The following is a 57,671-nucleotide window of genomic DNA, read 5'->3' on the forward strand; positions in this document are numbered from 1 at the left end:
AATTCTCTAACTGGCTTTTTACAATCCTCAACAACTTAAATCAAGTCTCATGCGAGTAAAAATCAATCAGAAATATAATCTGTCACTTCTAAACCAAAGCCTGAGAGTGAATGATAGCGCTTGGGCGAGCTCAACAAACGCATAGTCGTCACGCCAATATCCGCTAAAATTTGTGATCCCACTCCGACGCGTCTTGAGGTACCAGTCCATTTAGCAGAACTCGGCGCTTGACCGTCATCTTCGGCAGCAAAAGCTTTAACTTTTGCAAGAATATCATCATTGCTTTCATGATCAGCCAATAATACTAACACTCCCCCCTCTTGTGCAATACGCTGCATTGCTTTATCAAGTGGCCAACTACGCTGCTGATTTCTTTCAGAATACAAAAGATCATTAAAGGTATTTTGCAAATGAACACGTACCAAGGTATTGTCCCTTATATCCCCTTTAATCAAGGCATAGTGCAACTGATTGTCGATAGTGTCTTTAAAAGTGATCATTTCAAACTCACCAAAACGCGTAGGCAATTGGCACTTTTCTTCACGAACAACGGTCGTCTCTTTGGTATTACGATATTCAATTAAATCAGCAATCGTTCCCATTTTGATATCGTGTTTTTCAGAAAAAACTTCCAAATCTGGACATCTCGCCATCGTGCCATCTTCATTCAAGATCTCAACAATCACCCCCGAAGGTTCAAACCCTGCTAAACGAGCTAAATCACAACCCGCTTCAGTGTGACCGGCACGAATGAGGACGCCTCCTTCTTGTGCCATTAAAGGAAAAATATGCCCAGGTTGAACTAAATCCGCCGCTTTGGCCTCCTGTGCAACAGCCGCTTTAACAGTCACAGCTCGGTCTTGGGCAGAAATGCCCGTCGTGACACCTTCAGCAGCTTCTATTGATACAGTGAAGTTAGTCGAGAACTGAGCATTGTTATTACTGACCATCAAAGGCAGGTTTAACTGTTTGCAACGTGCCTCAGTCAATGTTTGACAAATCAGCCCTCTACCGTATGTGGCCATAAAATTGATCGCTTCAGGTGTCACGCAATCGGCAGCCATAATAAGATCGCCTTCATTTTCACGGTCTTCGTCATCCATGAGGATCACCATTTTTCCGAGACGAATATCTTCGATGATCTCTTCTATACTGTGTAATGCCATTAGTCGAACCTTATCGTTATTTAGCCACGAAACAACAAAGCGTTATTCTCTATCTTCACGATATTAATAATCTCTCATCGCCGTAGACCAGTCATTAAAAATACAATGTCTATTGCAAATACTTAATTTGCTATACTGTTACTATCTTAAAAAACCTGAGCGAGCCAATAAGTCCATCGTCACGCCCTCATTTTCTTGCCCATTATCGCCGCTAAATTGCATGAGTCTTTCCAAATGCCGAGCAATCAGATCCACTTCCAAGTTCACACTTTCCCCCACTTTTAAATCAATAAGTGTGGTTTCTTCAGCGGTATGAGGCACTATCGTTAAGCGAAAATCATGCTCAGTGACTTCATTAACCGTTAAACTCACACCATCGATGGTAATGGATCCTTTATGAGCAATATAGCGAGAAAGCCCCTTTGGCGCATTCAACCAAAATTCAATTGCTTGCCCCCTAAACAGCCTATCTTTGACTAGAGCCATACCATCCACGTGACCACTGACCATATGACCGCCTAAACGTGTCGTGGGCGTCACCGCTTTTTCAAGATTCACTTTTTGACCCACTTGATAGCGAGAAAAGCCGGTTAATGCCACAGTCTCAGCGGATATATCAGCAACATAACCATCATCTAAGCACTCTACAACCGTTAAACAAACACCGTTAGTGGCAATACTGTCGCCTAACTTCACATCACTTAAATCAAGCTGACCACTGGCGACAGTGAGACGAATATCATCACCGCGACGTGCTATTTTTCGCAATGTTCCTACGGATTCTATAATTCCAGTAAACATATCAATCACTCAGTTTCCAGATAAACGCATCATTGAGATAAACATCATGGCTATCTGTCATTATCCTAATTTCAGTGTAAGGCGAGTATCCGCCCCTACTTTTCGCTCATCGATTAATGTCATTGAGGGCAACATTGCCATTGAACCATATTCAGGTAAGGATAATAAATTACGTCCTTTATCCCCTAAAATTTTAATGGCTTGATAAAGTACAAGTTCATCAGCTAAGCCTTCAGCCATAAACGCCCCCGCTAAGGTTGCCCCCGCTTCAATCAACACGCTATGGCATAAGGTGTTCAAATGCTCTAATAATTTCGCTAAATCTACTCGCCCGTCAATAGCAGGTAACAGTAAATGACTCACATGCTCAGGCCAACTTTGAATAACATCATCAGGGTAAGTAGCACAAGAAACTAATAAAATAGGGCTTGGAATATCAAATAATGCCATTTTGCCTGGTAATCTTGCTCGACTGTCCAATATCACACGAATAGGCTGTATAAGATCATCTTCCAATAAAGTGTCTGTTAATACCCCCAATTCATGGTAACGGATATTTAAGCTTGGATTATCAGCTAAAACGGTTTCAATGCCTGTCACCAAAGCACCATGTCTTGCTCTAAGCCTTTGGACATCACGGCGAGACTCTGCGCCTGTGATCCATTTCGATATACCATTAGACAATGCCGTTTTACCGTCTAAGCTCGCCGCTAATTTCACTGTCACCCAAGGTAACTTTTTAGCCATCGACTTCATAAAACCTTTATTGAGTTTTATCGCCTCTGTGGCCAATAAGCCCACTGAAACGTTAATGCCTGCCTCTTTTAGCATCGCAATGCCGCGTCCTTTTACTTGCGGATTAGGATCCTCTGTCGCAACAACAACTCTCACCACCCCAGCTTGGATTAATCCAAGTGCACAAGGTGGCGTTCGGCCATAGTGACTACAAGGTTCTAATGTGACATAAGCAGTGCAGCCTTTGGCTTTAGCGCCTGCTTGAGCCAAAGCATGAACTTCTGCATGAGGGCCACCTGCCTTGATATGATATCCTTCTCCTATCACTTCGTCACCCAGCGTCAATACACAACCCACATTTGGGTTAGGACTGGTTGTATACATGCCTTTTCGTGCCAACGTTAATGCACGATTCATCATCTTAATATCTTGAATAGACCACATTTTTTATCCATGTCGTAAACCCATACGCAAAGATAATTAACGAATGAGTATCAAAGTTTACCTTAAGCACAATGACCGTTATTTATCCCTAACAACTTTATCTCACCGTACTCATTTTTGTAATTTGGCGATAGCATCACCAAATTCAGATACATCTTCAAACGCTCTATAAACAGAAGCGAAACGAATATACGCCACCTTGTCCAAATCCACCAGCTGATCCATCATCAAGTTACCTATCATTTGCGAGTTTATTTCTCGCTCACCAGTCGCCCGTAAAGTCGACTTAATTTGAGTGATCGATTTTTCAATTTGATCCATTGATACGGGTCTTTTCTCAACCGATCTCAACATACCGGCTCTTAGCTTTTCTTCATCAAATGGCTGACGACTTCCATCTTGTTTCACGACACGAGGCATCACCAGCTCGGCGCCTTCAAATGTCGTATATCTCTCATGGCATTTAACACATTCTCGGCGGCGACGCACTTGATGGCCATCCGCAACCAATCGTGAATCAATGACCTTTGTGTCAGTTGCGCTACAAAATGGACAATGCATTCAAGCCTCCTGCCTATTAACAATCTAAATACATCGGCTTATCAGCCGCGTTAAGTAAAAAAATAGCCGCATGAATGCGGCTACATTAGTTTACCTTATTTACGGTACTTATTTAACCATTAAAGCGACTTAACCATAAACCGGAAACTGCGAGCATAATTCAATCACTTGTTTCTTGACACGCTCAATTGTCGCCGTATTACTGATATCATCTAAAATATCACACATCCAATGAGTCAATTCTACCGCTTGGGCTTCTTTAAAACCACGGCGAGTAATAGCTGGAGAACCTATTCGCAAACCTGACGTCACAAAAGGTGAACGAGGATCGTTAGGGACTGAATTTTTGTTTACCGTAATATTGGCTAATCCCAGCGCCGCATCAGCATCTTTACCGGTCATATCTTTACTGATCAAATCAAGTAAGAATAAATGGTTATCTGTTCCACCCGATACCACATTAAATCCACGTTCAATAAAAGTATTGGCCATTGCTTGTGCGTTAACCACCACTTGTTTTTGATAAACGGTAAATTCAGGCGCTAACGCTTCTTTGAATGCCACGGCTTTTGCTGCAATCACATGCATCAAAGGCCCGCCTTGACCACCAGGAAATACAGCAGAGTTTAATTTTTTATAAATCGCTTCATCATCAATAGCAGATAAAATTAATCCACCACGAGGGCCAGCTAATGTTTTGTGTGTTGTTGTCGTGACAACATGGGCATGGGGAAGCGGGCTAGGATAAATACCTGCAGCCACTAAACCCGCAACATGCGCCATATCAACAAATAAATAGGCACCCACTTTATCGGCTATTTCGCGAAATTTCGCCCAATCGATAATGCCAGAATACGCACTAAAGCCACCGATGATCATCTTAGGCTTGTGTTCAACCGCCAGACGTTCAATTTCGGCGTAATCAATTTTCCCTGTCGTTTCATCAATGCCATATTGAACGGCATTATACAGTTTGCCAGAAAAGCTTACGTGAGAACCATGCGTTAAATGGCCCCCATGAGCAAGACTCATGCCTAATACAGTATCGCCACCTTCAAGTAATGACATAAAAACAGCTGAATTCGCTTGTGAACCAGAGTGAGGCTGCACATTGGCATAGGTTGCACCAAATAATTCTTTGGCGCGTGAAATGGCAAGCTCTTCAGCAATATCAACATACTCACAACCACCATAGTAACGTTTACCAGGATAGCCTTCAGCATATTTATTCGTTAACTGTGAACCTTGTGCTTCAAGCACACGAGGGCTTGCATAGTTTTCAGAAGCAATAAGCTCAATATGCTCTTCTTGACGACGCGTTTCATTTTCGATGGCTTGAAATAATTGTGGGTCGAAATCCGCAATATTCATGTCTCTTCTCAGCATTACTCACTCCAGCTGTCAATTCTCTTGATAGGGTTGCGCGCTATTCTACTCCGCAATTGAACACAATCCCAGTCTTTACACATGAAAATACCTTAGAGTTAACCTGATTTAGATTCAAGTTGTGTATCAAATAACAAACTCAATATTCTTATCAAAAAACAATGGGGTGTTTTAGCTATTTCATCAAAAAAAACAGCTAATAAAGAATATAAATAAACACAATAAAATTAAATAATTAATATCAAATAATACCATTTAATAACTAAAAATAAATAAAGACAGATAAGCAATACAACATCATTCACCTCACATCGTTCAAAAATCATTGAGGCTCATCTTACTCGTCCCTTTTTTAAGCGGTACTTGAGTCCGTCCTTATCAGTATGAGAAGATGATATGATTACTCTTTCATTACCATGGAACTCAAATGGCTCAGTTTGTCTATAGCATGCTGCGGGTCGGTAAAATTGTCCCCCCAAAAAAACAAATTCTTAAAGATATTTCCCTTAGCTTTTATCCTGGCGCCAAGATTGGTGTCTTAGGTCTCAATGGATCGGGTAAATCCACCTTATTAAAAATCATGGCAGGACTCGACACCGAAATCGAAGGTGAAGCCCGCCCCATGCAAGATCTTAAAATTGGCTACTTACCCCAAGAGCCTAAACTGGATCCTGAACAAACGGTTCGAGAAGCCGTTGAAGAAGCGGTGTCAGTGGCCAAGAATGCGCTCACTCGCCTTGATGAGGTTTATGCACTCTATGCTGAACCTGACGCCGATTTTGATGCCCTTGCCAAAGAGCAAGGTCAACTCGAAGCCATTATTCAAGCTCAAGATGCCCATAATTTAGATAATGCATTAGAGCGTGCAGCCAATGCACTTCGATTACCTGACTGGGATGAGAAAATTGCCGTTCTATCAGGGGGAGAGCGTCGCCGCGTCGCAATTTGTCGTCTGTTACTCGAACGTCCAGACATGTTATTACTCGATGAACCGACTAACCATTTGGATGCAGAATCCGTTGCTTGGTTAGAGCGCTTCTTACAAGATTACACTGGTACCGTCGTCGCCATTACCCACGATAGGTATTTCTTAGACAATGCAGCGGGGTGGATTTTAGAACTGGATCGTGGTGAAGGCATCCCTTGGGAAGGAAATTACTCCTCATGGCTTGAGCAAAAAGATGCCCGTTTACAACAAGAGTCTGCCACCGAAAGCGCCCGCCAAAAAACCATTCAAAAAGAACTTGAATGGGTACGTCAAGGCAGTAAAGGTCGCCAATCGAAAGGCAAAGCACGTATGGCACGCTTTGAAGAATTGAACACCAATGATTACCAAAAACGAAATGAAACCAATGAACTATTTATTCCACCAGGGCCACGTCTTGGGGATAAAGTCATTGAAGTGACCAACTTGACAAAATCCTATGGCGATCGCGTCCTGATTGATGATTTAAGTTTCTCTGTTCCTAAAGGGGCCATCGTTGGCATTATCGGCGCTAACGGCGCAGGTAAATCCACTTTATTTAAAATGATCTCTGGCACTGAAGCGCCTGATAGCGGCAGCGTTGAACTGGGCACATCAGTGCAAATCGCCTCTGTTGAGCAGTTCCGTGATTCCATGAATGATAAAAATACGGTGTGGCAAGAAATCTCTGATGGGCAAGATATTATGCGCATTAATAATACCGAGATCCCAAGCCGCGCTTATGTCGGACGCTTTAACTTCAGAGGTGGAGACCAACAAAAAATTATCGGTACTCTTTCGGGGGGCGAACGTAACCGAGTGCATTTAGCCAAACTGCTACAAGCGGGCGGTAATGTATTATTACTCGATGAGCCAACCAATGACTTAGATGTTGAAACCTTAAGGGCACTGGAAGAGGCATTATTAGAGTTTCCTGGCTGCGCGATGGTGATTTCGCATGACCGTTGGTTCCTTGACAGAATCGCCACTCATATCCTCGATTATCGAGATGAAGGTCAAGTCAACTTCTATGAAGGCAATTACACCGAATATTCTGCTTGGTTAAAAGAGACCATGGGGACCGATGTGGTTGAACCTCATCGTCTTCGCTATAAGCGCATGAGTAAGTAAAGCGTTAAAAGCCGCAATAACGCGCTATCTTGTATAGGCTTTATTGCGGCAACATCACACTGACCAAAATCAAAACCAATCATAGAAAAAGTATTAACCTTCACTATACTGCTGTTTTTTAACTTTAATTATATCGAAATGGCATTATGAACATAGCGGATCCATCGTTAATTGACTCTGCTCTAATTTCTGCATTAATAACATCATTTCATTGGCTTTTGTCACTATAAGCTCTTTATCCACTAATGAACTAAGCATTGCGACATCATTCACACTAAAACTATCAGTGCCATAATTGACTCCAGCATCAAATTTTAGCAAGTTATCATGCTCAATAGGATCATTCGTTATTTGATACAACTCATACTCATTTATCTGAGGATCTTCGCAAATATGCTTATGTTTACCTTTTTTAGTCACAGCGGGGATTTGAAAATAACGCACAAATTTCCATATCTGCCCCTCACTATCTTGCTGCATAACGCAGTGTATTTGATTCGGCCCAACCAAAGAACTGGGGGTCATTCCCTCCATGTTACTTTTTTCTTGGTTAATTAATTGCTCAACAGCTAAGTTATACACATCATAGGCCGATACTTCTGTCACTCTACACGGCTTAATTGAGTTTGACTCATCTAGCGGCTCAGTAATAGTGTCATAAGTGATAAACAAAATGCCTTCACGTAATGAATCATCCACTAAATGCGTGATATTCGACATAGTATGCCCTAAAGTCGCAGCCTCTTTTAACAATGCACTCAGATCACTGCCTACAGGTGTTAAAACCTGTTTATGTGCAGCGACTTTACTCTGCGGTTTCTGGGATAACATCTTCAAGTAATCAATAAGTGAAATCGGCAGACTTTGTGGACGGGTTAAACCTAAAATGGTGGGTAAAATATCAACATGGCTGGTCAATTGATTAATATAGACAGGCGCTGTGATATCTTCCTCTCTCATATATTCAGGTAAACGAAACAGCATAGGTACATGAACCACCTCTTCATAAGCACTATGCCATTTTTCCATCATACCTCCGTGAGCTGCGCCCAATTCACCGTGATCGGCACAAAACATCACAATGGTATTTTCATCCTGTCCACTTTCTTCTAACGCTTCTAGTACGGCATGAATGTGTTTATCCACCTCATAAATCAAATACCCATAATACTGTAAGAAGGCAAGCTGAGCTGCATCGGAGCAATGACTTAATAGAAATGGGATCCCGGTTTTATTCGCATCACTGGTGATCTTAGCCGCCACATCGAGTAGCTCAGACTCATTGATCTCTCCCTTATGCAATGCATCATTAGCCGCCGCTAACCCTGTTATAGAGCCAAGCGCTAACCCCATTTTATAGCGATACTCCTCTTGACACTTAGGTTTATTATTACTAACTAGCTCTTTTGGGGGGAGATAGGCATTATTCTGCGGAAAAGGCTGTTGTTTCGAGTTATCAGCATAACCCGCATTCAGCATGATTTTCATCGAACCTTGCTGTGCTGGCTCCCCTAAGGTATTAAGGCTCGGCACTTTTAACATGGGAGGAATAGCAATACCGGGATCAGACACACCGACTTCATCTTTCGTAAACATTTGATCACATACCAAACTCGGTAATCCAGGATAAGAAGCAATTTCATGAGGGTTAGCGAAAGAAGACACGGCAAACCAAGGCTTAGAAACAATGCTTGAGTCAGTTTTATTATCTGTACTATCCCCATTTGCCTTAGCGACATTTAGGCTATAAGGGTAACCTATCCCTTGCCGACACAAAAAGCCCGTTGTTAAATCTTCAAATTGATAATCTCGATAATAACCTAAATTATTGACTAAAGATCCATGGGGATCGGGATAACTCAATTCCCAATCATCAAAACCAAACTGAATAAGATCTTGGGTCTCTTCACCACAAATATGCCATTTACCAAAATAATGACCTCGATAGCCATTATCTTGCATCCAATCGACTAAAGTCGGAAAGTCATCGCCTTCAAGCCAAGGAAAATCCTCTTTAGCCCCTTCTTTAAAAATACCATCGGTTTGAGTGACCCCTGTTACAGTCCCGTATTGTCCAGTAAAAATAGTGGCACGACTGGCCACACAAGCAGAAGATGCAATGCGGTGTTGATTGAACACTACTGCATTTTGACGTAATTTAGCAAAACTAGGCAATAACTTATCGTAATCAATTCCTTCGAGATCGGCATGCTCCCCATTTTGATCAAAATTCAACACATTCTTCAATGCGTTTACAAAGCCTTGTTGATCACCATACTGAGGCTGAAAACGTAATTGATCCACAATGATCATCAATACATTGGGTTGCGCTTGTCGTTGAGACATAATGAATTATCCTTAATGTATAAAATAGAACTCCAACCAATTGAAGTCACCTTCAATTGGTTTAATAACAAGTAACTAATGTCTTATCAATGAGGCAGAAATGGATTCAGTAGTGGATTGTGATGGAGGAATAATCCCCTCACTACGAGGAGTTACAATTGGAAACCAAAACTGAGGTGGAGTTAGCAAGCCAATAAAATCATCCATAATATCAAGATTTGTGCCATCAATATCATTTACAGCACAGGGGTTTGAGGGATCACTTGCAGCGCCTGGATCACATAATCTATGACCCGCTAATAAAAAATCTAAATTATCTTTATCTATTTTTACCGTTGTAACTACATTTTTTTCATTCGGCGTATAATTTAAAACAGCATTGTTCACTGTTAATGTATAAATATTATTATCTTCCTCATCCACATCATCAATCAACTCAAAATTAAATATCATGCCATTTGGATAGTCAGAAGAAGACAAATTTTTAATTTTATCAGGATCCAATTGCACGGCCCAAAAATCAAACACCATAGGTAATGACATATTAGCGATAATATCTGCAGAAGCCGTTGTTAACCCCCCTGAACCAAAATTGGTATTACGCAGCTCATAAGCCCCTTGAAGATATTCGGCTCGCCAAGGTCCCGATTCTGACATATAGCCTAATTGCTCGTACACATCGGCAAGTAAATACTTAGCCTCTTGAATCTCACTATCGCTTGATATTGTGTCACCCGCAAAAATAACGTGTTTTAATACTTCTGCAGCCCATCGATAAGTATCCACCGCAAGGGGAAGGTCAACTACGGCTTTAACCATAAGCCCTTCATGTTCATCCTTAACTCGTTCAATAATCTCTGCAGCCCCTCCCATGTATTCCACATATTTTACCGCCACAGATTCAGGTGGTAAGTTATTTAAATCAGAAGGGTTTCCCGTATACCAACCCATATAGCGTTGATAAACTGCACGACTATTATGACTTAAGGTACCGTAATAACCTCGAGTCGCCCAATTTTGCTCTAGGCTGCTAGGCAAGGTTAATTGTTCGGATATCTCTTCACCAATATATCCCGCATTCATTAAACGCACCGTTTGATCATGAATATATTTGTAGGTATCTCGCTGCTTTTCCAAATATTCGGTAATATTACTTTCTTGCCATAATGGCCAATGATGGGATTGAAATTTGACTTGAGCAGAGTCGCCCCAACGATCAATTGTTTCAGTTAAAAACTGACTCCAAATAAGCGGATCTCGTACTAATGCCCCGCGCAGGGTCAAAATATTATGCATAGTATTGGTCGTATTTTCGGCCATCCATAATGCATCCCAATTTGCGAAGTAAGTATTCATTTCAGAAGGCGCCTCAGTACCAGGAGTCATTTGAAATTGCATCTTAAGGCCTTTCCACTCGATGTTATCATTAATGATAACGATGTCATCCTGTACTAATCGAGGTCCACCTAACTCGGTATAAATACAAGGCGGGCATTCAGATGTTGTTTGAGTAATGATATGAGTGGGGGGAATGAGCGTTGACTCCCCTGTTGAGTTAGTCAAGCCTAATCCAGATCCTACGCCTGTTTTCCCTTCTTCATCCACGCCTGTTAATGCCCCATACATATAAATGGCGCGTCTTCCCATAGCATTACCCGCAATCACATTTTCAGATACGGCATGTTCGGTGAAATCTTCAGGGGCAAAAATAATAGGGTTAGAAGTGGGGGTACCGTTTGGGTCATTCACTGTAAATAGCCCTTTCACACCACCAAAATGATCAATATGACTGTGACTATACAAGACGCCTGCCACGGGATAATCAACCCCTAAGCTTGAATTAATAAATTCAAGTGCTGCTGCTGCCGTTTCCTTTGAAATTAGCGGGTCAAGCACCAACCAAGCATCCTCATCTGGCGTTTTGATAAAGGTAATATTAGATAAGTCAAAACCTCTTACTTGGTAAATACCGCTAACGATATTCTTATCACCCAAAGTCGCACTTGGATCTGAGACCACCTGATACAAACCGTGTTTCATATTGAGGCTGAAATTACGCCACAGACTTGGATTAATAGAATCAGGGGCTTCACTTGGATGATTATCAAGTAATTCTTGATAAGCTTGTAAATTCCATACGACTCCTTCATTACAATCAGTAACTGTACTGACAGTATTCCCGTCTCCTTTACAAATAATCATCTTATCATCAGGGATCGATGCAATAAATCCCTTATCAGCGTTATCAAAATCCTCATTATTAGTATCATCTAAAGAATAAGAAGCTAAAAAGTCATCATTAAAGGCTTTTGTGACCGAGTTTGGCTCTTTTTGAGTATTATCAAGACTTGTATCAATTGCGTCATGATTACTGCAAGCAGAAAGTAACAGCAACATTAATGGTGCTACTTTATTCATTCGTTTATTCATTATTAATATCCATATTGTTTAATTAAAAAACCAACCATCTATAAAAATAAATTTAAATAAATCAAATATTCTGAATCAATTTATTTAAATTTAAATTATTATAAAATTTAACACCTCCTTGTTAAGAATAAAACCGACCAGATAAGCAGATACATTAACAACCAAATAATATAAACTGACAATATTTAATTACTCCCCAATAAAACAACCCTAATTATTTAAACTCCATATCAATAGTTAAAGCTGTGTTAATAAGGAGTAACAATATATCTATGCTATTTAAAAAATAGATATTTATAAACCTCAAGTTTATATTAAAGTAATAAGCAAACACTTATTATTCTACTGTAAAAATTGATAAATAAATCTAATTCAATCGAGCGGGTTTTCTTTTATTCTGGGTACTAGGCTCCATTGTTAGTCCACCAAAAATATCTATCGCTATTGGACTAAAGCGAATTTCTCCACTTCTACGCTCAATCAATGTCGATAATTGTTCTGCATCAGGATACCGTGCAGATAATTGCTTTCTAAAACGATAAATATGAATATTCATATGGTTTTCACTTTGGCCTAACATATGACATAGCAATGCTTTATCCAACCAGCCTCTTTCAGAAAGGGACACACCCAACTGACCATCTTCTAATGATTTTCTCGCCAATAAAAGTAATACATAATGATGATTACGCTCACCCAAATCAATTGGTGTCTCATCCAACAACAGGGTAACTGACACATGCTCTTCATTTTGACTCACATCAAATACTAAACGGATATCATCAAATAGCATAGGCTGTTTATCCGTTAGAATATTGGTCTCAATACTGGCAGTTGCATCAACAAAGCGCCATTGAAACTCAGCCGTACCAACATGATCCCCCGTCTTTAATACTATCGTACCGTTATCCGTTTCACATAACCATTGACCTTGCGACGAAGGATAAATAGACACTTCAGGCAAGTCCTCCGATGGTAAAACAGTAATCGTATTGAGATGAATCGTCTCCAAACCTAAGGTGATAGGCAATAACACACTCTTAGGTGGACTCAACTCTTTAATAAACCAAATGTCAGCATTAACATGACCAAATTGAATATTATCCCCTTGACTTAATGATACTTTACTGCCTTTTTCAAGCCGCTGAGTATTCACAAAAGTGCCATTAGTACTGGTATCTTGTAAGATCCACTCTTCACCATTCCAAATAACCACAGCATGTGTTCGAGACGCTTCTAAATTAGTCAATTGTGTTGCCGAGGTAGGATGACGACCAACAATATGTTGAGGTTGTAATAGTACACTATGACCTGTGGCTTGATTAAACATGGTCGCCATAATCTCTCCCTCAAAGTTAATGACTTTTTCTAACAAGGTTATGTCTCTATTGTGAGATATCCATGATACCGAATCTATTACACTCTATTACAGCAGCCTGAGGTTTAGATATATAACCAATGCTGATTTATCGAATTTTCATCCAACATTTTCGCCCTAAAACCTAATTGGACTGGCAATGTATATAATCGCGGGTTCCCCAGCTGTGGCCAAATATGACATAAACCAGGTACAAGAACTTTAACCGTTTTAAGCTTAATGTCCCCTTGGCTATAATTATACACGCAGATCTCAAACCCTAACGTTTTCAAGTGCATCATCAGCTCTTCAATGATTACATTCAATGTTTGATGATGCTGTTCACAAAAAGGGGGAGAATAACGATAACCATTTTGGATTGGCTTAACTTCATCATCGGGAAAAAGATAGCTCCCCTCGACAATGGTATTAAAATCAAAAGGGGCACTGTGCCTATGAGCAATCAGCTGCAATTGACATAATTCAGTTAAAGCACGTTCAGCGGCTATTTCAGGCAATAAATGACAGCCAAAGCCTAAAATAAACTTTCCCGTAATAACATGCTGACCAATCGCGGCCATAACGGGTATGCCAATGTCATGAGTCAAATCAAGTACCCAAAATTCATACCCTTCATCCTGACTACAATATTTCGCACTTGGCAATAATGCCTCCCTGACTTTACTCAACTTACTCTCATCAATACGCGATAGTTCAAATTCTGGGAACACCAATCGGTTGTACCACCAGATTGCCACAGCATCTCGCTCAATCACTTCAAACAAGCCTTGTAAAATCGCTTCTTCAACAGTATTTCCAGCAGCACAGCCATTAGATTGCCAACGACCATATTGCATATCATCAAAAGGTAACTGACTCGCTCCTAAACTCATAGGGAAATAGACCCACTCTTGATAAGTTAAAGACCAACTGGGTAGCCAATGAATAGGCTTACCATGATAACGTTTAATCTTATGCTCGCCTGCTCCTCTTGGCCTTTTGTTAGCGTAAGACGATGCATATTGGGCTTCACTCAAAGGATTTAAGCGTTGAAAATCAAAATATCGTAATTTAGCGGATCTTAATACCTGAGTTGAACACAAAAGCAACGGCAACTCTTTTTGATAAATGGCACAATAACGCTCTATGGCTTCTGACAACCCACTGGCTTTAGACTGTTCAATACTGATCCCTTTCCCTAAACAAATTTGCACAAAACGTTCATGATCTTGCTGCTGTGGGGTGTTGGAAGGGCGAAAAAAACCTGTTTTATAAATATGAATAGGGCTGCTGTTATCTTGAACAAGCCGAGTAATATGGTTAATTACCCCCGTTATCGGACTCACTAATGTCATTAAATTATTCACTGTATCGTGAACATTTACCACCCTTAGCCCCCCTTCGCTGGTAAGATTAGTCGTATCTTGCGCTAACTTTATTGGCATTTGCAGCTCTGGATAAAACAGTACACGAGTTTTTAATTCGCGATTAACAGGGTGAGGCGTACTAAGATTATCTAAAGGGTCATATACCCAAAGCACATCCTCGTCCATCATTAACTGTTTTTGCATCAGCAGTCTAATATTCAGCGATATAGTAGCCATAACCTTGTCTTGCCCAGCAGACGAATGAACTTCAGGAATTTCAGCTAATACTGGATATGCGTGAGAAGAATGAGGCCACATACGTTCCAGCCACACCTTAACGGGTTGATTACTGAGCAATCTTCTTTGAAAGCGAGTAAAAAAGCCAATATTGTCTCGCTCAAAGCAAGGGCTCAACCAAATTCTTTCAGGATCGATTTGTATGACAAAAAAAGACGGTTTTAAGTGTAAATGCTCCACTTGAGGATCCAACATATCATCCACTAAAACTAGGCTTATCCCTGAATGTGGAACTGCCTTTAACATTTGTAACGCGGTATGTAATCCTGTCACCCATTCATCAAGTATCGCTTCAGGTAATTCTGATAAAATAATAAGTTGAAGATCAATAGAAACGTGTTTAACCCTTGGATCTGCTCTGTCATTTTTTTTATAGTTAGGCAAGCAATACAAAACAGTTTCCCCCTTTACCAGCAGTAAACCTTGCTCAATAAGTTGAGTCATTTGTTCAACAAATCGAGTCATTGCTTGACGAGTAAAAGAGTCATCAAACTGATCTTCTATAGACGCATAATGCATCTGAATACACTCATGAATATCACTGATTTTACGGTCATTATTAATTAAATAAAAAAAAGGAAATTGCTGAGAAGTTAATAGCCATTGCTGGGATGATGACACTAAAAAAACATCATGAGTATTTAATGTGTACACATTAAATTTGGAATGCCACCGAACAAAATGAAAAACACCTTCCTCTAACGACTCATATAAGCATGTCGCAATATTATCCTTTTTTTCATTCGTTACGGTATCAAACATCATCGAATGTCCCTTCAAGTAAATCTGTACTTAGCATGTCATTTTCTACACCTTGCACTTCAACCTTATCATGCTCTTCCACCTCCATAGCACTCATCTTTGTTTCGTAAAAATCTCTCGCATTATTTTCAAGAATATCCATACACTCTAGTTCAGTTAACTCATTGAGCTGTTTATGAATATCAAGTGCTAAAAATTGCTGATGATCCGGATGAGGAAAATCACTACCAAACAAAAGTTTTTTATGCCCTATCACATTAATCACGTCACGAAGACAAGGCTCTCCCAATTCCAGTGTCACCCAACACTGACGTTTAAAATAAGCTGAAGGTCGCATCTTAATATTGTCATTGACTAAAGTAGGGAATTCAGGAAAGCAGATATGATCTAAACGCCATAACCAATGGGGAACCCATGACGCTCCAGCCTCCAAAAAGCCAAACTTAAGCTGAGGATGCCGCTCAAACACACCCGATTCTAATAAAGACACGAAAGCCATTTGTGCTTCCATGGGATGAGAGCACGCATGTAACGCAAATCGAGAATGAAAACGATCACTGCCAACCGTTGACGCATGCAGGTTAGTTCCACCGTGGATCACTATCGCAATATTATATCGCTCAGCCATTGCCCAAAATAAATTATAATCACTGTGCCCTAAACTTCTTTTTGCTATCACCTCCGGTCTAAGTATTATTGACGTCCAATTATTTTTTATCACCTTAGTTAATTGCATGACCAATGATTGGGGTTGATGTCGACTGATTAATCCTACCGCTCTTAAGCGTATAGGATCCGTTTGACAATAAAATTTTAGCCAACGATTATAAGCATCGGCATAAGCCAAGGATACCTCTGCAGGGATCAACGCGTGATTAACAATATACATAGCAAAAGTCGGTAATATACAAGCCACCTGGATATTGGCTGCATCCATGCTATTTAATTGCTCAATAGCTGTCATGGCTTTCTTTCTTTGCTCTACACTCAATGCATTACGCTGGCTACTCGCAAGCTTAAGTGCACTCCCCCAGTGAAACAATAAAGGAAATGGTCCAATAGCATAGGTTGGTAATACCGGCTGAATTTGATTACAGGCTCCCTTCACAGAAGGTGATTCAACTATTTCATCAATTAAGTGGAGTGGAAATTGATTAAATATGTCCTTATCAACATATTCTTCCCATATTTCAATCGGTTCAATTAAATGCCTGTCCGAATCATAGAGAATCATCTTAATAACATCCTTATTCTATTGTTCTTTGATAATTTACAAGCGAATAAAAAAGGCCTTTTAGCAATGTACTAAAATGCCGCAGATCATAAAGCCATTAACAGCAAGTAAAAGGATAAGAGTTACCATCATCATTATATGCAGCTAACGCAATAGGCAACACAGCTTTATCATTTTGGTTGCCATTAGGATTATGTGGTTTTTTCGGTTTACCAAGTGAAATCACATTGGCCGGATATTGATTAACACAATCACAAGTGCTATTGAGTTTAAAAGGTTTGTTATCTTTGAAATTAATGAAAAAATTCCATGGGTTATTATAACCAAACCACTTCGATAAAATCGGCGTTTTATCTGAATTATCACCATTTTTATTAATAATGCTTGCTTTAAAACTTTCATCCTCCCAATAAAGTGAGATAGCTCGTAATACTACAGCGGAAAAATCCAGTAAATCAAAATCTGCGACTCCCATTGTTAATATACTGGGGATAGGGATATTTTTTTCATTAAGTAAATCAACTATCGATTGCTGACTGTCGTCATCAAACAACATTTCAAAATTCGATTTTATTTTCCCCATAAAAGTAGGAAAAATAAAATTATACTTTGCTAAAGCTTCCACCCTATATTCAATGCCAGGATCTTCTGGAAAATAAATGATTAAGCGATCATCGTCTCCTACCCAACGTCCAGTTTGAATAGGATCCCAATGTAAATTGGCACCATCATCCTTTAAAAAGTTAATCACTAAATTTTTCCAAGGATTAATAAACTGCTTAGGAGAGCCAGAATTGTTTTCTAAGAAAGTGAGAATACTGCTTTCGCCCTCTTTATGAAATATATCAGCAAATTGAGGATCAACCCATGATTTTGCCACTGCAGACAAATAGGCTGTTTTGAAACTTAGAATAGTATTACTCATTACTTACCTTCTCATTTTAAATTAAATATTATTGAATAAGATCAACATTTTTCATCCACTGTTTTTTTATTAATAATGCTTCTTTTAAAAATAAATACGCTTTTTGTTTTTTTGCTAGCTGAATGGATGTCTGTAAAAGTGCCTCCCCTCTCTCACACTGACCATTTTTTTGGCTTAGCAATACCAACGCCAAAGTGTTATTAACGATAGGTAAGGCTGCCATTTCATTATTTTTAATTGACTTTTCATAGGATAATTCCATCAAAAATAGTGCTTCATCAATACGAGATAAAGCCAACAGTTTTTTAGCAATAAAATGAATATACCAACCTGTTGCAAAATCATAATCTGAATGACATAACGTCATTACGCTCTGCTTGGCTTTATCTAAATTTCCCCTTGCTGTCTCAAGTAAAATATCAATATAAAGGGTATAAAATATCGGATTATCGGCTTGATAATATTGCTGATAATAGTCTTCACAGATTTTTATCACCTCATCATCATTCCCCTTAAAGCTCATACATAAAGCATAAAAAATATGAGCAGCTACACAAGATACGGAATAATGACCGTCGCAAGATAAATCAACCGCTGATTGTGCCAGTATTATCGCTTTATCTAATTGATCAATATGTAAATAAGATAGAGATAGCATGCCTAAGCAATAAGGTTTAAAGTCGGTATTATTTTCCATAAACAATTGTTGTGGTGCAGCATCATATAAACTAATGGCTGCTTCGAACTTTTCTATCGAATGATGGAATTCCCCCGTTAACTGATAATTTTGCGCCAAGAAGCACAAGGTTGGCACATGATATTCTTGATAATCATCCACATTATATTGCGTTAATAGTGCCTCACCGAACTCTCTTGCGAGTTGATACTGAGATGAGTGATGCAAATGTAAAAAATGGAGAAATTCACTGGTCATTTTTAAACGATGACACAATTCCTTCTTATCTTCTTGAATATGACTTGGAAGCACTAACAAGGTTTTTTGAATATCTTTGCTCCATTGATGGGCTCGCTCAGAGGTATAACTATTCACCACAAGCTCAGAAGAAATACTCATTTCATAACATATTAATCTTGAATAATCTCGTCCCTCAATTTCAGGTATATGTTTTATCCAATCCAGTAATTGTGCTGTTAAATTTAATACTTCTGAATTTGCTCCTGCTGTTGACAGATGCTTCAAAGCCACTAATCCTTGAGCTGTTGCCTGAGTAAATTCCTGTGCATAAGAAAAATGTAGCGCAACTTCCATTGCACTATACTCTTCAGCTTGAAGTAATTCATGAGCAATTAAGCCATGAAAATACTGTCGACTTCGATGGCCAATAGTGGCATAGGCAGCCTCTCGAACTAAGGCATGCTTAAAAATATAACGATCCCCTTTTACTTGTCTTAAACGGTAGATCAATTCTTGGCTTAATAATTCATCGATATCATTTTGTACTTTTTCTTCAGTGCTATCTGACGTCGCAACGAGTAAAGCATAATCAAATTCTCTACCAATACACGCCGCCAATTGCACTGACTCTTTGGCATACACTAAGCTGTCTAATTTTTGCTGCAAAGAATCTAATAACGTATGAGGAATTTCAGATAATGCCGCATGACTCACAAAATCAACTTGACCATTTAGCACTTCTATCCAATGTTTGTCACGAAGCATATTAACCAATTCTTCGATAAACAAAGGAATGCCATCGGTACGATGACAAACAAGTGCTAAGACCCGCATCGCCACATTTTCACGCCCAAATATACTTTTAACAATATAATGGGTTTGCGTTTGGGTCAGTCCCATTAATTTTACTGGCGTAATTATGTTTTTATTCAGGGCCCTAGGTAAGTTTCCTCTAGAGGTTATCAATACAATGACTTCACCATTCTGAAACAGACGATGCTGAAAAACAAAAGTGATAAATTCAACACTTGTGGGATCGCTCCAATGTAAATCTTCAATAATCAGTAAAGTAGCGGACTTACTCTGCTCACCTTGACAATGAAATAATAAAATAGCCAAGGCCTCAAAAAGGATCTTTTTCTGTTTATCAGGAGCGACCACCATCACTTCTTGCTGATCAGACAAGGTTATTTCTAGCCAAATGCACAACACAAAAAGGCTTTGTGCCGTATTAACATGCTCATAATCATCCAATACTGAGGTAAACTTATGAACTAAATCAGTTGTAAGTTCCCCTTCAACACAGTAACGATACTTCAACAATGATAGAATGGGATATAAAGCATTAAATTGATGTTCTGGTAAACATTGAACCATCATATGCTGGTGTGATTGAGCTTTTTGCCTTAACTCAAAGATTAATCTAGATTTTCCAATTCCTGCTTCGCCATAAATAAAAGCGGCTTTTCTTCCCCCACTCTCAAATAGAGACAATAACAATGCCATATCGTCTTCACGGCCAATAAATTCATGATATTGATCATTTTTTCTAAGAAAACTAAAAGCTTCAACCTTTCTCTCTGCAATAAGTTGAAAAGAGATATTATGATTAAAAAAGCCATCTTGTGTTGATGCTGTATTTGCAGCAAACTCAATATGATTTCCAAGCAGTTGCTCACTCGCTTGAGTACATAATATTTGCTGTGGCTGAGCATAGCGCATTAACGCCATAGCACGATTAATCGTATCTCCTTCTGGCACAGAATCTTGATAATGTGTCACCACACCAGTATTCATTGCCATCCTAACTTGCACTTCAATCCCAACACTCAACCTTAATAGGGCATTACATTTATTCAATCGACTATTAATTTCTAATGCCGTACGGGCACATAAACGGCTATCATTATCGCTCACGGTGGGATAACCAAAATAAAACAGCTGAGTGTCCCCAAGATCCCCCACGTGAAAAGCACCATAACTGACCGCAATGTCTGAACACTGAGACTTTTGGTCCCGGTGAATAGCATCAATCACCTCTAAATCCACGCTATCTTTCTTCACCGAAATAACATTCAAAGATAAACACAAAACGGAAATCTGTTTACGTTCAATCAATCCACTAAACACAAATACATCAAGATTCACTTGCGTTTCATCATGCTCCCGACTTAACTGTAACTCCCTTAAAAGTTTAGGCTCTTTATTGTCCCCCACTGATGCACCCAACTCACCAACCAAAGACAAAAAATTTAATTGATTCAATTCATGATAAATATCACTCGCAATCCCCGCTCTATCTTGTACTTTTTTATTTAACACACGACGCAATAAATTGGCTACAGGGTGACCAGCCAGAGCCGCAGGAATGGGGACATTTGACTGACTTAACTGTTTATGAAATATAGAAGCTAAATTTGTCCCCCCCATAACAGCTTGCCCCGTTATGCACTCTAAAAAAACTAACCCCCATACATATAAATCACTTTTTACAGTGGGTGCCTCACCCCTTAATTGTTCTGGAGCACTGTAAGAAGGCGTCCCTAAGGTTTCTTGAGTTAATGTAAGACTTAATTCATCCGTTTTACGTGTCTCATTGGTAAATGCACCGATCCCAAAATCAAGAATTTTAACGTGATGATTAACATCTGATTTCATTAACATAATATTCGCGGGTTTAAGATCTCTATGGATCACTCCTCGCTCATGAGCATGGGACAAAGAGTCTAATATTTGAGACATCACATTAACCGCTTGCATCGGCCTCAAAGGACCCTGCTCAAATAACACTTCTTTTAAAGACTGCCCTTCTATATATTCAAATACAGCGTAAATTAAATCATCATTAATACAGCCTTTATCAAGCAAACGAACAATATTGGGATGAGAAAGACGACTATTTAGCTGAGTTTCACGGTGAAATCTGGCAAGGTAGCGATGACGTTTCTCTTCATCAAAATCAGACGCTAAAGTCAAAAACTTAATCGCGACAATTTGCTCCGTTTTGCGGTTTTGCGCACGATAAACTTGACCAAATCCACCTTGACCTATTTTATCAAGTAATGTGTAGTCGTCAGAATGAAACCTTGTTGGAATAGAAGAAGTGCTTGATTCATATAAGTTCATTTCGCTGTGCCTCTCAAATCATGACAAACTTGCCAGAAAAGGTAAGACTCAGCCCCTAACTTATTTAAAGATAATTTTTTACCCTACAACATAAGTAATCTCAAGTAAATAACCCAATCACACTAACAACAGTATTGTAAAACAGTGCCTTTTTAGCGCTAAGATACACTAGAATAAAATACATTCACTTCATTTAAGGCATCATCAATGCTAAACACTCTCCCTGTATTTGATAGCCACTTTCATATCATTGACTGCAAATACCCTTTGATCCCCAACCAAGGGTATTTGCCCGCCCCTTTTACGGTACAGGATTACCAGCAACAAACCAGCCATTATAATATTTGTGGTGGCGCTATTGTTTCAGGCTCATTTCAAGGCTTTGATCAAGGCTATTTAATTGACGCATTAGCGCAACTAGGTTCTGAATTTGTCGGTGTGACTCAGCTGCCAGCTGAGGTTAAAGATGAAGACATCCTCAAGCTAAATAGAGCAGGTATTAAAGCATTGCGCTTTAATCTCAAACGAGGAGGCTCTGAAAATATTGCCCATTTAAGCCAGATGGCTCATCGTGTGAACGAAATAGCAGGTTGGCATATTGAACTGTATATTGACAGTAAAGATTTATTTGATCTGTTCCCTCAAATAATGACGCTTCCCGCTGTCAGTATTGATCATTTAGGCCTCAAAAAAGCAGGGTTTAATACATTATTAAAGTTGGTTGAAAAAGGGATAAAGGTCAAAGCCACTGGCTTTGGAAGGGTCGATTTTAATATCAAAACCGCATTAAAAAGCTTATATTCAGCCAACCCAACCGCCCTCATGTTTGGTACTGACTTACCCTCTACTCGAGCATCAAGACCCTATAGAAATGAGGATTTTTTAACCATCATCGACACACTTGGTGAAAATGCAGCACATGCTGTATTTTACGAAAACGCAAAAACATTTTATCGTATTCCTTAAGTTTTTACCCTTCGCCAAAATGCCCATAGGTTTTTCTAATTAAATTGGTCATACTCTAACGTTAAACACTGTTTTCTCAATAAGGAGAGCATTTGTGATCCAAGATAGAGCCAGTCAAATGGCCATATTTCATACCTTAGTTAAAATCGGAAACTTCACTGCCGCCGCAGAAAAGCTACGAGTATCCACCTCTCATGTCAGTAAACAACTGTCTCTGCTTGAAGCTGAATTCAATGTAAAATTAGTCCAGCGCACCACCCGTAGCTTCACCCTGACAGAAGCGGGTCACCGTTTTGCCCAACACTGCGAACAAATCATTTACCATATTCAAGAAGCCAATGCCTCTATGGATGATATCCGCGATGATGTTTCGGGTATATTAAGATTAGGCGTTTCCCAATCATTTGGCACATTACACATCATTCCTGCCATTGAGGAATTACGCCAGCAATATCCTGAATTAACTGTAGAAATACGCTTATTTGATCACAGAGCCAATATGTTAGAAGAAAACCTGGATCTGTGGCTCACTAATTTTGAAGATATCCCCGAAGGCTATGTTGCTCAACGATTAGCCGATACACGCTTTATTCTGGCAGCTTCCCCTAATTACCTCATTAATCAAAATACCCCTTGCCACCCTAATGATCTACTCCAACATAATTGCTTAATTTACCAAAGCAGCCTACGAAATTATAACCATTGGTCTTTCTCAAAATCAGATGAAAGCCTATGCATTAAAGTATCAGGAAATTATCGTGTCGATTTAGCACAAGCTGTTCGAGATGCAGCGATTGCAGGTTGGGGGATCGCATATTTAGCCAGCTACTTACTGCATAACGAATTTCGTTACGGTCAATTGGTGCAACTTTTACCTGAGTGGAAAGCCGATCAACACATGCCTTTCTATGCCGTTTACCCAAGCAGAAAGCATTTACCCAAAAAAATTTCAGCTGCATTAAACTTCTTTAAAAAACAAATTGGGCATGAACCATACTGGGATAAGAATTTAAGACCATTCGTGAAAATCTGAAAAGTCCCTCTAAAAATAACAGGCTTATTTTTTATATGGAGAAAAGTATTATTTCCTTACGGAAAATATAAAATCATCTACACCTTTAACTATATGTAAATAAATACTTTAATTTTATTCATAAAAAAAGGTTAATATTCTATTACATTTAATTAATAAAATAGAATTGCATGATCATTCCATAAGCCTAAAATGCGCCTCTCATTTATTTTTCATCGAGGCTTCCATGATATCCTTGCTCGGTATTGCCGTCATTTTGCTTGTTGCTTGGCTATTATCCAATAACCGCCAACACATTCCACTTCGCACTGTGTCATTGGCTTTTATTTTACAAGTCACCTTCGCATTATTAGTGCTATATATTCCATCAGGCAAAGCAGCACTAGATAGCGCCACACACGGCGTATCAAATATCATTAATTATGGACAAGAAGGCATTAATTTTCTTTTTGGTGGCTTAGCAACTGGGAATGTAGGATTTGTCTTTGCGATTAATGTCCTAGGGATTATCATATTTTTCTCCGCCTTAATTTCAGGGCTTTACCATATAGGTTTAATGCCCAGAGTCATTAATATTATTGGTGCAGGATTGCAAAAATTACTTGGCACAGGGCGCGCTGAATCTTTATCTGCCACAGCCAATATTTTTGTCGGCCTGATTGAAGCGCCTTTAGTGATAAAGCCTTATTTGAAAAAAATGAGTGACTCGCAATTTTTTGCCGTCATGACATGTGGCCTTGCCTCTGTTGCAGGGGGGACTATGGTCGGTTATGCCGCCATAGGCGTCGATTTAAACTATCTCATCGCAGCGGCTTTCATGTCTGCACCAGCGGGATTACTGATGGCTAAAATGCTCTTTCCCCCTCAAAAAGGGGAGCAACATCAAGACGAAATCACCTCTGTTGAAATTCCAAGGGCCACCAATGTGGTTGAAGCCCTAGCCGACGGTGCAATGTCAGGTCTACGAATTGCTGTCGCGGTCGGTGCGACCTTATTGGCTTTTGTGGGTGTTATTGCATTATTAAATGGCTTGCTAGGATATGTCGGCGATTTATTTGGTCTGCAATTAAGCTTCCAACTTATTTTGGGGTATTTATTTGCACCAGTGGCATGGCTATTAGGCATACCTTGGCATGATGCGATTATGGCAGGTTCATTAATTGGTAATAAAATTATCGTCAATGAATTCGTGGCGTTTATTCAACTCATCGATATTAAAGATCAACTTGCTCCGCATTCTGTCGCCATTGTTACGTTCGCCTTATGTGGCTTCGCTAATATTTCAACTATGGCCATCTTAATCGGAGGATTAGGCAGCCTCATCCCCGAAAGACGAAGCTTTATTTCAACTTATGGTTTTCGTGCTATCACCGCTGGTGTCCTCGCCAACTTAATGAGCGCAGCGATCGCAGGTTTTATTTTATCTTTATAACCAATAAAAAGGGCATCGAAACAATGCCCTTTTTATGCCTATATTTTCAATTCTCTCCCTCAAAACTCAGGAGTTAAGCAGCTGTTATAGCTAAATCAATGAGCATAACTTACAACATAAAACCCAACCGCCTGCTCCATAAGCTTCCCTATCGCTATACCAAATATGATAATTCAAAAACTTGAGTCATCACTTTATACAATTCTGTTCCTTGATGAACAGATGCGGAAGCAAAATGTAAAATGGGCACACAGGTTTGATCTAATCTCAGCGAGGTTAACGCCTGATCGGTACCGTATAAATCAAGCCTCAATATATTAGCCAAAGGTTGTCCTGCCGGTAACACTTTACCTAAAGGCGCTTTGTACTCCACAAGTCCAGATAAAGGCGCATGATACTTTTTATAATCTTTTAAATAACAAGCATACCTAGGCATCACGTCAGGCATGACTTTTTCTTTAATCACACCTCGATGACTCAAATAAGCCAAAATACCTTTAGCATCAACCTTAGCCTCAGCGAGATCAATGTGCTCTTGACTACCAAGCTCCAAGGTAAAAGCTGACACTGGTACATCAAAACGCTTTTCTGGCGACGATAAAAAATCGCTCAATTGCCACCATGGGCAAAAAATAGACTCATCCATCGCCCCACCAAACTCGTTAGGCATGACCAAGGTATAAGGAATAGAAAAATAACGTGCCGCTTTAATATCATATTCAGGGCAATATAAATGTTTACTGGACTTAGGGCCAGTATGTAAATCAAGGACGATATCAGCATCCAAAGCCAATGATTGAAGCGTTAGTGCTAAACGTTTACCCGTACTTAAACCCCATTCATTTTGTAATCCATTACGACAAATATTAATCAACTCCTGTCGATAAGCCTTGATGAGCGCGGCATCAGTTAACCCTTGATTTTGCTTGACCCAGTGAGGAATATCAATCACAGGGGCTTGATATTCCCTATTCCAATTAACGCCGGTAATGGGATCAAATCGCCCTAAAGTGAACTCACCACTTTTTTGATTAATACCTAATGGATTGGCCAAAGGTAACAATCTGATATTACCTAAAACATCATATTGCTCTAACATAGACATTAATTGATAAATAACAGCGTTACCTTGCACTTCTGCACCATGGACATTCGCCTGTATAAACACACTTGGCGCAGCAAGATCTCGCCCTTTGATGTCAAAAACGGGCACTTTTAATGCTTGACCCGTCGCGAGTTCACCCACTTGTATATGTGTTTGACAATACTTCATCACTGACTCCATGACATCTTGTTCGGGTCATTAAGACGCTTCAAAAAGGTCTTGATGCAAGGCATTAACCACTTGCGCAGCTTCTGATTCAGCGACCAAAACACATAAATTATGAGGACTAGCGCCTTGGCAAATCATACGTACATTATGAGGTTCTAATACTTCAAATACACGACGGCACACCCCAGCTGTCGTCGCAATTTTATTCCCTACAATAGCAATCAAAGCTAGGTTGTCTTCAACTCTCACTCGACTATGCTGGGACAGCTCTTGTAATAAAGACTCATTTAATAATCCGTGACCACTGGAATCGGACCCTGTTTTATCTAATGTCAACGCCACATTCACCTCAGAGGTTGTAATCAAATCAACACTGATTTTATGTCTCGCTAAGGTTGCAAAAGTTTCCGCCAAAAAACCTTGAGCATGTAACATTTGCAAACTGTGCAAATTCAGTAACGTTTGATCTCGCCTAACAGCAACCGCGCGATAAACCGGTTCAGCACTCACTTGATGACGGATCCATGTTCCTCCTTGCTCTGGCGCCCAACTCGATCCGACAAACACTTGAATTTTTTGCCTCACCGCCGGTAAAATCGTTGCAGGATGAAGCACTTTGGCACCAAATGTGGCCATTTCGGCGGCTTCATTGAAGCTAATTTCCTTAATCGGACGTGCATTAGGTGCAAGCCGTGGGTCGGTTGTATAAATCCCGGCGACATCGGTCCAAATTTGCACCGCATCAGCCTTTAATGCTTCTGCTAATAAAGCGGCGGAATAATCACTTCCACCTCGCCCTAACGTCGTCGTACAACCATTATAATCTGAACCAATAAAGCCTTGGGTCACAATCACTTCATTAATCAACTTAGGTGCTAATTGAGCTTGAGTCAGATCTGAAATTTGTGCTATTTGAGGCTCTGCTCGTCCAAAAAAGCTATCAGTTCTCATGATGGCTCTCACATCAAATGCACTGGCTTTCGCGCCTTTTTCTCTTAACACTGCCGCAAACAAAGCAGATGAGCATTGCTCTCCTTGAGCTAACAATTCATCCATAATGGCTTTAGAACGCTTCAATGATAACAGCTCACTCAATACCGATATGCGCTCAAGGACGGACTCAATACGTGCAACAACCTCATTCGGCTGTCCTAATTTATCTAAAATATGATGTTGAATAGCGGTAATTTGTTGAATTAAGCTGTGACGTCTTTCTAACTGAGTATCTGCTTGGGTTAATTCAACAAGCAAATTGGTTACACCACTAGAGGCACTCACCACCACGAGTCGAGTCTGAGGATTATCAATAATAATATTGGCACAACGCTGCATTGCTTCATAATCAGCAACAGAGGTCCCACCAAATTTAGCAACGACTATAGACATGCTTTTCTCTCCACATTCAAACCACAAAAAAAGAGAAAAGAAAATATAAACAACACAAGCAACATGAAAAAGCTCCGAACTTAATTTTGTTCGAAGAGCCTGGTGTAAGACGAGTTTCTCGAAAACGGGAAATAGCGATCATCACCAGAAGCCCTCCACCCTTTTATACTCAACCCCATGCGAGTATAGGTGACAATTGCCAGGATTCAGCCTGAACAACCGATAATAAATATCACTAAACATTCATTACCTCGGCGTTAATCTCCCTCATAAGTTATCTTTGGTGTTAGTTCACCCATAACTTATTACCTAGTTAACGCTCCTCTTCTGAAACTTAAATCTTTAATACGATCTAAGCGAGATAATAAGTACCAAATGCAATAAGATAAAGTCAATGTAAATAAAAAAGATAAAAACAAAATATAAAAATGAAACATTAAATTCACATCGAGCACTCATTTCAAAACAAATAAACAAACAAAATAAAAAGTTAACACAAAGTAAAGTTAACACTTATGAGAAATAAACAAGTTTCATTCATTTAATTCTGGTAATTCAGAAACCAATGTTACTTTTTTAGAAAATGAGCCTAAACTGATTGCTTGTTTTTGAAATAAACACGGAATAAGCATAAGTTTATCTGCTTCAACATAATAAATGGCATTTTGATTAAATTTCACCCCTAATTCAATGCCCGTTTTTCTATCAACGGCAATAGCCCAGCTCTTTTCCATATAACACAAATCCGCAGATCCCCCCATTAGTGCTCGATAAGGCCGTGCTAAATACGCAATTTCACTTTGCAATTTTTTGTCTAACAAACGGTTTTGACTCGAGGATAAAAGGATCCCTTTTGGGTTATGCGCAGTGATGATAGCAAAAGATAAATGGGGGGAAAGTGCTTGAGTGAAGAAAAATTCGGTTTCTTGATAACTCCGCCAGAGATTATTAACTAAGCTATTCATAATTATAATTTTCTATAATTTAACCCCATTTATTATAGCAATAGTACACATTATAATCACCCAAGAGGTTGGGCCAATTAAATTTTAAATTTACAATCATTATTAATCAATAAGTTACAATAAAATCAGAGCATATTTGACAGCTAAGCTCAGATTTTTTTAACATTTTATTTGTTAACAAATGCCTAAAACGAGTACAATAGGAATGTAAGCCGATCAACTTAATGCTATTTGGGGTACCAAAAGTTACAAGTATCCAAAGGAATAAAATTAGGTTTTGGCTATATAACTGTATTCTTGTATTAAATGTAAACTATGCTTAAATTAACATTTAAACTTTAAAAAAAAACAATTGCTAAGGAACTTTTCTTTACTTTTGTTTATCGAAGTAACAGTAATACAGTTCACATTTTCTTTTGTGAGATACCCATACTTTACTCGACACAAGGTATGTTACCGTTTCAAGAATAATTACAGAAAAAGATTAGTCTTGAAACAGTAAATTATTAGCATAATGAGCTCGGGCGCACTTTAAGTAGCAGGCGCTCATGGTTAGAATAGATTTGACAGAAATTAGGTAAATTAATATGCAAAACCCGCACATTCTGATCGTTGAAGATGAAGCTGTAACCCGAAACACGCTAAGAAGTATTTTTGAAGCTGAAGGATATGTGGTAAGTGAAGCCAATGATGGCGCTGAAATGCATAAAGCGATGCAAGAAAATAAAGTTAATTTAGTTGTCATGGATATCAACTTACCAGGCAAAAACGGATTACTATTAGCTAGAGAGTTACGTGAAATTAATAATATCGGCCTTATCTTCCTTACAGGTCGAGATAATGAAGTCGATAAAATCTTAGGTCTTGAAATCGGTGCTGATGATTATATCACTAAGCCTTTCAATCCCCGTGAATTGACCATTCGTGCACGTAACTTATTAACTCGCGTTAACAGCACAGGTGAAGAGTCCGAAGAAAAGAGTGCCGTTGAGTATTATCGATTCAATGGCTGGAGTCTCGAAATCAATAGCCGTTCTTTAGTTAGCCCACAAGGTGAGTCATACAAATTACCACGTAGTGAATTCAGAGCTATGTTACATTTTGTTGAAAACCCTGGAAAAATTCTTAGTCGTGCTGACTTATTGATGAAGATGACCGGACGTGAATTAAAACCTCATGACCGTACAGTTGATGTGACGATTCGCCGCATTCGTAAACATTTCGAAAGTCTTCCTGATACACCTGAAATCATTGCCACTATCCACGGTGAAGGTTACCGTTTCTGCGGTACCTTAGACGAATAATCATATTCACTGAATGAATTACTTCTTTATTCATCATTAAAAAGCCAGTCTCTTGACTGGCTTTTTTATCTTACTGCTTGAGTTGCCTATTTAAAAAATCAGCTAACGAGCGATATAGATGATTGCGAACCTTTTCTCCTCGCATCGAATGTTTAGAGCCAGGATAATCAATCATCTGAAAGAGTTTACCTTCATCTTGCAAGGCCTTATATACTCGCGTACTGTTTTCAAATAACACATTATCATCCGCCATGCCATGATACATCAATAAACCTGATTGATAGTCCTGCACATAGGGAAACACACTACTGGCTTCATAACCTTTTGCATTCGTTAACGGTGAGCCTAAATAGCGTTCAGTATAATGCGTATCATATAATCCCCAATCCGATACCGGTGCCCCCGCAATCGCAGCCTTAAAGTCATTTGGTGCTTTAAATATCCCCATTAATGCCATATAGCCACCATAACTGTGACCATAAAGCGCAATATTGTCTCCATCGACAAAAGGCAAACTCTTTAAATAACGCACACCTAATAATTGATCATTAAGCTCCGCATCCCCTAAATGTTCATAAATCACCTGCTCAAATTGAGTCCCTCTGTGAGCAGAGCCTCGATTATCTAACTGGAACACAATAAAACCTTGCTGTAATAAATACTGAGTAAAATAGTCTTGTTCACTCCAAGCATTCACCACCAATTGAGCATGAGGACCACCATAAACACGCACCACAACAGGGTATTGTTTTTTTGTATCAAAATCAGTCGGTTTGAATAGTCGATAAATCAATTTCTGTCCATCTTCCGCTTCAATATCTCCCCATTCAGGCAGTTGCCAACGACCAAAATAAGCATAAAGAGGATGAGAGGGAGTTATTTTATTTTGCTCAATCCACATCAACCGCTTACCTGTTGCATCATGTAAACTCACTTGGGGGGGCTGTGACAAACTACTAAAGTCATCCAAATAAATAGGGCTATGTTCCGCGAAAGTAATTTCATGATCGCCTTTTAAATGCGTCACAGCCTCAATATCACCTCCACTTAACGACACTCGATATAATTGTTTTTCAATAACCGACGTTTTGCGCCCCGTAAAATACACCCAGTTATTTTCTTCATCTAGGTATTCCAGTGCATCAACCGCCCATTCACCTTGAGTCAACTGACGCTTCATACCGCCTTTTAAATCATATAAATACAGATGTTTAAAACCATCACGTTCTGAAGCCCAAATCAATAATGGTTGTTTTTTCAAGAAAAGAAGATCATCATTAACATTAATCCAAGCATCACTTCGCTCCTCAATAATCATATGAGGCTGAGCTAAGTGAGCCATAGACACAAGATTTAGGTTCAACTCATGCTGATCTCGGCTTTGCCATTGAAAAGATAACTTTTCGCTATCCGGTAACCATTTTACACGCGGTAAATAGATGTCTTTATTTTCCCCTAAAGACACCCAGTTAATCCCGCCACTTTCAATGCTCACCACCCCGAGCGAAATCTCAACATTGCTCTTACCTGCGTAAGGATACCGCTGCTTCGTTAACTTAATACCATCGGCATAAATTTCATTTCGAGTGATAAGCTCGACTCCTGACTCATCAATTTGCGTAAAGGCAATCTTAGATTCATCCGGTGCCCACCAATAGCCTGTCATTCTACCCATCTCTTCTTGAGCAACAAATTCTGCCATGGCATTTTTAATAGCACCTTCGCCATCGTGAGTAAGCTGTACGAGTTGATTTTTATTTAAATCAAAGATGAATAAATTCTGCTCACGAACAAACGACACATAATGCCCCTTGGGAGATAGACGGGCATCCGTAATAAAGCCTTTACCAATATCTAACGATTTCACCTTGCCGCTTGTCACAGAGAAATAATATAAGGTATCAGACATGGGCAATAAAATAGCTTTACTATCTTGCGACCAAAAATAGGTCATGATCCCTTGACCAAAAATTCGCTGGCGTTCACGGCGAGCTTTTTCTTCATCAGACAACTCTGATGCCACTAATAAGTCGGCATCAATTAATTGACTCTTTTGACCGGATTTAACATCCATTTGCCATAGATCATAAAAATGTTGATTATCAGCCCGCCCAACCAAATAAGTCACTCGTGAGCCATCAGGTGAGAGTTTCACCCCCATAGGTGTCACTCCAGCCAATGCCGGGGAAGCATTAAAGCGTTCAATGGTTAAGGCACTGTTCCCACCTTGAGGGATTGTACTTTTATCATCTGTTTTCATTGTCATTATTTTATTCATAGAAGATTTTTCTGCCGATAAAAATTGATTAACTGGTTGCTCTTGCGTTGCATAAAGATTAGCCGATACGCCCCACATCCCAAACATAAACACAACAGCTCTCGGTACATTCACCCCTTTTATTTTCATTTTCTTCCTTAATTTTCATTTAAATAAGCAGCCAAAATGCCACAAACAAAATCAGTGTTTTTATATTGAGACTCATTCTAAACTGAAAAAAGGTTAAATCTCGGGTATGATTAACAAAAAGTTATCCCTCACTCGAGTTTATCTCGACACTGTCATAGGAAAAACCATGCAAACCCTTGCTCAGTACCTCAAGACACAATCGCTTACCCCAAGCCTAGAAAACCTGATCTTAACCTTAGCCGACACCTCAAAAGCCATTAGTCTCGCTGTCCGCAATGGAGCCCTCGCAGGGGTATTAGGTGCTACAGAGCAAGAAAATGTGCAAGGTGAAACACAAAAAAAATTAGATATCATCACCAATGATATGCTTAAAGATTCACTAAAAGCGAATATGGCCGTACGAGGTATTGCATCAGAAGAAGAGGATAATATTGTTGAAGCCAATACCGAAGGGCAATATTTAGTCTGCTTCGATCCCTTAGATGGCTCTTCAAACATCGACATAAACTCGCTTGTTGGCACTATTTTTTCAGTTTTACCCCAACAAGAAAAAGTCCCTCAAGGCGCTCTCACAGAGCAGGCTTTCTTACAAAAAGGTCGTCAGCAAACCGCCGCAGGTTACATGCTATACGGTCCGTCCACTATGATGGCATTAACTACAGGTCAAGGGGTACAGTTTTTTACGTTAAATCCCTCCACCCAAGAATACCTGCTCACCAATGAAAAAGTTGCTATCACCTCAGACACAAACGAATTTGCCATTAATATGTCAAATCAGCGTTTTTGGGAAAAGCCAATGCAAAACTACATTGATGAATTATTGCTTGGGGCAATAGGCCCACGAGAAAAAGCCTTTAACATGCGCTGGATAGCAGCCATGGTCGGTGATGTACATCGAGTATTATCACGAGGGGGATTATTCACCTACCCAAGCGATCACAAAGATCCAAACAAACCGTTTAAACTGCGTTTGATGTATGAAGCGAACCCAATGGCTTGGTTAGTAGAACAAGCTGGCGGAAAAGCCTCGACAGGCTATGAAAATATTTTGGATATAGAGCCAAACCATATTCACCAACGAGTGGCTGTTATTTTAGGCTCGCCAAATGAAGTCGATATCTGCTTGCGACATCATCAGGGTGATAACTCTGATGAACTCAATACTCAAGTTGCACCTTCGTTAGTGTAATCATTCGCTCGCAATTCCCCATAAAAGGGTGATTTAATCACGCTTTTATGGTCTCTTTAATAGTGCTAATGTCTGTTGTAAATCTTATTCTGCTGGAAATACATTAAGGTGTGTTGCGTTAGGGATCTCTCAAATGCCTTATTTCTGCATTTCAACATTCCTTTCAAACAGGGTAAAGCAATAAAGTCGCCGTTAAGCGACTTCATCATCAATAACAATCACACGGCTTGTTAAGCTTCATCTTTTACCGCAGAAGATACGGCTCCATCATGGCCTGCTTTTTTCTCGGTGGCATCCACAATCGTCAACACCGCTGCATCACCTACGACATTACAAGACGTCAGCACCATATCCAGTAACCTATCAAGCGCTGCAATAATCGCAAAAGCTTCAACGGGTAAACCCAACTGATGAATAAGTACACCAATCATGACTAATGCGCCACCAGGGATACCACCAGCACCAACAGACAATAAAAACACACTAAAAATGAGCGTGGGTAACTGCTCAGAAGTGATAGGTGTACCAAAAGCATTGGCCACGAAGAACACGGCAATCGTAATATAAATGGATGCGCCGCCCATATTCATGGTCGCGCCTAATGGTACCCCAAACCCTGCTATCGAGCGACTCACCCCTAATTTATCGGTTAATGTTCTCATGGTCACAGGAATAGTGGCATTAGAGCTCACTGTCGATAAAGAGAACATGATCTGCTCACGGGTCTTTTGTCTAAACTCTTTTGCTGAAACAGGGGTAAATAAACTAACCGCAATAGGGTAAACCACAAAAATCCATACGATTAAAATCGAAAGAATAATCGCGACATAGCCTAATACACTCGCAAAAATACCTGCATCAAATGTCGCACCTAGCTTTAGCATTAACGCAAAAACACCAATGGGGGCTAAGCTCATCACCACAGTAATAAGTTTCATCATAATGGCATTAGCCACTTGAAAACCCGACACCGCACCAGCGGCTTTATCACCTAAGGATTTAATCACGCCACCTAACAATAACGCTAAAAAAATCACTTGTAACATATTACCAGAACTGAATGCAGTGATAACATTACTCGGTACAATATTCACCAGTAAATCCAGTAAATTAGGCAACTCCGTTGTCGTGATTTTAACCTCTGTACTGCCCGCTAAAGACATGCCAGCACCCGGTGTAAAAATAAGAGCGGCTGTCACAGCGGTTGCAATGGCAATAACAGTATTAATTAAATAAAAACCAAATGTTTTACCACCAAGGCGACCAAAATTCTCTAATTCTTCTAAATCACATACGCCGCATACAATACTGACAAATACCAATGGCACCACAAGCACCATAATCATACGCACAAACATGGTACCTATGCCAGAAGCAATTTCCACCAAGGTATGCGAAAAGAAAGCGACATCGTTAAAAAAGTATTGAATACACGATCCCAAAATGAGGCCTAAAAATAAACCAATAAAGATCCGTGTTGAAAGTGATGTTGTCATATATTTACCTAACTCAAAAAATCAATAAGCATACCTTGAGGCATGTCTTGTTAATTGGGCACAATAGTCTTGCCCAATTTTAATGATATCGACCCTGATAATGTTGCTCTTTACGACTAAATATCGCAGCAAAAAGCCTCCCTTCAATTTGTGAGCGCAAATAGTGAAACATGCTGAGCAAAATTACAAATAAAAAGCATCGATTGACGTTAAGATAGGGATAAAGTCAAATATTCTAAAAACAGAATATTTACTAGAATGTGTAAAAAGTTAAATATAAAGATTAATTGATACCAATAACAAACAAAAAAACCTTAACAACATCATTTGAATAACAAATAAAACGTTACCATATCATTTAAAGGGGATCTTATTTTTCAGTGTAATAAGACCCCAACTTATACTAAGACAACCACAGTTCCACATCACGAATAATAAAGTTGCCATTATAAACCGGATCTGGCTCACCAATGGGGGCTAACTCAAAATAATGTTTGTGCTCTTCAGACAAAGCTTCATAGCCTCCTATCACTTGATATAACCAAGCTTCATGCTCCCAAGGAAGTGACTGAGACTTTAAATAATCTAGAGCTGATTGTGCTTTACCCGAGTCAATAACACTGACAAAGTAGCCCTCTACTGCTTGCTTAAACGGATTATTCGGGATTGCAAAATCCTCACTCTCACTGAGCAATACAGGCACTTGAGGCGCTAATACTGGCTCCACGTTTTGTATATGGCGAATTGCATTAATCTTTGACACGATACCCAATAACTCAGACTCTTGACTCGCATTATAAATATCAGCTGAAGCCGGTGATAATAATGGCTCAGCGTGATTAAACAACACAGGGACTTGTTTGTGCGCCACATGCTCAAGCGGACGATAATCTGGATGTAAATTGGTGTGTAACAGCCAACCTTTTAATAAACGCGTGCGACCCCGTATTTGCCTGAAACGGCCTAATAACTCTAATAATCTTGCCTGTACCACACTGAGTTCTTGAGTACATTCACTCAAAGTTTGCTGCATGTTAACCACCAGCAACTTACGCAACTCACGTATATCGCCCGCAATATCGGTCAGTTCACTAAATAGCACCAAAGATAAGTCATTCAACAGCTGCGTCACTTGCTCTTGCGCTAATTCATTCTCACGAATTTTGGCGCCAATACTACCTACATAACCAAATTCGTTATTGATCCGTCCCCAAAGAACACGAATGGCATAACCTAAGCTGTCACAAAATCGATAAACATGCTCACTGAGTTCATTTAAATAAGCTTCACTTCGACTGTAATCTGCTTGATAACGGGCCTCTTTATAGTGAGCCGCTAACGTTTTAATGCTGGCAATCGCTGAACCTGTATTGGCATCAATTTGGCGATTTCGTTCATCATTGAGCCCTTCTTCTAACAAGGAGCGTATTGTGCCTTTAAGACGTAAGCCTTGCTCAATATCTGGTCGCCACAATACCCCCGCATCCTTCAGTTTATTCAGTACACTGGCATCATATTGATCAAGGGAGATCTCACCTTGTTGATACACATCCATAATGAGCTCACTGTGCCTGCTAAGTAATTTTAGCAATTTCACACCGGCCTGATGCAAGTGATCACTCATTCAACGCTCCTTGCATAAAACATACAGCAACATCGCGCATCATAATAAGTCCTTTTGCGTCGCTGTTTCGGCTTGCGCTTCCAAACTTAAGCTTTCCGTTTCATCAATAAAACGTATCACTTCATACAAATAATCTAGCTTTCCCGTTGCCATATAAATTTGTTTTTCTTTATTAGGTTTAACCAAATAGCCCAGTTCAACCAAACGCTTAAAAACAAGTTTAAGCTGTACATCCGTTTGCACACTGGTCGAGCCAAATAATCGATAATGACTGATCCTAGCTAATTGCTCTCGAAATGCAGGGGTATCTTCAATACGTCCTTGTAACTCAGCCAAGCGAATAGTCGCGCCTTGGGTTAAAGGCGCATCTTGGCCGCTAGACTCTTGCACTAACACTAACCATTCAACCAATGGCGTTAAGCTTGTACAAATGGTTTTAAATTGATTGGAAATAACGCTACGCTCTTTCTCACCTAATTGTAAATAACCACAAAAAAAGACTTCTCCCTCGGCCGCAACACTTAATGTGCGGTTAATTTGATTCAGGTAAGCCTCGACACTGTCACGTATCGTGGGATTTTGCAGTGCTCGCCAAGCCTCTTCATCGCTTGTTCGGCAAATAAACTCACCTTGCAGTAATAATTCCGCCACGGCGCTCATACCCACTAACACGGTTTCATTTGAGTCATGCATCAGCTTGCTTCCTTATTAATGGCTGTTTTCTGCTTTAATTTTTCACTGATGGCATTCACTTGCGGTTTCACAACTTGCAACTTACGCGTTTGTTTATTAATAATATAGCGATTAGAAAATAAATTAAGTACCTCTGATTCCGGATTGGGAAACGCACCTAACACTGCAATATTATTATTCTCACAAGCATCAAAGATTTTCTTCACATTGCCATGATGCAAGGTGCCTAACTCATCAATTGGCCAATGGATCACCACATCCGCTTTGCCTCTTAATAACCGAGTAAAAGCCAATAAGAACTTACATAAAATTAAATAAGCCATACCATGACTTGAAGATTCATTGAGCTGTCTGTCGGTACGTATAATCAAATCACTGTTGCCTTCTTTTAGGCGCAGTTCAATTTCTAACAATTTAGCTATTCCACCAGTGAGCGCAGAACGGCCTATAATATCCAGTGCTCGACGCATACTGACAATATAATCTTCATCTGGCAGCCCCATAAACCCATCATTTTTCCAATGAGTATAGGCACTGACAAACGCACCCAATTCTGGCCAAAACTCTAATTCACTGATACGCGAGCGAATTTTCACTTCTGATCCGGAAACACCATCAAGAAATAACTCTTCACTGACTTCACGGGTGATCCGCGCACTTTGGGTCACAATTCGCCTATCAATATCCACCAACACATCGTAAAATGCGGTTAAATCAACCCCAAACATTCTGCCTTGCTCACGAAGCGCCATCACAGACTGGGGCACCATCACATTCAGTAACTGCGCCAATTGCGGCACTAATTTTTGATAGTCAAGTAAACGAATCGATTTCTCATTAATAAAACTTGACTCTTCTCGCGCCCGCTCCCAAAATTCCGCTAACCCTGAGCCTGACTTACTGGCAATAACCGAATCAAAATGTTCCACATATTGCTTTACCGAGCGCAGTAAATTATCTCGTTTTAATAATAACTCTTCCCCTTGCCTTAATCGCTCAGATAGTTGCCCTTGTAATTCATCACTATTTTTAGGTAATTTAAGCTCTGTCAGTTTACGTAATAAATGCCGTAATTTACTTAAATTTTCAGAAGCATCAACTTGAGCTGAATCTGATATTTTACGCTGGCTATCTAAGGCATCTCGCTCGATTTTCACCGCTTTAGCTTGCGCTTTTAATGCTTGATCTAAATGAGTGACTTCCTTTTTGACCTCACTCAGTTGAGTTTGCAATTTAGGTTTACGCATTAACCAAGTATGTTGGTACCAATCATCAAAACGTAATACCTCACTGCGGCGCTGCTCCGCCTTAGCAATGTTTTTTTCAAGCTTCGCAATATTCTGTTTAAGCTTAAGAATATGCCCTTCATCAACCCCACGAGATTTCAGCTCATTTTTGTACCATAGATCACAGGCTTGCCTGTCCTCTTTCGCCGCCACTCTGCGTTGCTCAATATTTCCTTTGACTTGACTAAGCGCAGTTTCCACCACACCAATGACATCTTGCCAATAGGCTTTTTTCTCCATCACTAAGCTGAGCATTTGATCTTTATGCTCCGTTTGCCAGTCTAACTCTTGTTGCTTTAATTGTTTAATCTCTGTTTCAAGCACAGTTAACTGTTTTTTAGCCTCCGCTTTTCGCTGTGCTAAGACTTGATTAATATGTTGTTGTTCAGTGCGTTTTTCATCAAGTAAACGGCGTAAATCTTCTCGACTATTTTGGTAAGCCGTTCGGGCAACAGTTTGTTCACGGCTTAACTTATCTAATCGCTCTGTGGCGGCAACCATGTTATCTTCTGCATCGTTTTGCCTCTCTTTTGCACTCAATAAGGCGTCTTCTGCCTTACTGTGCTCAAGGCGTAACGCCTGTTCAGACTGAGCAAAGCTTGGCGATTCAATCGCTTTTAAATCAACTGTCGCACCATAAATCCCCCCTAGACTGTCTTTAAGCGCCTCAGGATTTAAATCACTACGATGTAGTAAAGATTCATTAATGACTTTTCCAATATTGGTTTCCCAATCTGTCACCTCTCTACGTAAAAAATCAAGCAGAGTATGTGACTCAGGAAATAAAACTTGCTCAATCTTTTCAAGCTCAACCTGACGCTCACTGACTCTCAGTGTTGCAATACGCAGTGCTTCATTTGCTTGTTCACGGACCTTTTGACCTTTACGCTCTTCAAGGTTTATTCGGTCAAATTGCGCATTACAAGCTTCTTGTTCTTCATCCGCTCGCATAATACGCTCATCAAACACCGCTAAGGCTATTTTCTCATCTTCGGTATAAGCCACATTATTTACCGCCAAAGACAACTGAGCTTGATTCAATTTAAGCTGATAATGTTGTTCATTAAAGTCAGCTTGTTTTTTATCAAAGGTATGACGCCACTCTTGCTCTAAGGCATCGATATCACTGCGAGCTTGATTATTTTGGCTATCTAATTGTGCCCGTTGATGTTCTTGATCTATATGTAATTGCTCAAGTGCACTATTTAATTGCTCACCTATTTGGCTACGTCTCGCATTATAGGCCGCCTCAACATCTTGATGTTGCTCAGTTTGCAATTTATGCTGCTCGATAAAAGCCGTTTTATCCGCCTGCCACGTCGACAATTGTTCTAAATCCGCTTTTGCCTGTTCAATATCCGTTTCAAGAAAAGCTTCATATTGATTTTCAATCGACTCAAGCTCATCTTCACATTTGGCCGCATCTCCTTTTGCTGCAGATAAGTCTAAATTCAATTCATCTCTCTGAGCTTTCCAATCCTTATCCAGTTGTTGCAACGCATAATTATATTCTTTCGATAATGCTTGATTCGCTTCTTGACGCTCGATTTCAGTACTTTCATCTTTAACATACCCTTGCTTTAAGCCACTCAAGCGTAACTCTGTACTCAGTAACTGATCAAATTCTTGCTCAAGTTTGTCAAACTCGGGTCGAATTTTTTCAAAACCTTGAATGAGCTGACTTTCACGGATCCAAGCTTCGACATGTTGCGGATTTAATCGTGAACTGGGCGGCATCACGCCTTCTTCTTCTAAAATAGCCGCCACCATAGACTTGACGGTTTCCATCTTACCTTCTTTAGAATGCACCGCCTTGGCCAGTTTTTCTATATGGCGCAAACCATATTCAGGATCACATAACGAAAACTGCTTCGCATAAATCCGCAACTCCCCACTTTGCCCTCCCGCACTCAACAAGGCTTTATCATTTTGAATGATTGCGCGATATTCTTTAGTATTGAGTAACTTAGTAGTACTAACACCTGCTCGCTTAAACTCTCTACCCAGCTCAGCCATGGTATGACAAATCAATTGACTGTTTTCATGACTCTTCGCATAATCTTCAAGTTGAAACCCTTTTGCCACAAAACGATAGTTCACCCCTTTACCGTCACCTGCTGACGCTAATATCCCTTGATACAGTAATCCATCTGACTTGACATACTCAAAAATGATATAACTTGATTCATGAGGTAAGTACCAACGCTCAAAACTGTCTCTTGTTGAGGGCACCACTCTACTGGGGTATTCTCCATAAAAAACGGGCACGAGACGTTGTAATGTGGTTTTACCGGATGCATTGGTACCACAAATATTGGTATGGCCGTCCAACTTTAGTTCGACCACGCCAGGTAAATGGGTGTCTATGAGTATGATGCGATGTAAGCTTGGCATTTCTTTCCTTTTCCAACGCCTGCAAAACTGCAGCGAAACCTTGGCTCAACGAGAGTTTGTTGAGTAAAATGAGATTGAATGAGTAATAATCGAGGAGGGTAAATTAAAACAAAACGACGCGCTAAGCAAACCTATTAGAAATCAAAGCGACAGAAATAGTAATAAAAAAGACGATAAAACAAACACAAGTGAACAAGCGCCCACTTGTGTAAAGTTATATCACTATGCACTGACTGCTAATTTAAGCCCTTCATATTGATCGCACATGAGTTGCATTTGTTCTTCATCAATGGCCCTTAGCCCGCTTAGCACTAATGTTTTTTCACCCGTACCAATCAATTGCTCACCACAATGAAGTTCAAATTTTAATGTCACATCCCCACGCTTTCCATCAATGTGCAACTCTTTCTCAACGAGGCTTAAACGAACATCAGAAAACACTAAGGTATGCAAATCAATCGACATGCTTTCATAAATAATGAGCGGACGCGCAGGATTAACCATAACCCCTTGCTCTCTCATCATAGGTACAAGCACATGAATAAAATTAAGTCCAGAAAACGCCACATAACTGCGAATAAAAGCTTCAGTTTGGGTTAAACAACGGGTTGTTTCACCGCTGCGATGAACGCTTAAATAACACTTATCTTTTTCATCACATATATTGAAATCTTGCGCTTCATGTTTAGGAAAAACTAACGGGACATGATCGCCCACCATCCCTTCAAACTTAAAGGTCATTGTTTGACTTAAACCGTATTCGGCCAATGTTAAGGCAAAAAGTAAGTCACCAGGCACACAAAATCGCTTCGCATTCACATCATGAATGGGATTAAAATCTTGAGCCACATGTTTAGCGAAGCTGCTCGCTTGAGTCTGGCTAACCGAAATAACTTGATTTGTTTTATTAAAATAAGGACTTAAAAACATATTGCTTATTAACACTTAATATAAATCAAAAAATAGCCGCGAAGTATACAGCAAAACCCCCTCTTTACTCACCCGATGAGCTAAATTAACAGGAAATGACCCCTTTCATAATCAAAAATAGGCAATTAAGGGAAAAAAAAGAATAAGATCAACAGCCCCTAAGGGCTGTATGGATTATTATTGCAAAATCATTCTCGCATTGACCGATTGAATAGGGCGATTATTACCATGAGGGAACAATTGAGTAAATTGCGCAATTTGCGCTTTTGAAGCGGTGATAGGCTCTTTCATCACAAACCATTGCACACCTTCACTACAGGGTGGCGTTGTTAACGAACCATTAAAGCGATAATACTCATCTTGTTTAGGCAGTAACTGATTAATATTCACAGCCGTATTTAAGCGATTTTCTTGGCCCACTTTTTTCGGCATTGTATCCCATATTTTTGCCAATGCTGGGTTATAAGCACCTTCTTTAAACATCACACCAACTACCGCTAAATGACCGGCTTTGTCGGCATTGACAAAATGCACTTCCATCGGAAAAGACTCGCCTTCAATGGTATTTTCGCTGGGAGAGTGAAAATGCAGCTGCTTCAAATCAAACTGAGTATTCTCAACATTAATACTGCTCCCTTTTCCATACACAACTTCAATCGTATGACCATTATTAAGCACTTCTGCTCCACCCGCTTGATACTGGATATACAACTTAGGTAAGTCACCTTTAATCATTCCCGTTAAATTAATCGGTGATTGATTGACACCTTTAACACAAGTCGAAAAATTCGGGGCTAACTTCCCCCAATGACTTGGACCAATATCACCTGAATAACCCCATTGAGTTTGCTCTGTTGCCACAGCAGCATGTGAGGCCAAGCCGATGGAAACCGCACAAATCACGGACAAAACATTCTTCATACAATTATACTCCTGCACACATTTAAATAAGATGACAAATGAAATGACAATCTAAATCAAAACTAATTAAAAACATAACCCCTAAAAGAATATTTCGATTAAAATAAACCTAAACACTCAAAAAAACAAACTCAAAAATATTTAGCATCTTATTGATATAAAAACATATAATTTATAAACGAATAAAGACCAGATAATTATTTCTAAATCAATTTAGGCCTATTCATGAACAATAAACTCTCCCTATTACTCTTATTCTCTCTTTGGGGTTGTAGCTCACTTCCTCAAGCAAGCAACAATCATGACAATACCGGTATGACGCTTAAAAAGTCACCACAACACACGTCTATATTAATGAAAGCTCAATGGTCACATGGCGCTAAAGATTGTACTCATCATCAACAACCCACATTAGATATTTACCAACATAATGCCAATACTTTTATTATGAGACAAAATAAGTGCTTAACTTATGAAGCCCCTTTTATTTATGTGCTCATTGGACAAGATAAAATATTAATCATTGATACTGGAGACATCGAAAAGCATGCCGATATCTCAATGTACACACAAATCAAATCCGCCATAGGGCTCACACACCAAGATAAAAAGTGGCTTGTCATCCACAGCCATTCCCACGGGGATCATGTTGCTGGCGATCACTTTTTTTCAGCAAAAAAAAATGTGACCCTTGTTGGCACTAAAGCTCAAGACATTCAAAATTTCTTCGGTTTTAATGACTGGCCTAATGATATTGTGCAACTAAAATTAGGCCAAAGAACACTCAGTATTATTCCCACTCCAGGGCATCAAGAAGAAGCCATTACTGTTTACGATCCTGACACACAATGGTTACTCACCGGCGATAGCCTCTATCCCGGTAAAATCTATATCAAAGATTGGCAATCCTATAAGAAAAGTATTCTAAAACTCACTGACTTTTCAGAACAATATCCAGTTAAAGCCATTCTTGGTGCACATATTGAAATGAAAAATAAAGCCGGTCAATACTACCCCATTGGCACCCAATATCAGCCAAATGAATCCCCATTAGATTTACCTTTGAGTGATTTACATGCATTAAATGCAGTGCTCAATCAACATTTACATGAAAAGCAAGGCAACGATATTAAGGAACATAATGAAAGTAATAATGAAATAACCCCGCTAATCTTTGAACGTTTTATCATTGTGCCCATGAACTTTTTTCAACGAATGATGAGTAATATGGCACGACTCTTCAATAGCTAACATTATGGGTATTATGTGAGCCATTGAGCTAAAGACTCTGCAATCATCAAGGTTGGAGCATGGGTATTACCACTCGTGATCTTAGGCATAATTGACGCATCGGCAATATAAAGGTTATCCATACCATGCACGTTAAGTCTAGGAGACACCACCGCACCATCTTGAGGCGAATCCCCCATTCGGCATGTACCAACAGGATGAAAAATGGTGGTTGAGATATCCCCAATGGCACGGAGGATAGCTGTATCATCTACCAGTGCCTTTCCAGGTTTCAATTCTTCAGGAAAATAATGTGCCAATGCTTGCTCACTGGCTATCTTTCGCGTAAGACGTACCGCATCAATGGCAACTTGTTTATCATATTGCGCCGATAAATAATTTGGATTGATATCAGGCATGCTTAATGGATTGGAAGAGTGAATATGAACACTACCACGACTGTGTGGTCTTAAATGGCACACACTGGCAGTTAATCCTGGAAAAGTATGTAATCGAGTCCCCAGTTTATCTGCCGTCATAGGTTGTATATGAAACTCAAGATCAGGACGAGTCACACTATCATTGGATCTAAAAAAAGCACCGAGCTGACTAGGAGCCATCGCCAAAGGTCCTGTACGTTTAATGGCATATTCCAACCCCATTAACGCCTTTCCCCACCAATGTGCCGCTTTTTGATTCAATGTTTGTCCATGTTTCAATTTAAATGACACACGAATTTGTAAGTGATCTTGTAAATTTTCACCCACTCCCTCAAGTGGCAAATGACATGGCACTCCAAATTGTGACAAATGCAACGCTTGCCCAATACCACTTCGCTCTAAAATATTCGGTGATCCTATCGCGCCAGCACATAAAATCACACGTTTACCGAGCACCACTTGCTTTTTATGCTTGTGCACAATATGCACTCCGGTCACCTCTGTACCATTAAGCATTAATTTATCCACTAAACAATGAGTGTATACCGTTAGGTTTTTTCTTGAGATGACAGGATGCAAAAATGCTTTAGCATCTGAACAACGCAGACCTTGACGTTGATTAACATCAAAATACCCCACACCTTCATTCATTCCGGTATTAAAATCGGTACAGGCTGGCATGCCATAATCCATACAAGCCTGTCGCCAATCATTTAATACCGTCCAATTCAACCTTTGAGGCTGGACATCTAATTCACCTTGCCCACCGTGAAACTCACTGTCCCCCTGATGATAACGTTCAAATGCCTTAAAACGAGGTAACACTTGTTCCCATCGCCACTCATCAAAACCCCAACGATTAAAGTCTTCTGCTTGCCCACGCATGTAAATCATGCCATTAATACTGGAACAGCCTCCCAGCACTCGCCCTCTCGCATAAGGAATAACACGGCCATTTAAACCCACTTGGGGAACCGTTTGATAACACCAATCTGTTTTAGGGTTTCCTAAAGTATACAAATAGCCTACTGGTATATGGATCCAGTGCCAATTATCTTTTCCACCGGCTTCAACTAATAACACCTGATGCTGAGAGTTTTCAGATAAGCGCTTAGCCAGCAAACATCCAGCACTGCCGGCGCCAATAATAATGGTATCGAATGTTTGCATAACGCCTCCTTGGCCAAAGGCGTTGTGTTAACGCTTTTCGATTCCAAGAGATTGTAAATTCTTGGCAATGTCTTCAGCAGCGGTATTAGCATTGATATCATCATCAATTTTTAAAATAGTGCCATCTTGACCAATATAAAAGGTTTCTCGGCTCGCCACGCCTAAAAAATTCAGCACATCGTAAGCTTTTGCCGTCGCTTTGGTAGGATCGCTTAACATAGGAAAATCAACATTTTCTTTTTTAGCAAAATCTTGATTATCTTCTAACGGATCCACACTGGCCATCATATACACCGCATTATAAGCTCGGATCAAACTCCCTTTTTGTACTAAAGAACGGCATTCTTGAGTACACACTTTAGTATTGGCCATTGGGTACCAAGCTAATACTACCGTTTCCTTTCCTAAATAATCACTGAGCTGATAAAACTTACCATTAGTCGCTTGAAGTTTAAAATTAGGCGCCTTGTCACCCACTTTCAATGATGCCGCATTAACGATGCAGCTCATCATAGATAAAAATAACACCAACACGATGTTAACTTTATTGCATTTTTTCATCATAGAGTCCTCATGGTTTAATGATTTGACTAAGCCTTCAAACCTTCATAAGCAAGATCATAAGCTTTCGCAAGATCTTGCGTTTTCGGCTGTGCATTTTTATTTCCTTGTTCACGCTTATCCGTCGCTCTTAATGTCGCAGGATGAATAAACGTCACTTCACATTGAGCCACAGTCAGTAAAATGCCTTCAATAACAAACGTCCCAGCCCCTCCCGCGCCTTGTCCCGTAGTTGCTCGGCGATTCACCATGACTTTCTCAATACCATAAGCTTGGCAATAGGCGTGAAAGTTTGCCACAAATTGCACCACATCCTCTTGAGTAGGATGTTTAGATAAGCTCAATTTATTATCTTTAGGTGCCAATAACACATGCTCTGTTCTCGTGCCAGACAAAGTCACTATTCTCACATCATTAGACTTTAATAATAATCCTGCTACTACCACTTGATGTCTCCTTTTTTATACTATACCCGTGATACTTGAAGATGCTGGGGATATATCCAATGAAAAAACAGCCCTTAAGGGCTGTTTTTTCGCAAGTTTATTCTAATAATCTACTGTTCATTGTTTTTATATGATTTCACAAAAGAATCAATAATAATCCCTCCCTCATCCACATTTAGGGCAATTTTCACTTCCATATTTTGTGGCTCAATGTTAGACAAATCGACCACATCATGGGCCCCCGTTATTTTGGCGTAAGCTTGTAATGGCGCCAACATTCTACTGGAATCAAATGCCACCATGGCTAAATCATTTTTCACCAGTTTCTCAAGGCCTAATTGTTCTGCAGCGGCTTGACCTTTTTTACCACTATAAATCACTAAGTGTTTCCCCTTAATCGCTAACTTTAATGCTATTGGCCATTCAGAAGGTAGCCCCAGAGAGTCAGTAATATCAACCACACTCCCATCGCTAGGAAGTGTCACTTTGGCAAAATTCGGCAAAAACATTTTGGCCATGTTCAGCAATAGCACTGGCTCATCACTGCTTATACTGGCAATGAAATCAGCTGACTTAAGGACAGCTCCGCCATCGCTTTCAGTCAACTGATAATCAAGTAAAGACACACTGGCCCCCATCACCCCTTTTGCCATTGATGTCATCATACCCAGCATGGCGGGATCGCTCTGAGATAGCTGTAATTGAAACTGCTTTAATGACTCACATTGATACTCAGGTGTCAGCAAATCATCCCAAATATCGGCTAATGAAGATGCAATTTGTGACGTATCAAGTCCCAGCCCCAAAGCCGCAACAGCCCCATCGAGATGTTGAACATAATGGGGTATAAAACCTCGCATCGCCCCCAAGGCATTTAGGATCACAGTATTATTAGTTTCAATAACCGTTGTTAAATCAAACATGCTCGACTCTTCTGTCACCGAATAGCCTTTTAATCCCATGACAGTTCGAGGCCAATTAGCCGCTATTCCCTGCAACTCTTGACTGCATTGCACTTGTTTAAACTCTGCAAATCCATCTTCGCCTTCAATTTTTGCGTAACGAGCAAGTTGCGTGGCTAAACGGTTACCATCAAGTGTTGTGATCCCTTTGATCAAGGCCTCATGATTGATAAAACTCACACTTGAATCTGAAAAGTGATACTTATCGATAATTTTGTCTAACATCACTGAATCTGATAACGCATCTGAAATAGGTGATATTTCAAGTGCTGAAGTCAGTAAGTCTTCATCATTTAGTGCCGTATTAAATGTCACGATTAACCTGTGATGATTCACTGCAACCAACATATCTAACTTCGTTGCTTCATCCCCTAACGCATATATTCGATATTGCACCTGCTGTAATTGACCTTGAGTATGCGTCATACCACTTTGAGACTCAGCTTTATCGAGTTGATGCCAAAAAGCTTTTTCATTAGCAATATCGACCTTTAAAACAGGTATTGCTCCCCAAGTATAAAAATAGCCATGAACGGCTTCAGCCAACCCCCAAGTTTGAATAAACTGTTCACCAGAAGTTAAACTGGTGACATATTCATTAAATAACACATTAAAAAACTGCCCACGGGGATCATCCGTTATCGGTAAGCCTTCAAATAATTCAGCCGTCGCTTTTTTATCCGCATCAGATAAAGAATTAACATAAGTCTTAATTGGAAAAGGCGTTAACTGAGCAGAAAAAAGCGGCGTTTCTTGAGGAATATAGTTCAGCGCAGTATTTTGCAAAAATTGATCGTTATTTTCTTTGTCTTGACTCAGCCAATATCCCAGTGCACCAGCGGCAACAATGGCCCCTGCAATCAAGATTTTTTTCATTTCAAAAACTCCATGTGTTTTAAGACTGTTATTGCAACAACCTTTCTTATAATAAAACTAATCTTACGCTATTACCTAACTCAATGCGGAACAAAAACCCTATATAAGACTATTTTCCTTGTAAGGTTTGCTCTATTACCTTTTGCACCAAAAGCGCTTCTTGAAAACTCGCCAATCGATGGGGTTGTCCTTGCATCATCAAACTCAGCTCGTCCAATTGTAGCCTGACTGAACCATGCACTTGAGGACACTCAATCACTTTCCATCCCGATTGGGAGCCTAATTCAAGCATGGAGAAATCCTTAAAACGCAATGAGGCCTGCTCACCATATAATGTCCATTCATTTTCATCCGGTGCATTGCCCCCTACAGAGCCAATCAGTCTCACTAAAATATTCCCACAATCATATTCGGCCATTACGGCTATTTCAGCATGGTTTTCATTGTCCATAGGATAATGTGCATGGCTATGCTTAAGTTTCATTTCACCTAATAATCTATGTTGCATAAACACAAAATGGGTAAACACCTCACGAATAAAGCCTCCTTGTTCCCGCAAAGAAAGCCAATTTGAGGCATCTTGTTGCCAATGTCTTGGCCACGCACTGTATTGCAATTTAATGTCAACATGGGACAGTGTGCCTAGCTGACCACTGTCAATAATCGACTGCATAGCCGTTAGTTCAGGGCTAGTGGCCAATGACAAATTCACCACAGCCTTAGTGACCTGGCTCAAGGGCTGATTTTCCATGTCCTCAACAAAAGAAGCCGCTTCATTCACATCCACTGCCAAGGGTTTTTCACACCAAATGGCTTTACCCACCTTAAATGCTAATCGGCAATAATCAATATGCGTATTAGGCGGACTGGCAATATACACCACATCCACATCATCACGCTCAAAAAGGGCTTCGGTCGATCCTTCAAAATCAATATCGGCATACTCCGGTTTGCTCTTTTGTATTGGCATCAAGTTTGGCTCAAATATGCTCATCACCTTAAAGGCAGGATTCTCCAGTGCACCATCCAGTACAAATTGCCCCATCGTCCCTAAACCTACAATCCCTAATCCTATAACCTTCGGCTCTATGGCTTTTCGTTTTAATCCCGCGGTAGCAACCTTATCCATGTCATTCATTATGTTTTTACGTCCTTTAAATCTCATGTTCATTCACCGAATAGTGCTTTCTACTCAGCATATTAAAATCATTAACAAACTGATTTTTAAGTTAAAAATATTATCCCCATCTCAGTTAAGGTTAAGAAAACCGTCAATAAAAGAAAACGACACCTATACTCGTGAGCGAAGGCTTCCCAATCACGGGGATAAATGTGTATTTTTATAAGAAATAGGTAGTCGAAAAAGTAAAATCAAACATTAATATACGTTAATTATTGTTAATCATATGAATGTATAGTATATCAGTAGGCCTTTTTTGGGGGGTATTTATCCCTTAATTATTGTTAGTATATTAATTATGGTTAATATATATTCGATAATCTTAGTGGTAAGGCAAAGAGATTGAATGAATTCAAAATGCAAAATGGCCTCGGTTGCCAATGACCCAATAATCTCCATCATGTTAAAATATAAAGGTACGCCCTGATGCAATCTCATTTTTTTAAAAGAATATGCATTCTTTTACTGCTTATACTACTCTGGGGCTGCAATGACTCTCCAGAATCCGTAAAAAAACCTCGATTAGTCGTACTCGTCACGTTAGATCAAGGTCGATTCGATTACCCTTTAGCAGCAAAAAATACCCTCGAAAACGATGAGAATCAATCTGGCTATACTGGATATGGTTTAGCCGAAAAAGATCCCAATTCCGCATACGCTAAATTTAAACAACAAGGTTTTGTCGCCGACTTTGCGCTGATTGAGCACAGTTCAACCTTGACCCCTCAAGGCCACCATACCATCAATACGGGTGGAAACCCTTGGCAACATGGTTTTCCAAGCATTAATTACACCCGTTACGATACTAATGGCGCTAAACCAAGCCCTAAACAATATGAATGTGCAGATAGTCGTTACCTAACGTTTGGTGTCCCCCAAAAAAACAATGATATTGCCAATGCTTACATGGGCTGTCAATCAAGCTACACTATGGTATGTGCCTTTACTCAAGAAAAAACCCTCAACACTAAAAATCAAGTCATTCAAGCTCAGCCTTGTAGTTTCCCGACTAACGTCGTGAACGAAAAAGGACAAACTGTCGATAACAACTATTACTTTTCTTATCTAAATGGCAATAAAGCAGCGTTATCTCAGCCACCCATTACCTTAGGTGATGCGATTTATAAAACCTATAATGCGAATAACATTCACAATGGCCATCGTAAAAAGAAGAATGAAGTCAAAGTCTTCGGTATTGGAACTTGGGATGAACCTGGTGTCACAATGATGGGGCGAAGCGGCCGCTTCTTGTTCGTCAATGCCTTAAATGGGCAATACACTAGCTCTAACTATTTCTACCCTAACGGATTACCGACTTGGCTAAAAACATTTAATCAGCAAAATAACTTAATCGATTATTACCAAAAAATATCCCAAGATCCTAACGAGCCTATGCTCACCCTATCACCCGATAAATCAGGCTTTAACTGGATCTTGCCTGATAGTGCAGAGAATTATAAAAATGCCGAATTTCAGCAAGACTCACGTAATACCGCTTGGATAGAACCACCTGTTGCACTCAGTGCTCAGGGAAAAATCATTAAACAAAGCGCTAACTACCCCCATTACTTTTCAAATCAATCGATTTTAACCCTATCTCAACAAGCCTATTTCTCACCTTTTTCAGAAGGGCGTAACTTTGAGCTGGCCAAAAAACTCATCATTGAAGAAGACTTAGGTCAAGATGATGCGCCAGACTTATTAATATTAAACATCAGTGCGTTAGATATGGTCGGGCATATGTATGGTCCGGACAGTATTGAACATGAACAAACACTGGGTTTTATTAATCGACGCTTTGGCGAGTTTCTTGATTTTATAGATAAGCAAATAGGTAAAGACAATGCGCTCGTGGTATTCAGTGCAGATCATGGAATGGACTCTATTCCAGAGTTACTTCAAAACGGTGCCGGTGTCAGCTATCAAAATAAAAAACGCTTTAAACAATTGGCCCAATTTTATACCCAAGCTGACAAGGCGATAGACAAGGAAGCCGTCGAAAAACTCAACCGGCAAGCAAATCGATTATGCATTCATAAAAATGCAGGGCTTGGAGCATGTCAGCAACGTCATAATCCCAAACAACAATATTTTCTCGATACCACTAATAACATAATCGGCCAATTGCTCAATCAAACCGGAAACTATGTAGCCGAAGTCACTAATCCAGGTCTATTCCTCAATCGACAGCAAATTGTCTCACGCCTCCCTCTGGGGGGCTATCCACAAACTTTAGCCGGTTATCAAACCTTTATTGATGATCTGATCACTCAACTCACAGCACAAGCTCAAAAACAGCACCCTAAGCAAATCGATGCTTATTTCTCAGCATTCAAGTTACGCAATACAGCACTAGCCAGTCTTGATTACAAAAAAGATGCGTTACTCAGAAAAGCTATACTCACCACAGATCGCAATAACATCAATGGTGCCTTAGTGGTTGCAGATGATGGTCGCCAGTTTACCATCACCACTGGTCGTTCAGGGGATATTACCATTATCCCAGCTCCCCACACCTATTTCTACCAAGGTGAAAAGGATGCCGCAATGCACGGAACAGCCCAATGGTATGACAGTGCGATTCAATTAATGTTTTGGGGCAATAAAATCACCCAACAAAGGTTGCCACAACTGAGTCAGCCCATGAGACAACGAAGCATCATTCGCCAACGTGACATTACCCCAACCATAGCCGCTATTTTGGATATTCCTATCGAAAACTATCCACTGCCGGGTAAAAATAAGCTCAATCAAATTTACGGTAGACCCATTAATGACATTATGGCTATGTACAATATAGTATCACCTTACAACTCAGTACCAGAGCTACAAATCTCAGATGCATATTTAAACAATACACCTTTGGAATATTTGGGCCCACCAACGAGAAAAAATATGCCGTAAATAAAAGACTCAGCCATTAGCACTCAAGCATGAATGCTAATGGCTGCCATAGCGATACCCGTGATACTTCAAGATGCATGTTTTCATAGTCTGTAAAAGCACCTAATATTTAAGCTAGTGCTCTATTCCGTTAGATCAGATTGAACCTGCACGGCATCTTGTAATTGCTGCTCAACATCACTCGACAATGGCTTATCTTCTATCGCCGCAGTTAACTCGCTATCTTCAATTTCACTTGAATCTTGCAATATTTCTAGCATATCCGATGCCACTTCAGGAAAGGAGTCCACAAAGGTGCTTGCAACGTCCACGGCTTGCTCAGGGACACTTTCAACAATGTGGTTCACATAAGTGTTAACCGCAGTTTCAATATGATCTAACGCATCAGCGGATAATCTGGCTTCTCCAGACTCATCATTATGACAATCACTTTCACTTTCAATCAAGTTTTGCACATAGGCTTCAGCCACTTCACTTGAAGATTCAGGCAAAGATTCTGATACTGTAAATGCCAGTTCCGCAGACTGCTCAGGAGCCACATCCGTTAGGCGATTATAAAGTTCTGCTGCCGTACTTTCTGGCGCCGCAGCCACCCTATCCACCGCTCGCATGTCATCTAAAGAGTCAGATAAATGAGTCACATACTCTTCCGTCATTTCCAGTAATTCACCGGGATATGCTTCCACCATATTCTCAGCAGCTAAGGCCATCAATTCAATACCATCATCAGGCATGGCATTGGCGATAGCCACGACAATATTGGTAAATTGATCAGGATATTCTGTTGTGATCCAATCAACCAATTGGTTCGCTTGCTCCGGTGAGGCATTGGTCAATGCTTGGGCAATATGAATACTCATTTGCGGCGCTGCCGAAGTGATTGCCGCATATAATCTTCCAATGTCAATGGCATCAATCGTACTTAATGCCGCGGCTAAATTTGATGCATTGGCAGGATCCCGCAATACTAAAGCTTTGGCCATATTCACCGCAGCCGATGGGTTTTTCGTTGCCAAGTTAATCGCCACTTCAACTTCAGCGGTAGGCTCAAACTGTGCCTCAGCGTATTGGGTGCGAGGATCCAGCTCAGAGACCACACCACTGGGGGTTTGCATGATAAAACTTTCTTGAGAATCTATCGGTAACGCTTGACGCAGCTTCATCAAAATACCAATGAAGATTAACAAACTAAAAGCAGCAAAACTCACAAAACTAAATAAGGCATTATCACCAAAAGTATTCATGGTCACAGAAGCAAAATAAGGACCCACAATGCTGCCAAGCGCATAAATGAACAATACGGAACTCATCGCCGATAAAATTTGCTCTTTTAATACGGTTTCAAAGGTTTCAGCCATGCTCATAGGATAAAAACACGCCACCAAACCGGTTATTAACGCAATCACGCATAAGGTTAATATAAACAGATCACTTGCCATGAGTAAAGGAAGCGCCAAACACAATCCAATCAATGCCACCACCATCATTAACATGATTTTTCGGCGGTCAAAGTTATCCGACAAATAAGCTATGGGAAATTGTAAAATAATCGCCCCAGAAATAGCAGCCCCCATAAAGACAGATAAATCAATGCCTGAAAGCCCCTTTTTATGTGCAAAAATAGGCAAGAGATTCGTTAGTCCCGCATACAGGAGTCCACTGAAAAAACTACTCACCACACCTAAAGGAGACAGTTTAAACACTGTCATTAAAGACATCGATTGGCTGTCTTCAATCTGCGGACCCACTTGTCGACTGATGACAATGGGCGTAATGGACAAACTGAAGAGAATACCGCAAATAACAAAAAGGGTAATATTTTCAATAGGCGCGACATTTAATAAGAATTGTCCAGCAAATAATGCCGTCATCACCATCATCTGATTAATCGATAAAATCCTACCGCGATTTTTTTCGGTGGCGCTATCACTAAGCCAACTGTCTAATGTGGCATTAATACATGCAATGCAAAAACCCGTCAACATCCGCATCAATGCCAACATAATCGGCTCTGGATACAAGCCAGACAGTAAAATCGCAACGGATGTTAGGCTACCACACATGGCAAATATTCGAATGTGACCCACACTCTGTAACAAGCTGCGGCTATAATAGGCACCCAATACAAATCCTACATATAGCATAGACAGTACTAAGCCCATGCTATCAAGACTCACCCCATCACTTTGCATGCGCACAGGCAACAAAATATTACTGAGGCCATAGCCCAGCATTAATAAAAAGCCGCTTATCAATAACAATAAAAGGGGTTTAAGGGTGGTTTTCACAAGGCTATTCTCATTCTTTTTCTAATGCATTCATTCAATTGACGACCCACTAAAGATAGCAGTCTTTCTACCACTTTAGGCGTAACCGACACACAGTCGCGATTTTATACTAATCCCACTCAATATGTGATCTTTCATTGACATTAAAACATGTAATAAACACTTTTATTAATCACTGAAATAAGTCGCCAAAGTAAAAGAGATAGCTAAACGTGGGTAGGAATATGCGCTAAAGGCTTAGATGCAGTGTAGGTAAGATGATGAGCTCATCAATACATTGATAACTTATTGAGTAAATAAAGTTATCCCTATACAACGGCTAGCCAAATCTCCCTATTTATCGCTTATAGCGATCATTGTTATGACCTTCGACTTGCAGCGGGCTGTTGTATAAATACAAAAATAACTCGCCGTTAATATCTGAGCTACATGGATAGCAGAAAGGCCTTAAAAGCCTTCCATAAAAATGAACCTTTTATGGAAGGCTATCTCATACCACGATCAAATCAATGTGCTTTTTTTCATTAACAAGCCAGCCGACAGTGCGGCAATCCCAGCAAGTACAAAAATAAGCATGGTTTCACTTGGCTGAATTTGTGAACTTAACAAGCTAAGTACACTCCAAAAGCCAATACAGATACAACCTTGTAAAGACGCTGCATAGCCTGAATAATAATCAGCAAATATGCGTAACGATCTTGCCATTGCATTAATGAAAAATAAGCCGCATAAAATCGCCATCAAACACAGGTACACTCCGATGTCCCAAACGGAATGGGGTAATAGCCATTGTTTTATGACAAAAGTCATAGCTAATCCTGTATTTGCCCATATAGAAAAAGCGATAATACTTTCTTCAGAGTAGTATTTTAATAAAACAATATTACTCATAGCAGCGACGGCATAACACCCGCCCATCACTAACGCAAACAGCCCATATTCATAAGTTGAAAAACCAAAATCATTTTGAAAAATATACGGTGACAGCAAATGAGCAATCACCATTCCTCCCCAAAATAACGTCATCAGCAAAGTTAATACCGTAAATTGAGTTGTTTTCAATATGCGCCTAAAAATCACTAATCTACGTTTCCAATCTAACCGCTTCTGGGCGATTTTATGCTCCTTAAGTTTCAATGTTAATAACAACAATATGACTTGATAAACCAGCAAAATAAGAAAAATACTTTGCCATGAATAAAAAAAGGTCATTGTGGCCCCAACATAAGGGGCAATAATAGGCGTAATGGAATAAAAAAATTCAAAACAAAGAAACCCCCAAGTCAAGTTTTGACCTTGATAGTTATCCATGAGCAAAGGAGTCGCTAATATTGACGCACTTAATCCAACCCCTTGCAACGTTCGGCCCACTAAAAAACTCGTCGAGGTTTCATATGACAAAATGATTGCTGTACCCAACACACTCATGCACAGCCCCATCACTATGATATTTTTGCGTCCTAATTGTTCAGATAAGATCCCCGCCACCAATAGAAAAACCGCATTAGCACCAAGGTATAAGATTAACGAAGCATTTGCGGCAATATAACTCATATTCAAAGCGACTTGAATATCAGGCAGTGCCACTAAATAAATGTCAACAAAGACTTGATAAGCAACGCCTATCAGCACAGCAACAAGTAGGGGCATGATACGCGTCATATTATTTAACCTTTAACTCTTTATAACGTTCCTGTAAGAAGCTATGCGCGGTATGCGTTTCTGATAACGTACATTCGCTTTTAGGATGGACACAAAAAGCAAGCGAAATACGTTCCTCATTGGCACTGTCTGCTTGTATTACTCTATGATAAAAAGATGGATAAAAATCTCTGGTACGCATTGCTAACATATCACCGGAATTAACCACTATGCTATTGGGTACATATGGAACAGACTGCCATTCACCCTCCCTTGTTTTGGCTTCTAAACCTGCGCTAGAAACATTTGGTAGCAATGTCACTAAATTGATATCAGCATGAGAATCAGCTCGTTGCGCACCAGCCTTAGCATCTTCTGAGAAAGTATCTAATGGAGGGTAATAATTCATTCTAAACAACGTTTCAGGTGAACCACTTGCCATATTTTGCAAAGGTTCATCTAATTCACTCTTTATTTCTTCAGGTAAGTATTCATTTAACCAGCTGAGCAATATTTCCGACAAATCTAAAAGGCGCTGTCTAATTTCATCACTATTTTGTTGTTGTTCTGGCGGACATTGGTGTCCAATATAATAATGATAAATTTCTTTTAAATCTTTTTTAGTAAACCCTTTAGCTGTCTCCGATATGGAACGAGGAATAAATCCCGCAACCTTACCTGTTTCATATAAAAACTGTCGTTTAGACTCTTCACTCAGATAAAAAA

Annotated in this window: 38 protein-coding genes and 1 riboswitch (1 of these 39 cut by a window edge); of the genes, 8 read left to right on the plus strand and 30 right to left on the minus strand. The window is 39.8% G+C overall.

Translation table 11 applies throughout. The annotated features are described in order from the left end of the window. Positions 1–62: 62 nt before the first annotated feature. The 5 genes from ribBA to glyA all read right to left on the minus strand — a co-directional run bounded on the left by ribBA (position 63) and on the right by glyA (position 5,093). On the minus strand, positions 63–1,166 hold the full coding sequence (gene ribBA / locus Q0976_RS02435) for a bifunctional 3,4-dihydroxy-2-butanone-4-phosphate synthase/GTP cyclohydrolase II (RefSeq protein ID WP_299490561.1): 1,104 nt from the start codon (positions 1,164–1,166) through the stop codon (positions 63–65). 141 nt (positions 1,167–1,307) lie between these two features. After that, a complete protein-coding gene (locus Q0976_RS02440; RefSeq protein ID WP_299490563.1) occupies positions 1,308–1,967 on the minus strand; it encodes a riboflavin synthase in 660 nt (219 codons plus the stop codon). Between the two features lie 60 nt (positions 1,968–2,027). Further along, positions 2,028–3,146, minus strand: coding sequence for a bifunctional diaminohydroxyphosphoribosylaminopyrimidine deaminase/5-amino-6-(5-phosphoribosylamino)uracil reductase RibD (gene ribD, locus Q0976_RS02445; protein WP_299490565.1), 1,119 nt, complete (start codon positions 3,144–3,146; stop codon positions 2,028–2,030). 111 nt (positions 3,147–3,257) lie between these two features. Beyond that, positions 3,258–3,707, minus strand: coding sequence for a transcriptional regulator NrdR (gene nrdR, locus Q0976_RS02450; protein ID WP_299490568.1), 450 nt, complete (start codon positions 3,705–3,707; stop codon positions 3,258–3,260). Between the two features lie 129 nt (positions 3,708–3,836). After that, positions 3,837–5,093, minus strand: coding sequence for a serine hydroxymethyltransferase (gene glyA / locus Q0976_RS02455; RefSeq protein WP_299490571.1), 1,257 nt, complete (start codon positions 5,091–5,093; stop codon positions 3,837–3,839). Between the two features lie 427 nt (positions 5,094–5,520). On the opposite strand from glyA, the gene ettA reads away from it, so the two are divergent. Beyond that, a complete protein-coding gene (gene ettA / locus Q0976_RS02460; RefSeq protein ID WP_299490573.1) occupies positions 5,521–7,188 on the plus strand; it encodes an energy-dependent translational throttle protein EttA in 1,668 nt (555 codons plus the stop codon). 144 nt (positions 7,189–7,332) lie between these two features. On the opposite strand, the gene Q0976_RS02465 is transcribed toward ettA, so the two are convergent. The 7 genes from Q0976_RS02465 to Q0976_RS02495 all read right to left on the minus strand — a co-directional run bounded on the left by Q0976_RS02465 (position 7,333) and on the right by Q0976_RS02495 (position 21,948). Next, entirely contained in the window at positions 7,333–9,534 is a 2,202-nt protein-coding gene (locus Q0976_RS02465; protein ID WP_299490574.1) for a sulfatase-like hydrolase/transferase, read from the minus strand. Between the two features lie 75 nt (positions 9,535–9,609). Beyond that, complete coding sequence (locus Q0976_RS02470) at positions 9,610–11,964, minus strand: alkyl sulfatase dimerization domain-containing protein (RefSeq protein WP_299490576.1); 2,355 nt, start codon at positions 11,962–11,964, stop codon at positions 9,610–9,612. 367 nt (positions 11,965–12,331) lie between these two features. Next, entirely contained in the window at positions 12,332–13,303 is a 972-nt protein-coding gene (locus Q0976_RS02475) for an FHA domain-containing protein (protein WP_299490578.1), read from the minus strand. A gap of 104 nt (positions 13,304–13,407) precedes the next feature. Further along, positions 13,408–15,750 (minus strand): YcaO-like family protein, encoded by a 2,343-nt coding sequence (locus Q0976_RS02480; RefSeq protein ID WP_299490580.1) that lies wholly within the window; start codon positions 15,748–15,750, stop codon positions 13,408–13,410. After that, positions 15,740–16,981, minus strand: a complete 1,242-nt coding sequence (locus Q0976_RS02485; RefSeq protein ID WP_299490582.1) for an amidohydrolase family protein — start codon at positions 16,979–16,981, stop codon at positions 15,740–15,742. The genes Q0976_RS02480 and Q0976_RS02485 overlap by 11 nt, the downstream gene beginning before the upstream one ends. A gap of 97 nt (positions 16,982–17,078) precedes the next feature. Then, a complete protein-coding gene (locus Q0976_RS02490; RefSeq protein WP_299490585.1) occupies positions 17,079–17,906 on the minus strand; it encodes a BMA_0021/BMA_0022 family TOMM bacteriocin in 828 nt (275 codons plus the stop codon). Positions 17,907–17,934: 28 nt separating this feature from the next. Continuing rightward, entirely contained in the window at positions 17,935–21,948 is a 4,014-nt protein-coding gene (locus tag Q0976_RS02495; RefSeq protein WP_299490587.1) for a TOMM system kinase/cyclase fusion protein, read from the minus strand. Between the two features lie 207 nt (positions 21,949–22,155). Here Q0976_RS02495 and Q0976_RS02500 point away from each other — a divergent pair, with 207 nt between their 5' ends. The 3 genes from Q0976_RS02500 to Q0976_RS02510 all read left to right on the plus strand — a co-directional run bounded on the left by Q0976_RS02500 (position 22,156) and on the right by Q0976_RS02510 (position 25,379). Then, positions 22,156–22,914, plus strand: a complete 759-nt coding sequence (locus Q0976_RS02500) for an amidohydrolase family protein (protein WP_299490589.1) — start codon at positions 22,156–22,158, stop codon at positions 22,912–22,914. A gap of 94 nt (positions 22,915–23,008) precedes the next feature. Then, a complete protein-coding gene (locus tag Q0976_RS02505) occupies positions 23,009–23,947 on the plus strand; it encodes a LysR family transcriptional regulator (protein ID WP_299490591.1) in 939 nt (312 codons plus the stop codon). Positions 23,948–24,173: 226 nt separating this feature from the next. Beyond that, positions 24,174–25,379 carry a NupC/NupG family nucleoside CNT transporter gene (locus Q0976_RS02510; RefSeq protein WP_299490593.1) on the plus strand — a complete coding sequence of 402 codons (1,206 nt, stop codon included), beginning with the start codon at positions 24,174–24,176 and terminating at the stop codon, positions 25,377–25,379. 154 nt (positions 25,380–25,533) lie between these two features. Here the strand turns inward: Q0976_RS02510 and Q0976_RS02515 are convergent, their stop codons facing one another. The 3 genes from Q0976_RS02515 to Q0976_RS02525 all read right to left on the minus strand — a co-directional run bounded on the left by Q0976_RS02515 (position 25,534) and on the right by Q0976_RS02525 (position 29,003). Continuing rightward, positions 25,534–26,652 carry a succinylglutamate desuccinylase/aspartoacylase family protein gene (locus Q0976_RS02515; RefSeq protein ID WP_299490596.1) on the minus strand — a complete coding sequence of 373 codons (1,119 nt, stop codon included), beginning with the start codon at positions 26,650–26,652 and terminating at the stop codon, positions 25,534–25,536. 30 nt (positions 26,653–26,682) lie between these two features. Beyond that, positions 26,683–28,038 (minus strand): lysine-sensitive aspartokinase 3, encoded by a 1,356-nt coding sequence (gene lysC / locus Q0976_RS02520; protein WP_299490598.1) that lies wholly within the window; start codon positions 28,036–28,038, stop codon positions 26,683–26,685. Between the two features lie 140 nt (positions 28,039–28,178). Further along, a riboswitch (Lysine riboswitch) is annotated at positions 28,179–28,373 on the minus strand. A 198-nt stretch (positions 28,374–28,571) separates the two neighbouring features. Next, complete coding sequence (locus Q0976_RS02525) at positions 28,572–29,003, minus strand: DUF3293 domain-containing protein (RefSeq protein ID WP_299490600.1); 432 nt, start codon at positions 29,001–29,003, stop codon at positions 28,572–28,574. 587 nt (positions 29,004–29,590) lie between these two features. Here Q0976_RS02525 and arcA point away from each other — a divergent pair. Beyond that, complete coding sequence (arcA, locus tag Q0976_RS02530) at positions 29,591–30,307, plus strand: two-component system response regulator ArcA (protein WP_298772520.1); 717 nt, start codon at positions 29,591–29,593, stop codon at positions 30,305–30,307. A 70-nt stretch (positions 30,308–30,377) separates the two neighbouring features. On the opposite strand, the gene Q0976_RS02535 is transcribed toward arcA, so the two are convergent. Beyond that, positions 30,378–32,573 carry a S9 family peptidase gene (locus Q0976_RS02535; protein WP_299490666.1) on the minus strand — a complete coding sequence of 732 codons (2,196 nt, stop codon included), beginning with the start codon at positions 32,571–32,573 and terminating at the stop codon, positions 30,378–30,380. A gap of 307 nt (positions 32,574–32,880) precedes the next feature. Between Q0976_RS02535 and Q0976_RS02540 the strand changes: the two genes are divergently transcribed. After that, positions 32,881–33,903 carry a class 1 fructose-bisphosphatase gene (locus Q0976_RS02540; RefSeq protein WP_299490667.1) on the plus strand — a complete coding sequence of 341 codons (1,023 nt, stop codon included), beginning with the start codon at positions 32,881–32,883 and terminating at the stop codon, positions 33,901–33,903. Between the two features lie 230 nt (positions 33,904–34,133). Here the strand turns inward: Q0976_RS02540 and Q0976_RS02545 are convergent, their stop codons facing one another. The 6 genes from Q0976_RS02545 to Q0976_RS02570 all read right to left on the minus strand — a co-directional run bounded on the left by Q0976_RS02545 (position 34,134) and on the right by Q0976_RS02570 (position 43,247). Beyond that, positions 34,134–35,399: a dicarboxylate/amino acid:cation symporter gene (locus Q0976_RS02545; RefSeq protein WP_299490603.1), complete on the minus strand. Its 1,266-nt coding sequence runs from the start codon at positions 35,397–35,399 to the stop codon at positions 34,134–34,136. Positions 35,400–35,802: 403 nt separating this feature from the next. Beyond that, positions 35,803–37,023: a phosphoenolpyruvate carboxylase gene (locus tag Q0976_RS02550; protein WP_299490606.1), complete on the minus strand. Its 1,221-nt coding sequence runs from the start codon at positions 37,021–37,023 to the stop codon at positions 35,803–35,805. Between the two features lie 39 nt (positions 37,024–37,062). Next, on the minus strand, positions 37,063–37,716 hold the full coding sequence (locus Q0976_RS02555) for a hypothetical protein (protein ID WP_299490608.1): 654 nt from the start codon (positions 37,714–37,716) through the stop codon (positions 37,063–37,065). Continuing rightward, positions 37,716–41,396, minus strand: coding sequence for an ATP-binding protein (locus Q0976_RS02560; protein WP_299490610.1), 3,681 nt, complete (start codon positions 41,394–41,396; stop codon positions 37,716–37,718). The genes Q0976_RS02555 and Q0976_RS02560 overlap by 1 nt, the downstream gene beginning before the upstream one ends. Before the next feature lie 222 nt (positions 41,397–41,618). Next, positions 41,619–42,326: a DUF3581 domain-containing protein gene (locus tag Q0976_RS02565; RefSeq protein WP_299490612.1), complete on the minus strand. Its 708-nt coding sequence runs from the start codon at positions 42,324–42,326 to the stop codon at positions 41,619–41,621. A 177-nt stretch (positions 42,327–42,503) separates the two neighbouring features. Continuing rightward, positions 42,504–43,247, minus strand: coding sequence for a carbonic anhydrase family protein (locus tag Q0976_RS02570; RefSeq protein ID WP_299490613.1), 744 nt, complete (start codon positions 43,245–43,247; stop codon positions 42,504–42,506). Positions 43,248–43,472: 225 nt separating this feature from the next. Here Q0976_RS02570 and Q0976_RS02575 point away from each other — a divergent pair, with 225 nt between their 5' ends. Then, complete coding sequence (locus tag Q0976_RS02575) at positions 43,473–44,498, plus strand: MBL fold metallo-hydrolase (protein ID WP_299490614.1); 1,026 nt, start codon at positions 43,473–43,475, stop codon at positions 44,496–44,498. Positions 44,499–44,509: 11 nt separating this feature from the next. Here the strand turns inward: Q0976_RS02575 and Q0976_RS02580 are convergent, their stop codons facing one another. The 5 genes from Q0976_RS02580 to Q0976_RS02600 all read right to left on the minus strand — a co-directional run bounded on the left by Q0976_RS02580 (position 44,510) and on the right by Q0976_RS02600 (position 50,070). Continuing rightward, on the minus strand, positions 44,510–46,087 hold the full coding sequence (locus Q0976_RS02580; RefSeq protein ID WP_299490616.1) for a GMC family oxidoreductase N-terminal domain-containing protein: 1,578 nt from the start codon (positions 46,085–46,087) through the stop codon (positions 44,510–44,512). A 27-nt stretch (positions 46,088–46,114) separates the two neighbouring features. Next, positions 46,115–46,648 carry a redoxin domain-containing protein gene (locus tag Q0976_RS02585; protein WP_299490668.1) on the minus strand — a complete coding sequence of 178 codons (534 nt, stop codon included), beginning with the start codon at positions 46,646–46,648 and terminating at the stop codon, positions 46,115–46,117. A 29-nt stretch (positions 46,649–46,677) separates the two neighbouring features. Then, complete coding sequence (locus Q0976_RS02590) at positions 46,678–47,094, minus strand: DUF3010 family protein (protein WP_299490618.1); 417 nt, start codon at positions 47,092–47,094, stop codon at positions 46,678–46,680. Positions 47,095–47,204: 110 nt separating this feature from the next. Further along, complete coding sequence (locus tag Q0976_RS02595) at positions 47,205–48,932, minus strand: hypothetical protein (RefSeq protein ID WP_299490620.1); 1,728 nt, start codon at positions 48,930–48,932, stop codon at positions 47,205–47,207. A 109-nt stretch (positions 48,933–49,041) separates the two neighbouring features. Continuing rightward, on the minus strand, positions 49,042–50,070 hold the full coding sequence (locus Q0976_RS02600; RefSeq protein WP_299490623.1) for a Gfo/Idh/MocA family oxidoreductase: 1,029 nt from the start codon (positions 50,068–50,070) through the stop codon (positions 49,042–49,044). A 468-nt stretch (positions 50,071–50,538) separates the two neighbouring features. On the opposite strand from Q0976_RS02600, the gene Q0976_RS02605 reads away from it, so the two are divergent. Continuing rightward, positions 50,539–53,016 carry an alkaline phosphatase family protein gene (locus tag Q0976_RS02605; protein WP_299490626.1) on the plus strand — a complete coding sequence of 826 codons (2,478 nt, stop codon included), beginning with the start codon at positions 50,539–50,541 and terminating at the stop codon, positions 53,014–53,016. A gap of 122 nt (positions 53,017–53,138) precedes the next feature. Here the strand turns inward: Q0976_RS02605 and Q0976_RS02610 are convergent, their stop codons facing one another. From Q0976_RS02610 to Q0976_RS02620, 3 genes are all read right to left on the minus strand, one after another. Beyond that, on the minus strand, positions 53,139–55,304 hold the full coding sequence (locus tag Q0976_RS02610; RefSeq protein WP_299490628.1) for an MFS transporter: 2,166 nt from the start codon (positions 55,302–55,304) through the stop codon (positions 53,139–53,141). 501 nt (positions 55,305–55,805) lie between these two features. Continuing rightward, positions 55,806–56,966: an MFS transporter gene (locus Q0976_RS02615; RefSeq protein WP_299490630.1), complete on the minus strand. Its 1,161-nt coding sequence runs from the start codon at positions 56,964–56,966 to the stop codon at positions 55,806–55,808. 1 nt (position 56,967) lies between these two features. Beyond that, positions 56,968–57,671, minus strand: the 3' portion of a protein-coding gene (locus tag Q0976_RS02620) for a 2OG-Fe(II) oxygenase family protein (RefSeq protein ID WP_299490633.1). 151 nt of this gene lie beyond the right edge of the window; 704 of the gene's 855 nt are visible here — the last part of the coding sequence; its start codon lies beyond the right edge, outside the window; its stop codon occupies positions 56,968–56,970.

Origin of the sequence: uncultured Shewanella sp. (genome assembly GCF_947501665.1) — a bacterium.
Lineage (GTDB): Bacteria > Pseudomonadota > Gammaproteobacteria > Enterobacterales > Shewanellaceae > Shewanella.

What these genes read in the sequence shown, in the direction of transcription:
- ribBA (WP_299490561.1), bottom strand. Translation starts at nt 1,166, where the DNA reads ATGGCATTACACAGTATAGAAGAGATCATCGAAGATATTCGTCTCGGA.
- Q0976_RS02440 (WP_299490563.1), bottom strand. Translation starts at nt 1,967, where the DNA reads ATGTTTACTGGAATTATAGAATCCGTAGGAACATTGCGAAAAATAGCA.
- ribD (WP_299490565.1), bottom strand. Translation starts at nt 3,146, where the DNA reads ATGTGGTCTATTCAAGATATTAAGATGATGAATCGTGCATTAACGTTG.
- nrdR (WP_299490568.1), bottom strand. Translation starts at nt 3,707, where the DNA reads ATGCATTGTCCATTTTGTAGCGCAACTGACACAAAGGTCATTGATTCA.
- glyA (WP_299490571.1), bottom strand. Translation starts at nt 5,093, where the DNA reads ATGCTGAGAAGAGACATGAATATTGCGGATTTCGACCCACAATTATTT.
- ettA (WP_299490573.1), top strand. Translation starts at nt 5,521, where the DNA reads ATGGCTCAGTTTGTCTATAGCATGCTGCGGGTCGGTAAAATTGTCCCC.
- Q0976_RS02465 (WP_299490574.1), bottom strand. Translation starts at nt 9,534, where the DNA reads ATGTCTCAACGACAAGCGCAACCCAATGTATTGATGATCATTGTGGAT.
- Q0976_RS02470 (WP_299490576.1), bottom strand. Translation starts at nt 11,964, where the DNA reads ATGAATAAACGAATGAATAAAGTAGCACCATTAATGTTGCTGTTACTT.
- Q0976_RS02475 (WP_299490578.1), bottom strand. Translation starts at nt 13,303, where the DNA reads ATGGCGACCATGTTTAATCAAGCCACAGGTCATAGTGTACTATTACAA.
- Q0976_RS02480 (WP_299490580.1), bottom strand. Translation starts at nt 15,750, where the DNA reads ATGATGTTTGATACCGTAACGAATGAAAAAAAGGATAATATTGCGACA.
- Q0976_RS02485 (WP_299490582.1), bottom strand. Translation starts at nt 16,981, where the DNA reads ATGATTCTCTATGATTCGGACAGGCATTTAATTGAACCGATTGAAATA.
- Q0976_RS02490 (WP_299490585.1), bottom strand. Translation starts at nt 17,906, where the DNA reads ATGAGTAATACTATTCTAAGTTTCAAAACAGCCTATTTGTCTGCAGTG.
- Q0976_RS02495 (WP_299490587.1), bottom strand. Translation starts at nt 21,948, where the DNA reads ATGAACTTATATGAATCAAGCACTTCTTCTATTCCAACAAGGTTTCAT.
- Q0976_RS02500 (WP_299490589.1), top strand. Translation starts at nt 22,156, where the DNA reads ATGCTAAACACTCTCCCTGTATTTGATAGCCACTTTCATATCATTGAC.
- Q0976_RS02510 (WP_299490593.1), top strand. Translation starts at nt 24,174, where the DNA reads ATGATATCCTTGCTCGGTATTGCCGTCATTTTGCTTGTTGCTTGGCTA.
- Q0976_RS02515 (WP_299490596.1), bottom strand. Translation starts at nt 26,652, where the DNA reads ATGAAGTATTGTCAAACACATATACAAGTGGGTGAACTCGCGACGGGT.
- lysC (WP_299490598.1), bottom strand. Translation starts at nt 28,038, where the DNA reads ATGTCTATAGTCGTTGCTAAATTTGGTGGGACCTCTGTTGCTGATTAT.
- Q0976_RS02525 (WP_299490600.1), bottom strand. Translation starts at nt 29,003, where the DNA reads ATGAATAGCTTAGTTAATAATCTCTGGCGGAGTTATCAAGAAACCGAA.
- arcA (WP_298772520.1), top strand. Translation starts at nt 29,591, where the DNA reads ATGCAAAACCCGCACATTCTGATCGTTGAAGATGAAGCTGTAACCCGA.
- Q0976_RS02535 (WP_299490666.1), bottom strand. Translation starts at nt 32,573, where the DNA reads ATGACAATGAAAACAGATGATAAAAGTACAATCCCTCAAGGTGGGAAC.
- Q0976_RS02540 (WP_299490667.1), top strand. Translation starts at nt 32,881, where the DNA reads ATGCAAACCCTTGCTCAGTACCTCAAGACACAATCGCTTACCCCAAGC.
- Q0976_RS02545 (WP_299490603.1), bottom strand. Translation starts at nt 35,399, where the DNA reads ATGACAACATCACTTTCAACACGGATCTTTATTGGTTTATTTTTAGGC.
- Q0976_RS02550 (WP_299490606.1), bottom strand. Translation starts at nt 37,023, where the DNA reads ATGAGTGATCACTTGCATCAGGCCGGTGTGAAATTGCTAAAATTACTT.
- Q0976_RS02555 (WP_299490608.1), bottom strand. Translation starts at nt 37,716, where the DNA reads ATGCATGACTCAAATGAAACCGTGTTAGTGGGTATGAGCGCCGTGGCG.
- Q0976_RS02560 (WP_299490610.1), bottom strand. Translation starts at nt 41,396, where the DNA reads ATGCCAAGCTTACATCGCATCATACTCATAGACACCCATTTACCTGGC.
- Q0976_RS02565 (WP_299490612.1), bottom strand. Translation starts at nt 42,326, where the DNA reads ATGTTTTTAAGTCCTTATTTTAATAAAACAAATCAAGTTATTTCGGTT.
- Q0976_RS02570 (WP_299490613.1), bottom strand. Translation starts at nt 43,247, where the DNA reads ATGAAGAATGTTTTGTCCGTGATTTGTGCGGTTTCCATCGGCTTGGCC.
- Q0976_RS02575 (WP_299490614.1), top strand. Translation starts at nt 43,473, where the DNA reads ATGAACAATAAACTCTCCCTATTACTCTTATTCTCTCTTTGGGGTTGT.
- Q0976_RS02580 (WP_299490616.1), bottom strand. Translation starts at nt 46,087, where the DNA reads ATGCAAACATTCGATACCATTATTATTGGCGCCGGCAGTGCTGGATGT.
- Q0976_RS02585 (WP_299490668.1), bottom strand. Translation starts at nt 46,648, where the DNA reads ATGAAAAAATGCAATAAAGTTAACATCGTGTTGGTGTTATTTTTATCT.
- Q0976_RS02595 (WP_299490620.1), bottom strand. Translation starts at nt 48,932, where the DNA reads ATGAAAAAAATCTTGATTGCAGGGGCCATTGTTGCCGCTGGTGCACTG.
- Q0976_RS02600 (WP_299490623.1), bottom strand. Translation starts at nt 50,070, where the DNA reads ATGAATGACATGGATAAGGTTGCTACCGCGGGATTAAAACGAAAAGCC.
- Q0976_RS02605 (WP_299490626.1), top strand. Translation starts at nt 50,539, where the DNA reads ATGCAATCTCATTTTTTTAAAAGAATATGCATTCTTTTACTGCTTATA.
- Q0976_RS02615 (WP_299490630.1), bottom strand. Translation starts at nt 56,966, where the DNA reads ATGACGCGTATCATGCCCCTACTTGTTGCTGTGCTGATAGGCGTTGCT.